The organism is Dysgonomonas reticulitermitis (genome assembly GCF_054601275.1).
This window is the reverse complement of record NZ_BAAHWU010000020.1, coordinates 1-56,484: the sequence shown is the minus strand read 5'-3', so window position 1 is coordinate 56,484 and position 56,484 is coordinate 1. Positions and strand designations below refer to the sequence as shown.

Genomic DNA, 56,484 nt, shown 5'->3' with positions numbered 1-56,484 from the left:
ATAATGGCATACAGCTTCACTCCAACAATATTATTTTCATCGCTTTCAAAGATCGCCTCTACCTGTTCGGTAGTGTAATTCTTTAGTTGTTTTACCTTACGTCCCATTGTCTTTCTGTTTAATCAGTGAGACTACAAAGATATAACTTATTTGGGTAATTTAATAATATAATTTATATAATATTATCAAGAAAGCTATTATTACTTGTTTAGCATATATCTGTATTACTATACGTGTAGATTGTCAGTCTTTGATATAGCTGAGAAATGAAATCATTTGAAACAAAATATGGCTTAAATAGCTGACTCTGATATTAGAATAAGTTTCATTATTTTTCTTTGCATTTCAATAGTTGTGTGCAAATTGTGTGTACGTATAAAAAGAAAAGAGAGCTAGATTTTAATCTAACTCTCTGATTTTGAACTGTCGGGATACCAGGATTCGAACCTGGGACCCCCTGCTCCCAAAGCAGGTGCGCTAACCGGACTGCGCTACATCCCGTTTTTGCTTATAGCGGTGCAAAGGTATGATATTTTTTTATATTTCAAAATAAAAATTCTGAATTTTTATTACACATCGCATCTTTAGCCAAATTCTTCAAACTGTTCCTGATATAAAGAGTAATACTTACCCTTCTGTGCTATAAGCTCTTGGTGACTTCCCTGTTCGATAATTCGCCCATGATCTAACACTAAGATTCTATTGGCATTGCGTACAGTAGATAATCTGTGGGCTATGATCAAGCTTGTGCGCCCTTCCATCAACTGATCCAGACCTTTCTGAATAAGCAATTCGCTGCGGGTATCTATATTACTCGTTGCCTCATCCAATAACAATATGGGCGGATCAGCAACCGCTGCACGGGCTATATTCAACAATTGCCGCTGTCCTTGACTAAGGTTAGCCCCGTCATTCTCCAGCAAAGTATTATATCCCTGAGGCAAGCGTTTAATAAAAGAGTGCGCCGCAGTTAATTTTGCAGCTTGTACTACCTCTTCGTCTGTAGCGTCAAGCCGTCCGAAACGGATATTCTCACACACCGTACCTGTAAACAGATGCGTGTCCTGTAAAACAATAGCCATAGACCTGCGTAAGCTCTCCCTTTTTATTCTCTGTATCGGATATCCGTCTATTGTTATTTCGCCCGATTTAATATCAAAGAAACGGGGTAACATGTTTAGTATAGTCGTTTTTCCGGCTCCGGTTTCCCCTACCAATGCGATCTTTACTCCCGGCCTGGCATGAAGCGACACTCCTTTAAGGATTAACTTTTCGGGTTTATATCCAAAATAAACATCCTTCATTTCCACATCACCTTTTACATTCGTCAAAGCAATAGCCTTTACAACATCTTCTTGCTCAGGTTCTTCATCTATTATATGGAAAATACGTTCCGCACCCGCAATAGCTGCCTGAATACTATTATAAAGACTGGCCAGTTCATTGATTGGACGGCCAAACTGGCGGGAATATTGAAGAAAAGCGGCCAATCCACCAACATCAAATCCTCTCAGAATGGCTAACAGAGCCCCTACAATAGTAATTATTACATAATTCAGCGTATTCAGATTTTGCATTACGGGCATCATCATACCCGAATAGAACTGGGCTTTTTGGGATTTATCTTTTAAATTCTGATTTAACTTATCGAAATCAGCCTCGACTTTATTTTCGTGCCCGAATACTTTAATCACTTTCTGCCCGCTGATCATTTCTTCGGCATACCCGTTGGTTTCACCCAGAATATCTTGTTGAGCTTTAAAATACTTCCGGCTACGTGAAACAATTCCCTTAGCGCTAAGGAACATTACAGGAACTGTTATCAAAGTAGCCAAAGTCAATATAGGACTGATATATATCATCAGACAGAAAATACCGGCAAGCATCAATGCGCTCGAAAGCATATCCGACAAGCTGTCAGTCAAAGCATTACTGACCTGATCAATATCGTTTGTGTAACGGCTCATCAAGTCCCCGTGCTGATGCGTATCGAAATATTTGAGAGGCAACCGTTCCATTTTCCGGAACATATCGGTACGCATGCGCGTTACGGTGCGCTGGCCTATTTTGTTTAGCAGCCTATATTGCACATAAGTAGCCACTATACCCACAAGATAAATAGCTGCCAAAAGAAGGAGTATTTTTATTAAACCGCTATAATCGCCCGGAATAATATAATCATTAATAATCGGACGGATCATATACGAACCCAACAAACCCGATATAACACTAACTATAATTAAAAAGCCTATCACAGATAAAAGCATCTTGTCACACGCCAGGTATGCTATTAATCTCAGGAAAGTTTTCCGCCCTGTCACCGGCTTTCCGTCGGCCTTATATTTATCTCCGTGTGCCATATTAAAAGACCATTTGTTGTGAGTTGTATATTTCTTTATATACCTCCGATTTTTCTAATAATTCGGAAGGCTTACCGATAGCATCTATCTCCCCGTCTTCGAGTACAATGACTCTGTCGGCCGATTGCATCGTATTTATCCGTTGGGTAATTATAAATACCGTCGTACCGCTTAAAAATTCGCTCATTCCCTTACGTATCTTCAACTCTGTTTCAGAATCTACGGCGCTGGTGCTATCATCCAGAATCATGATCTTTGGTTTTCTCAGTAAGGCGCGGGCTATACATATCCGCTGTTTCTGCCCTCCCGACACATTAATACCTCCACGTCCAAGCAAAGTATCATACCCATCGGTAAAAGACATGATGAAGCCGTGAGCCTGGGCGACCTGAGTTGCTTCTACTATTTCCCTCATCGTAGCGTCAGGCTTACCCCAGCGAAGATTTTCTATAATAGTCCCTGTAAACAGTTCATTCTTTTGAAGCACTACCCCTACTTTGGCATGCAATTCTTCGAGGCTATAGTCTTTGACATTTACCCCATCTATTGTTATTTCTCCTGACGAAACATCATACAAACGAGGAATTAATTGAAGCATGGATGTCTTAGCCGAACCTGTCGCCCCCACAACAGCGATGGTTTCCCCTCTACGAACATGGAAACTGATATTCTTTAGCACATCGCTTTCGCCTCCGCTATATCTGAAAGAAACATTCTGAAAGGAGACCTCACCGTCTGTTATAATATGCCGTCCAGATAAACCTTGAGGCGTATTCGCAAGAGACGGCACTATATTTAAGACTTCAAGAATACGCTCAGACGAAGCAGACGCACGTGCGATATTCATAATCACCATCGATAGCAACATCAGAGCCATCAACACCTGCATCAGATAATTCACAAAAGAAATCAGCTCCCCTACTTTCAGATCGCCGGCTATAACTTTGTCTCCGCCTATCCACAGTATAATAATGACAGAAACGTTCATTATCAATTGCATAACCGGAAATATAGACACTACTATATTAGATGCGCTGATAACCATATCGCGCAGCTCCTCACTGCTTTTTTCAAATCGTTTCGATTCAAAATCTTCTCTGACAAAGGATTTCACCACACGTATATTTATCAGATTTTCACGGACAACACCATTCAGCTTGTCTAATTTTTGTTGCACCTTCACAAAAAGAGGAACCCCCTTTCTAAATATCAAATAGACGCTTGCACCCAATACCGGAATAGCGCCCACAAGAATCAAGGCTAAACCGGTATTAATCTTTATGACAAAGAACACTGCCATTACAAGCATAAGCGGGGATCGTAATATAAGACGCATAGACATCAGCACAACTTGCTGAATACGGGATATATCATTTGTCAGACGGGTAATAAGCGAAGCTGAATTGAACCGGTCTATTTCGGCAAAAGACAATTGCTGTATTTTGTTGAATAGTACACTTCGCAGGTCTGTACCAAAACCAATGGCAGCACGGGAAGAGACATATGTATTTATAATGCTGACTATCAACCCTAAAACAGAGATAGCAATCATATAAACGCCCAATTCCGTTATCACAGACATATCTTTAGGCATAACCCCATTATCAATGATCTTGGCCATAAACCAAGGCTGTATTGTCTCACACGATACATAAATCAGAACCAGGAAAGGGCTGAGAAGAAGGCTGAATTTATATTTCTTAAGTATTTGCCAATATAATTTCATTCACAAGATTTTAAACCTTTATAATTTTTTTATTTAGAAGCCACGCTGTCGCATAGCCTCAAAGGTAAGAACGGCCGTAGAAACAGATACATTCAACGAATCTATTTTACCACGCATGGGAATTTTGATACGAGCGTCAGAGTTTCTTAACCAAAAGCCGGTCAATCCATCAGCTTCCGTACCCATTATAATCGCGGAAGGTGTTGTATAGTCTGTATCCTGATACCATTGCGATGCCTGTAATTCGGCAGCGAATGATTTTATATGTTTTTCATGCAGAAAGGCCAAAGCCTCCTGCGAAGTACAAACAGCCGTCTGAACGGTAAACAAGCACCCTACACTGGAGCGTATAACATTAGGATTGTATATATCCGTCGCAGGATCGCAGATTATAACAGCATCTACTTGCGCAGCATCCGCCGTGCGGAGAATTGCACCAAGATTGCCGGGTTTTTCCACAGCCTCCAGAATTATTATGAACGGATTACCGGATAGCTTTATATCCGACAAACCATGATCTTTGGGTTTCGCCAAGACCAACAATCCGTCCGATCCCTCGCGATAAGCTATTTTTTCAAAGACAGAAGCAGACACTTCGAACGTCTTATGTTCGGAAATAGTATCCAATACATCGGGATAATTTGTTTTTTCAAACAATTCCGGACAGACAAAAACAGAATCAATCTCATAACCGGCCGCAAGTACAAGACTCATTTCCCGCGCCCCTTCAAAAAAGAACAAATTCTGATCTCTCCTCTCCTTACTTTTAGAAAGCCTGACAATATTTTTTATCCTCGGGTTCTGTAAGCTAGTTATTTTTTCCATCTTCGACCAATTATACTCAAACACAAAAGTAGATATTAAGTTGGATAATAATTATTTTATAGAACTTAAAAGTAAATAGGGCAACCGCATCAAAACTTATTTCTTTTTCTGGATTGCTTCACTTCGTTCGCAATGACGGGAATTTTATCTTTTGCCCCCCCTTCGTTCCACTCGGGATGACAGCAGAATATAGCAGGGTAAAGTGGAGAACTTAACAGCCCTGCGTCATTGCGAGGGCTTGTCCCGAAGCAATCCAGCTTAATGTTTTATTTTTTTTAAACCGTATGTATCTATTGAATAGATGATTAACTCTTTGATGCTATTTTGATGCGGTTGCCCTAAAAAGTAAAGGATAGTATGTTGACTTATCATTATATTTTTTAACTTTGCGAGGCTATTCGCATACGAAATTAAAATTTAAAATCTGAAGATAGATTGATAATGAATATATTAGAATTGAGCGAGCAGGAAGTTATTCGCAGACAAAGTTTAGAAGAGCTAAGAGCCTTAGGCATAGAGCCGTATCCGGCTGCATTGTATGAAGTAAATGCATATTCGAAAGAAATAAAAGATAACTTTGTCGATGATGCGGATAAGCGCTATGTGATTATAGCCGGCCGCATTATGAGCCGCCGTATAATGGGAAAGGCTTCTTTTGTTGAATTACAAGATACAGAAGGCAGGATTCAGGTATATATATCCCGCGACGATCTTTGTCCGGAAGAGAATAAAGATTTATACAATGTTGTTTTCAAAAAATTGCTCGATATAGGTGACTTTATCGGTATAAAAGGATTTGTATTCCGCACTCAAATGGGTGAAATATCTGTCCATGCCGAAGAACTGGCTGTTTTAGGGAAATCACTTCGCCCGCTGCCTGTGGTAAAGGTTAAGGATGGAGTAACCTATGACGGATTCACCGATCCTGAGCAACGTTATCGCCAGCGCTATGTAGACCTGATTGTGAACGACGGGGTCAAGGATGTATTCGTTAAAAGGACTAAAGTTTTCAACTCGATGCGTGAATACCTTAACGGGTACGGATACATTGAAGTTGATACTCCTGTTCTTCAGAGCATACCCGGAGGGGCGACAGCCCGTCCGTTTACTACCCATCACAATGCTTTGGATATTCCATTATACTTGCGTATTGCTAACGAATTATACCTGAAACGCCTTATTGTTGGCGGTTTTGATGGCGTTTACGAATTTTCTCGTAACTTCCGTAACGAAGGGATGGACCGTACCCACAATCCGGAATTTACCGTTATGGAATTTTATGCGGCTTACAAGGATTACAACTGGATGATGGATTTCACCGAAAAGATGCTTGAAAAAATCTGTATGGATGTTCATGGAACAACAAAAGTGAAAATGGGCAATAATGTGATCGACTATAAAGCGCCTTATGCCCGTGTTACGATGATAGATTCCATCAAGCACTTTACAGGTGTTGATATAAGCGGTATGAATGAAGATCAGCTTCGTGACGCTTGCGACCGATTAGGAATTGAGCAAGACAAAACGATGGGTAAAGGTAAGTTGATAGATGCTATCTTTGGCGAAAAGTGTGAGGGGAACTATATTCAACCTACATTTATTATCGATTACCCGGTTGAAATGTCTCCTCTTACCAAAAAGCACCGTAACAATCCGGAACTGACAGAGCGTTTCGAATTGATGGTTAACGGAAAAGAATTGGCAAATGCATACTCAGAATTGAATGACCCGATAGACCAACGCGCCCGTTTCGAAGATCAGTTGAAGTTGTCAGAAAAAGGGGACGACGAAGCGATGTTTATCGATCAGGATTTCCTTCGTGCATTGGAATACGGTATGCCTCCTACAAGCGGTATCGGTATCGGTATGGATCGTTTGGTGATGTTTATGACAGGACAGGAAAGTATACAGGAAGTATTGTTTTTCCCTCAGATGCGTCCCGAAAAGGTTGCAAAAAAAGATCCGGTAGCTAAATATGTGGAGTTGGGCGTTGCCGAAGAACTTGTCCCTGTTTTGCAAAAAGCAGGATACCTGACTGTAGAAGGAATGAAGGAAGTAAATCCTCAGAAGATCAGACAGGATCTGGGGGATATAAACAAAAAACATAAATTGGAACTGACATTGCCGTCAGTCGAAGTTATTGAAGGTTGGCTAAAAAATTAGCAAATTAGCAAATTAGCAAATTAAGAAAATGGAGAAATACAATTTTCAAATTTGCTAATTTTCAAATTCTCAAATTGAAAAATATGAGTTTTCCCGGTAAAATAGCAATATTCGGAGGCGGAACATGGGCTACGGCACTAGCTAAGATTATGCTCAATCATGAGAAGCATATAAATTGGTATATGCGCCGCCCTGAACAAATCGAAGACTTTAAAAAAACAGGACACAACCCCTCTTATTTATCGAACGTAGAATTTAACCTGGATAGAATAACGTTTTATTCAGATATTACCAAGGTAGTGGAAGAGTCGGATACGCTGATTCTGGCCGTACCATCGCCTTTCTTGAAAAGCCACCTTGAAAAACTTAAAGTAAGACTCGACAACAAGTTTATTATTTCGGCGATTAAAGGCATTATTCCTCCTGAAAACCTACTTGTAACCGATTATTTGACACAGTCTTACAATGTGCCTGCCGAAAATATGGCTATTGTAGGAGGTCCTTGCCATGCAGAAGAGATAGCATTGGAGCGTCTTACCTATCCGACTATTGCATGCCCTGATATTGATAAGGCTCATGCCATTGCCCAGATCTTTTCCAACAGGTTTGTGCGCGCTTCCGTGTCGAACGATGTTGCCGGAATAGAATTAGCGGCTGTACTTAAAAATGTATATGCCATTGCTTCGGGTATTTGTCATGGGTTGAAATACGGAGACAACTTTCAGGCGGTACTTGTCTCGAATGCCATCTCCGAGATGGAACGGTTTGTAGATACTGTTTCTCCTATCGAAAGGAGAATACAGGATTCGGCATATCTAGGCGATTTGCTGGTGACTTCATATTCCAGTTTTAGTCGCAACCGTACTCTGGGTTCTATGATCGGACGGGGCTATTCGGTAAAAGCAGCTCAAATAGAAATGGAAATGGTGGCCGAAGGATATTACGGCATAAAGTGTGTAATGGAGATGAATGAAAAATACAATGTGAATATTCCGATTGCCGATATGGTTTATCGTGTTTTGTATGAAAATGCTCCTGCACGGCTGGAAATAAAAACACTAAGAGAACAAATATTGAAATGAATTTAATATGGAGTTATTTTATCGGAATAGTTTTATAATTTTATAGTCTGATTAATAGATTTTTAAATATGCCAAAAATTAGAATAAAGAATTTTGGGCCAATATCAAATGCTGAAATAGAAATTAAAAAAGTGGTTGTTTTGATTGGCGAACAGGCAAGCGGCAAAAGCACAATCATAAAACTGATTTCCTCTTTTATGTGGCTGGAAAAAGATTTATATCGTTCATCCATTACCGGAGAGGAAAGTGGTTTCAGTACATATTTCCAGAAAGACGTAAAAAATTTGTTGTCTTATCATAGAATAGAAAACTATTTTAATAAAAAAACGAACATTGAATATAAGGGACTCGCATATAAATTTTCTTTTTCAGATAATAAACTTACTGTTGTTGAAACGCACGAAAAATTTATTTATCCACAAATAATTTATATTCCGGCCGAAAGAAATTTTATCTCTTATGTTAATAATTTCAGAGCAAGCGAATTTATTCCATGGGGCTTAAAAGATTTCATTGATGATTTTAGACTGGCAACTACTAATTTAAAACAGCCATTGAAATTACCTGTCAATAATGCTGAAATTATTAATGAAGGCTCCGATATTCTCAACTTAAAAGAAAATGGCAAATACAATATTAAATTATCCGATGCTTCCTCCGGTTTTCAGGCTATCGTACCCATTCTTTTGGTTTCGGAATATTTACTAAAAAAAATAGCAACTGATAATATCAGGGAGAAAAATACTTCACTCAAAAAAACTTCTCTTATAAGTATTGTAGAAGAACCTGAACAAAATTTGTTTCCTGCGTCGCAAATGCAACTTGTAAAAAGTCTGATTGAGATTTGTAACAAAAATGCAGATCATAAACTTGTCATTTCAACGCATAGCCCTTATGTCTTAGCCACAATAAACAATTTGATGCTGGCGCACAAAGTCGGACAGAATTATCCTGATAAAATTGCCGCGAAAGTACCAAAAAATTTGTGGCTAAATCCTGATGATGTTTTTGCAGGTATTGTTTCGGGCGGAACAGTAAAAGGAGTGATTGATAAAGATTTAGATATGATTCAGGTCGAACAGTTAGATGCTGTTTCACAAACAATTAATGAAGAATTTGATTATTTGTATCAATATGAAACAGACGAAACCAATGCCTGAATGCAACTGTAAAGCATTTTCAACCTGCTTTGAATTTCAACATGATAACAGAAAAATTATACCTATTAGAGATAAGAGACATAAAACTGAGTACAGATATATAAATAAGAGTGCGAATCATTTGGCAAAATACAGAGTTGATGGGGGATTGATTTCAAGTGGTAAAAAGTGTGACTTTCTTCTTTTAAATTGTGAGCAAAAACAATCGTATTTCATTGAGTTAAAAGGTTCTGATATGAGCCAAGCGATAGATCAAATAGACAGAAGTATTGATTTGTTGAGGCACAATCTAACTGGTTTTGCATTTTTCGCAAGAATTGTTTTGACAAAGTCTCCTCCTACTCGAGTAAAAAATACGAAACAAGTTAAATTAGAGGACAAATTGAAATCCTTGAATGGTGGTTTAATATCAAGAACAAGATTATTCGAAGAGGTGATATAATAAAGAAAATCTGCTGCTAAAAACAAATATTAATATAAAGATCAAAAATGGATAAGGTTATCAAATTAGACATTAGCAAAACATTAAGCTTTATCAGTCAGACTGATGTAAACGGTCAGGCTGCTTTAGCAAAGAAGTGTAATCAAACATTGCACGATGGTTCCGGAAAAGGGAATGACTTTTTAGGCTGGTTAAACCTTCCCTCTTCTATTACTGACGCTCAATTGAAAGATATAGAAGATACAGCAAAAGCATTGAGAGCAAAATGTGAGGTAATTGTACTTGTCGGGATCGGAGGTAGTTATCTCGGTTCGAAAGCTGTAATAGACTCCTTGTCAAATTATTTCGACTGGTTGCAACATGATCGCGAAAATCCGGTAATCCTTTATGCAGGGAATAATATAGGTGAAGACTATTTGGTAGAATTATTGGCGTACCTGAAAGGAAAATCTTTCGGTATCATCAATATATCCAAGTCGGGAACAACAACAGAGCCTGCTTTGGCTTTCCGTATTTTGAAAGCCGAACTGGAAAAATCGATAGGTAAAGAGGATGCGAAAAATCGTATTGTAGCTATTACGGATGCTGCTCGTGGCGCATTGTTTACATTGGCCACAAAAGAAGGATTTAAGAAATACGTGATTCCTGATAATGTAGGTGGTCGTTACTCTGTATTGACTCCTGTAGGACTGCTTCCTATCGCTTTGGCAGGTATCGATATTCGTCAGTTAGTAGCGGGAGCTCTGTTTATGGAAAAAGAAACTGCGCCAAGCGTTCCGTTTGAAAAAAATATAGCTGAAATATATGCCGTTACCCGTAACGAGTTATACAAGAAAGGCAAAAAAATAGAAATCCTTGCCAACTTTAATCCTAAGTTGCACTATATCGCAGAGTGGTGGAAACAACTTTATGGTGAAAGCGAAGGAAAGGAAAACAAAGGTATATTCAATGCTTCTGTTGATTTTACTGCCGACCTGCACTCTATGGGACAATGGATACAGGAAGGTGAACGTTCTATCTTCGAAACAGTGATTTCCGTTGCTCAGCCTAACGAAACATTAACCGTTCCTACTGATGAAGAAAATCTTGACGGATTAAATTTCCTTGCAGGAAAACGTATCGATTTCGTTAATAAAATGGCGGAACTGGGAACCCAAATGGCTCACATAGACGGAGGTGTACCGAATATTAAGATAGAGTTGCCTAAGCTTGATGCTTATAGCATTGGCCAGTTACTTTATTTCTTCGAAAAGGCTTGCGGTATCAGTGGTTATATTTTAGGTGTAAATCCATTTGATCAGCCGGGAGTGGAAGCTTATAAGAAAAATATGTTTGCCCTTCTTGATAAACCGGGTTTTGAAAAAGAAAGTGAAGAGATTAAGAAAAGATTGTAACCACCCCCTCCAACCTCCCCCAAAAGGGGAGGTTTTCAGAGAGGGTATTAGAATAATAGTGAAAAAAAATAATAGTGAAGAAGCGTCGCTTAGCGTAACTCCCTCTCTATCGGAGAGGGTTGGGGTGAGGTGCCACTTGCTTGGTATGACATTCGACGAACTTAAAGAGGTCGTTCTGGAGTGTGGTCTGCCCAAATTCGCGGCAAAACAAATAGCCGATTGGGTATATAAGAAGCGGGTGTCGTCTATCGATGAAATGACAAATATTTCTGTTGTCAACAGGGCTTTGTTGTCAGAGAAGTACGATGTGGGGCGGTATAATCCTCTTGAGTTTCAGCAATCGGTGGATGGAACCGTAAAGTATTTATTCAAAACGGAGAAAGATAAGTTAATCGAATCCGTTATGATTCCGGAGGATGACAGGGTTACTCTCTGCGTGTCTTCACAGGTTGGTTGTAAAATGAATTGCCTGTTTTGTATGACAGGAAAACAGGGGTTCAACGGGAATCTGACAGCGAACGAAATATTGAATCAGCTTTACTCAGTTCGTGAAGCCGAAGATCTGACCAATGTTGTTTTCATGGGGATGGGTGAGCCTCTTGACAACTACGAAGAACTGAAAAAGACACTCGAAATAATGACTGCCGATTATGGTATGGCTTGGAGTCCGAAGCGAATAACTGTTTCCACAACAGGAGTTACCCCGAAATTGAAACGGTTCTTGGACGAGAGTAATGCACATCTGGCAATCAGTATCCATAGCCCTGAAAAATTACAGCGGCTATCTATTATGCCTGCGGAAAAAGCTTTCCCAATACAAGGTATAGTAGACTTACTCAGAGAATATGACTGGACAAAGCAACGGCGATTGTCCTTCGAATATATAATGTTTGACAATTTCAATGATTCTTTGGTACATGCCAAGGAGTTGGTTCAGATGCTAAGAGGCTTATCGTGCAGGGTAAACCTGATACGGTTTCATGCTATTCCGAATGTAGACCTGAAAACATCTACAAAGGAAAAAATGGAAGCTTTTCGCGACTATCTGACATCGAAGGGGCTGACAAGTACTATACGGGCTTCACGTGGTGAGGATATCTTTGCTGCATGCGGTATGTTGGCAAGCCCCCTAAATCCCCCGAAAGGGGACTTAAAACCAAATGGGAAAAAGAATATTTAAATTACTAACGAATAAATGCTCTCTCTGTAGCTCCCCCTTGGGGGAGTTGAGGGGGCCGGTTTTAGCTTATGATAAAAGTAGGAATAACACAAGGTGATATAAACGGGATAGGATACGAAGTTATCCTGAAAACATTTGCCGATATACGTATGGCAGAGATGTGTATCCCTGTTATATATGGTTCGGTAAAAGTAGCGGCTTATCACCGCAAAACAATGGAACTGCAATCGGTGTCTTTCAATCAGATAAATAATGTAAAAGATGCTTCGGTCAACAAAGTGAACATTATTAACTGTATAAATGAAGAAACAAAGGTTGACCTGGGTCAATCCACGCCTGTTGCCGGAGAGGCTGCATATAAGTCTCTCGAAAAGGCTGTAGCTGATCTTAAAAGCGGGCTGATAGATGTTCTGGTGACAGCTCCTATCAATAAACATAATATCCAACGAGACGATTTCCATTTTCCGGGACATACCGAGTATCTTGAGGAACGCTTTGGAAAGGATGATGAAAAAAGTCTGATGATCCTTGTTAAGGATTCTCTTCGTGTTGCTTTAGTTACAGGTCATATGTCGTTAGCGGATGTGCCTAAAAGTATTACAAAAGAAAAAATAACAGATGCAGCCGTCCGTTTCGAAACTAGTTTGAAACGCGATTTCAGAATAGGTAAGCCACGTATTGCTGTATTGTCTCTGAATCCGCATGCAGGAGAGAACGGTCTCTTAGGCTCGGAGGAAAACGATATTATTATTCCTGCCATAAAAGAGTTACAGGATAAAAAAATACTTTGTTTCGGCCCTTACGCAGCAGATGGGTTTTTCGGGTCGGGCGAGTTTTCTCATTTCGATGGCATATTGGCTATGTATCACGATCAGGGTCTGGCTCCTTTCAAAACATTGGCAATGGAAGACGGGGTGAATTTTACGGCAGGATTACCTGTTGTACGTACCTCTCCGGCACATGGTACGGCCTACGGTATAGCCGGACAAAACAAAGCCTCTGAAGAATCGTTTCGTCAGGCGATTTATATGGCAATAGATACTTTTTCTAACAGAGTGGAGTACGATAAAGCGTATGCCAATCCGTTGAGAAAGTTATATGTTGAGAGGGGAGGGGATAACGAAGTTTTGGATTTGACTAAAGAAGAGTAACCAATTTGAAAATTAGCGAATTTGAAAATGAAAAGTCGGAGAATTGTGAGGCAATGAAGAACAACTCGTTTACTTACTACTTATAACTCAAAATATGAATTATGCTATTATAGCGGCCGGAGAAGGTTCGAGACTTGTGCAGGAAGGAGTTTTCTTGCCCAAGCCTTTGGTGCGGATCAATGGAAAGGAAATGATCGGGCGGTTACTCGATATTTTTCTTAAAAATGACGCTGAATCTATAAGCATTATCATAAATGAAGAAATGAAAGAGGTATACGATTATATCTCAAAACTGGATATAGGCATACCTTTCAATGTAGTTGTAAAGTCTACTCCCAGTTCAATGCATAGCTTTTTCGAACTTCGTAATTTCCTTCGAAATGGGAAATTCTGCATGACGACGGTAGATACAATTTTCAGAGAAGAAGAATTTTCTGAGTATATACAGGCTTTTATCAACGATTCGGATAATGATGGTTTGATGGCTGTTACAAGTTTTGTAGACGACGAGAAGCCGCTGTATGTCGAGGTAGATGACGGAATGAAGATAACAGGATTTCTGGATAGATCAGAAAACTGTAAATATATATCGGGGGGCATATACGGATTAACCCCGAAAGCGATAGATACATTAGAAGCTTGCCTTCAGTCCGGCCAATCGCGTATGCGTAATTTTCAGCGTCAGCTTGTGTCTGATCAGTTGAAATTAAAGGCATTCCCGTTTGCTAAGATTGTGGATGTGGACCATGTAAGAGATATAGAAGAAGCAGAGAAATTTATCAACAGTTGAAATGTCGAAACCAAGAATAGCAGGAATCAAGAGAAACACAAAATATTCACCTAACCATATAGGAAACGACGGGATGATCTTTAACCTGACGGCAGAGAATCTTCGCCGTATGGGATATGAAGTAAGCGAATATACCGAGGCTGAATTTATTTTGATGGGAGAACAGGAGAAATACTTGTTCAATATGGCCCGGGAAAGATCGACTCTTAATTATTTGAAACAGATTGAAAATAACGGAGTTGTTGTTATAAATTCCGGCTTTGGCGTGGAGAATTGCTCCCGTGCTGCTATGACACGGTTGCTGATAGAGAATGGTATTCCCCATCCGGCAAGTATTATTGTAGATGTGACGGAAGATCCAACTGGTAAGTTGGAGAAGATGGATGCCGATGCTTTCTGGATTAAACGCGGAGATTCGCACACGATACACAGGGAAGACGTGACCTATGCAAGAAATATCGCTGAAGCAAAATCGATATTACAGGAATTTGCTTTCCGGGATATACCGAATGCCGTTATTAACGAACATCTGGTTGGCGATTTGGTAAAATTCTATGGGGTTGCCGATACGGACTTTTTTTATTGGTTTTATCCTTTCGATTTGAGTCTTACCAAGTTTGGGCTTGAGGCAGTGAATGGTTCCGCGAAAGAATTCCCTTTCAATGTCGAGGCTTTGAAGAAAGCTTGTGACAAAGCGGGAGAGGTTTTGGATGTTAAGATATATGGAGGAGATTGTGTAGTGGATTCGAATGGTGATTTCAAAATTATAGATTTTAACGATTGGCCTAGTTTTGCCCCTTGTAGGGACGAGGCGGCGCCTTATATTGCCGAATGTATTTCAAAGAATATACCTTTGTGATATAGTATTTGGCATAAGGAACTTTTTTAATAATTTTGCACGGTTGTTGTAACGATGGAACGAAAAATGTTATTTCATAAAATTATAGCCACGGGTTTCGGATCCGGGTATTTTCCTGTTGCTCCGGGTACTGCCGGCGCTGCATTGGCTACAATTATATGGTATGTAATCTCGGTTTTTGTTTCTCCATGTATCCTGATTATAACAACAGCAGGGCTGATAGCCTTATTTACTATTGCAGGTATCTGGTCTGCCAATAAATTAGAACCTGTGTGGGGCGAAGATCCTTCGCGGATAGTGGTTGACGAGATGGTCGGCGTTTGGATTCCCCTTTTGGCTGCAATCCCTGATAAATTTTATTATCCTTTAGCTGCATTTATATTGTTTCGCTTCTTCGATATATATAAACCTTTGGGTATAAGGAGGATGGAGAGCCTTAAAGGAGGGCTTGGAGTGATGATGGACGATATTCTGGCGGGAGCATATAGTTTTTTACTATTATTAGGATTAAGATGGTTGATAGGGTAAAAAAGATAGCTAAGACTGTAAATGAAAAGGAAGGTGTTTTCACATTCCTTCGCGCTCAGTTTTCTTCCCAGCTATCGAGCCTGACGGATTATGTAGTCAGTTTTGTATTGGTAAATGCAGTAGGAATACTATATGGGCATGCAACTTTATTGGGAAATGTTTCAGGAGGCATCGTAAATTGCATTATCAATTATAAGTGGACATTTAAGGCTCAAGGGAGCAAGATAAAATATGTGGTCATAAAATACCTGATGGTCTGGTTAGTCAACCTTTTCCTCAATTGGAAAGGAACTATTCTGGTAACTGAATTGATATTGAAATGGATCCCGGTTGAAAACCTGCCTGACTTTATTGTCAATAACGTATTTATGATACCTAAAGCCATTGTATCTCTTATTGTCGGATTTGGCTGGAATTATAATATGCAACGTCTTTTTGTCTATAAAGACAGGGATTATAAAAAATATCTGATTAAGATGGGACTATGGAAAGGAGAGTGGGGTAGCAAGAATAATGATACTTTATCAGATGATGAATTGCAAGATGATACAGAAGAATTTGAATTTAAAATAAAACAGGATAAATAGAATATGAAAGCCAGGGATTTTGCTCAGCAATTGATTTATAAAATTGTCGACCCTGTTGTTAGGGGTATGATAAAAGTTGGGATTACACCTAATTTTGTTACAGCTACGGGACTCGTGTTGAATATTGCAGCCTGCGTGATTTTTATTTGTGGGGCAATGCGAGGTAAGCCTTTCTATGGGGTTACTCATGGAATGGAAAGAGACCTGTCGTTTGTTGGTTGGGGTGGATTCGTCATTTTGTTTGCCGGACTTTTTGATATGCTGGATGGACAAGTTGCCCGTATTGGCAAAATGAGTTCGCGCTATGGTGCGCTTTTTGATTCTGTACTCGATCGTTATAGTGAATTGATCGTTCTGTTTGGAATATGCTATTATCTGATATTGCAGGGGTACTTTGTCAGTTCGTTGTTTGCTTTTGTCGCATTGATCGGATCAATGATGGTGAGCTATGTCCGTGCCCGTGCCGAAGGATTGGGAATAGAATGCAAGGGTGGTTTTATGCAACGTCCGGAAAGGGTTGTTACTATCGCTGCGGGATGTATTCTTTGCGGTCTTTTCTACCACTTTTTCGGAGACGTCCGTGTTCATGTGGCGGGTATTAAAATTCCTGTTTTCGAACCTGTTTTGCTTATGGTTATTCCTTTAGCTTTCGTTGCGGTTTTTTCAAATATTACTGCTATTAATCGTTTAAGGCACTGCAAGAGGGTATTGCAAGAACAAGATAGAAAGGATCAAGGCAAATAAATGAAGCTCCAGTTTTCGTTACCCTCTTGTCGAGATAGTATTATAGTTGTCGGAATAACAACGTTTATTATTGTATTAACAGCTGTCTATGTGGGATTCCGGCCTGAACATGTGCTGATGTTTGGACTCTTTCTCGGTTTGTTTTTTGCTGCTAAGGCCACACGTAAACTCGCTGTTGCTCTTATTCCGTTTATTATTTTTGGTCTATCGTACGATTGGATGCGCGTTTTTCCTAATTATATGGTCAATCCTATCGATGTAAAGGATTTGTATGACCTGGAAAAATACCTGTTTGGAATAAATGTAAACGGAGAAGTTCTTATTCCTAACGAATTCTTTGCTATTCACTATTCGTCCTTAATGGACTTTTTCGCAGGCATTTTCTACCTCACATGGGTGCCTGTGCCTATTGCTTTTGGTGTTTATTTATATTTAAAGAAACAAAGGAAAGTCTATTTACAATTCGCTTTGGTTTTTTTATTTGTAAATCTGATCGGTTTTGCCGGCTATTATATTCATCCGGCTGCACCACCTTGGTATGCAATGCAATATGGGTTTGAACCAATATTAAGTACACCGGGGAATTCAGCCGGTTTAGCACGTTTCGACGAGCTTTTGGGTTTTTCTGTTTTTAATTCGATTTACGGGCGAAACTCCAATGTGTTTGCCGCTGTGCCGTCGCTTCATTCGGCATATATGGTTATAACACTGTTTTATGCAATAAAGAATAAGTCGAATATTGCGATACTGATCACCTTGACTATACTAATGTTCGGTATATGGTTTACAGCTGTTTATTCATATCACCATTACATTATAGATGTCTTGTTAGGTGTTTTATGCGCTTTACTTGGCATTATATTGTTCGAATATGTGTTAATGAAAACAGGCGGATTCAAATCATTCTTTAATAAATACTATAATTATATAAAATAGAAGTTTCGTACCTTTGCCATATGAAGGAAAAACTGATAAGTAAAGATATGATAAGGGGGGTACACCCCATTTTTAGAGGCCGTTTCGGTGATGCTATTATAAAAGTCCTGTTTAAAGTAACAGGTATAAATAAAGTAAATGCTGTGTATGACGCGTCAAAACATCTGACGGGTCTGGAATTTGTGAATGATATGCTCGACAAACTTGGTATCATCCGCAAATATGAAAACTATGAGGTTCTTGACAACTTTAAGGAAGGCCCTTTTATTACAGTATCAAACCACCCTTACGGACATATAGACGGTATTATCGCTATCAGTACTGTTGCCGGCAAACGGAGAGACTATAAGATGATGGTCAACTGGATGCTGATGCAAATAGATACAATGGAAGAACACTTTATAGGAGTTAATCCATACTCTAAAGATAATAAAATGTCGGAAGTGAAATCTAGTGTAGGCGGAGTAAAGCAGTGTCTTGGACACTTGAAAGAAGGGCATCCGCTGGGATTGTTTCCGGCAGGAGGGGTTTCTTCACCACACCTCGATCGTACTGAAGACCGCGAGTGGCAGGAACCTGTACTCAAACTGATAAAGAAAGCCAAGGTACCGGTTATACCGATGTTTATATCCGGGAATAATTCGTGGTTCTATCGTTTTCTTGGTTTCATAGACTGGCGTATACGCACAGTACGGTTATTACATGAGGTAACGAATAAGAAAGGCAAGACTATTTATATTCGTTTTGGTAAGCCCATAACAGTAGAGGAACAGTCTAAGTATGAGGACATAAAAGAATTTGGCGAATTCCTGAAGGCTCAGACCTATGCCATGAAGAAGAAAAAATAGTCAAAAGGTGAAGTATGTTTGATCTGCAAAAAGTAAAAGGAATAATATTCGATTACGGTGGTACTATCGACAGCAATGGTAAACATTGGGCGGAGGTACTCTGGGATGCATATCAGTATCAAAAAGTACCTGTGACCAAAGAACAGTTCAGAGAAGCTTACGTTTATGCCGAACGGTATTTAGCTACCAATCCGGTAATAGAACCGAACGATAATTTCAGGATTCTCCTCGAAAAGAAGGTGGCGATACAGGTGAGAAGCCTTATTGAGAAAGGTTTTTTGAAAGAATATGACAAATCGGAAGAATATATTCTTGATATTTCGGGGCAATGTTATAACTTTGTAAAGGATTTATTGAAAAAGGAAATAATCCTGCTAGCTGCGCTAAAAAATCGCTATCCAATAGTATTGGTTTCTAATTTCTATGGAAATGTACAAGCCGTATTGAGCGATTTCGGCCTGTTAGAATACTTTGACAGTGTGATAGAGTCGGCAGTTGTGGGTGTAAGAAAACCTGATCCGGAGATATTCAGGCTGGGAGTAAAGGCTTTAGGCCTGGAGCCTTCTTCTATTGTGGTTGTGGGCGATTCTTATACAAAAGATATTATCCCTGCTTCTGAAAATGGATGTCAGACCATATGGCTGAAAGGACCCGGATGGGAAAAGGATGAAGAAGACGCGAAAGCTGATCTTATAATAACAGACTTCATGGAGTTGGAGACTGTTTTTCAACTGGATTGAAAAAAAGTACTTGAATTTTGGTAATACAATGGTGTCGTCGGCTATTTGTTTTAATAATGGAAGCCACTTGTAAGGTGGAAAAGCCCGGGTTGGGAGAATAAAATGAAACAAATATTCACCGAAGCTATTTTATTATATAGGATTTTGTGGAGGCGGGAGATAATATCCCGGCGAGACCAAATCTGTAGTTTAAAGGATTGCTGCGGGTTGCAGTGTATTTTAAAATTTAATTTAAAAAATGGGAAAAGTACAAGTTAAAGAAGCCAAAGGAAAACTTGGTGTTCTTGTTGTTGGAGTTGGAGGTGCTGTGGCATCTACGTTTATTGCCGGTACATTAATCACCCGTAAGGGCTTAGGAGTGCCTGTAGGTTCAATTACGCAATTGGCAACAATGCGCATAGGGAAAAGAGAAGAAAATAACTTCCCTAAAATCAAAGACGTTGTGCCTTTGGCAGAATTAAACGATATCGTTTTCGGAGGATGGGATTTATTCGAAGATGACGTATATCAAGCTGCAAAACATGCAGAAGTATTGACTAACGAAGATCTTGACAAAGTAAAAGACGAATTGGCGGCTATCAAACCTATGAAAGCCGTATTTGATCAGGAATTTGTAAAGCGTCTACATGGTACTTGGGTAAAATCAGCTCCTACAAAATGGGACTTGATGGAACAAGTAAAAGAAGATATTCACAATTTTAAGAAAGTAAACAACTGCGACCGTATAGTAGTTATCTGGTGCGGTAGCACAGAAGTGTTCACTCCTCTGGGAGAAGTACACAAAACTCTTGCTGCATTGGAAAAAGGTATGAAGGAAAATCATAAAGATATAGCTCCTTCAAACATCTATGCTTATGCTGCTGTTTCGGAAGGTGTCGCATACATTAATGGCGCGCCGAACCTGACGGTGGACATACCTGCTATGTGGGAGCTTGCTGCTAAAACTCAGACTCCTATTTGCGGTAAAGACTTCAAGACAGGTCAGACTATGTTGAAGACAGTATTGTCTCCAATGTTGAAAACTCGTATGCTTGGTCTTAGCGGATGGTTTTCTACGAACATACTTGGTAATCGTGACGGAGAAGTTCTTGACGATCCGGGTTCATTCAAAACTAAAGAAGAGTCTAAACTGTCGGTTATCGATAATATCCTTCAACCGGAACTTTATCCAGACCTTTATGGAAATGTTTACCACAAAGTACGTATCAACTATTACCCACCTCGCAAAGACAATAAAGAGGGATGGGATAATATCGATATCTTCGGATGGTTGGGTTATCCAATGCAATTGAAAGTGGATTTCCTTTGTCGCGACTCTATTCTTGCTGCGCCATTGTGCTTAGACTTAGTTCTATTCACAGACTTGGCAAAACGTGCTGGTATGGGTGGAATCCAAGACTGGTTGTCATTCTACTTCAAGAGCCCGATGCACGAGCCTGCTAAGGTTGCAGAACACGATTTGTTCATCCAATATGTGAAGTTAAAAAATACACTTCGTCAAATGATTGGAGAAGAAACAATCGATTTCATGGATTAATAGTATCTTTCAATATTGAAAAGGAGGTGTCTCAAAAGCGAGATGCCTTCTTTTTTTGTCAGCAATTATCATTTCTTTGTAGCCCTTTCTAATTCTATCGTCTTTACAATCTCTTCTCCTATTCCGATTCTGTAACCTTGAGATGAATACAAGATCCCTCCATTTGTTGAAAGATAAATAATCAGCGGGAAATTATTAGAGAAATTAATCTGTAAGGCTCCTGCTACGGCATTCAGCAACGCTCTATTATCATCTGTCATCCATAACGATTGTTTTGGCAAGCCTTTGAAAACAGACGAATCAAATGCCGGACTTAATTTATCATCAGGAATAGCAAACAAGACTCCACCATCCCAACTTTCGAGAAACTGTTGCTCTGCCGGTAAATCCTGAAAAATATGTTTAGTCGGTTCTTTATCGGGATCGGCAAAACAAATCACAAGCCCTTTTTTATTTGTCAATTCTTTCAAGGTTTTCTTCGAACCGTCTTTTAACGAAACAATTGTATTCGGATCAACAATTCCCTGCACCTGGATACCGGTCTCGACTTTTGGCAGCTTAATATCCAGCGGCTTTGTTTCATCTTTCTTCACAGTAAAATATTGAGTATTGACAGTTACCGAACCATCATTTGCACGAGTCCCTATTGTCAGGCGATAATATCCTGCATCGACAGAAACTTTAGCAGGAAAGTCTTTTATCTGACCTTCGTAATCAAGAGTTACAAAATTACCGTTATCGAAACGCGCCAGGGTATAATGTGTAGAATAGCCGGGTTTTACAATATTCTCTTTTACATTATTGAATACAACCGCACCTTTCGGTTTTTCTTCACCTTGCTTATCAAAGAAAACATCAGTCCATGTGCCGGTTTCAGCCTTTAGATATTGCGGACGTCCTGTTGCCGGATCGACACGGGATATAATATCCATCGAACGGCACAATGCCACAAAGAATATATTCCTCGATCGGCTGTCAGCCATCTTTAGTTCATAAACACCCTGCGGTGAGACCGGGCACTTGAAATAGTTCTGATCATCATCTAATATTATACTGTCACGTACATAATTGATAACCTGTTGTATATCACTTCCGGATTTATCTATAAAATCCTCAGAAAAATTCTTTTTAAAGAAACTGCGCCACGGACGAATCAGCTCCAGAGCTATACGCGGAGACAGCACATTCTGTGCATACCTGGTCTCCCGTTCCGTTATAGCGTTAAAGTCTACTCCATCGCCCTGAATAAGATGATCTGCAAGATACCGGGATGGAGTATCCCTCAAGTCTTTATCTTTAAGAGATGACATAAACGGATACAAAAAGCCATTATTCTTTTTGGCAGCAAGGAAATCCGAAATTTCCTTCCAATTTCCTTGAGACCGGAAAAGCAAATCCCATGTTTTGTCAGAGTCTAGTCCATTATCTTTCGCAAATTTCCGGGCATCAGCTTCAGTTATAAATGTAGACATATAGGCATTCCTTATCGAATCTTCATATGCCAAACGCTTTGCATTTCCGGTTATTTCTTCAGCAGAAAGTTCTTTTACTGTCTGTTCGGCAGGAGCCTGCATAACAAAAGTCTCCTCTAAACTACGACCTTGATTGTTTCCAAGAGTTACAGTTACTTCGGCATCCTTTGGCGACGATTTTATATATCCATACACATCCCCTTTATTTGCCCAAACAAACAGGTCGCCCATTCCCGAAACGATGGAAGCCGTACCTTCAGAATCTGTTGTAGCAGTGGCAATAGGGTAAAACTCCGCATAATTATAAACATTAAATTTCACTGTCGCACCTTCTACCGGTATGCCCTTTTCATCGACTACTTTTACTTTCACGTCGCGCGTCTCCGTGTAGTTACCAAGCAGGTTGATAATAGAATACAGTTCTGTCTGCACATTCTTTTCCTCCGGACCGTTATACAACCCGAAAACATTTGTATGCACCATCATCGCGCGCTTTACCGGCGCAGAGAACCATGCTACATCGAGTTCGGGCTCAGGTTCGCAAGCCCCGATGTAATGCCATTTACCATCCACCCATGCCTCTACCCATGCATGATTATCATCGGTGTGAACCCATCGGGGGGTATAACATTGGCGGGCGGGTATGCCTACTGCACGCAATGCTGCTGTTGTAAAAGTAGATTCTTCGCCACAACGTCCCCATGAGGTCTTAACCAACGCGAGAGGAGAAGATGTGCGGCCATCCGTGCCGCGATATGTTACTTTTTCGTGGCACCAGTGATTTACTTCCAGTACGGCTTGCTCCATTGTCAAACCCTTCACCCTGTCTTTTAGTTCCCCGAAAAATACCTGACGGGCAGTATCGAGATTCTCATTATTTACACGGTAAACCAGAACGAAATGCCGGAATATATCATCCGGGATTTTCTTACCCCAATCGAAACACTCACGAGCATTAAATGCCGCGTCCACCTGACCGAGAAAGTAATCTCCATCATAATCGGCTAAATCTGAAAGTGGCATGTAAGCATAAAGAAATTCGAGAGCTTCGCGCTGTTCAGTAGTAAGTCCCGGTTTATCAAAAACCGCAAATAGTTCTTGGGTACGCCCTGCGGCCAACTCCTTACGTTTCAAAAATTGTTTGTGTACTTGCGCTCTATACTCCTCATCTTTGAGAAAATGTTGATCAGAAGAACAGGCAGAAAACAGAAATACAATAAGAAGAAATACGCTGATTCTTTCCATAATAGTATATATCAGATTAAATAAGAAAAACCGCAATTTACAAATTTATTACGTATTATTAATAGAATAAGTTTAATTCCAGTCGGGATCGTAACCTGACGAACGCCCCCGGTTTTCGTACTTCAGGTCTTGAAGCATTGAGGAGCTTGCCCGTAAAGATACATAATATGTCTTGTAAGGGCCAACAGGATTAAAGTTTGCCGAAAGAGACCAACAGTGAAGGTTACGGGTAATGTTGCAAGTCAGGTAAGATATTTTGTTATTATCAAAATCATAGCTGGCATTGAAGTTAAAGTTCCAGTTTTTTGTAGGCTGTATGTTACCACTAAAACCGAAATTTTTAGTCAACTGCCCTTTCAGCTCGGTATATCCTTCCCTGTCCGGTTCAGACCAACGACTTGAGTTTAAGTTATAGTTCATCGAAAAATTAAAGGTCAAGTTCCATTTTATCTCATTCTTAACATATCCATCCTCGTCGTATTCGTTATCGTCTTTCTTTTCAGACAGCAAACTCTTTCTTTCTTCGGACTGTCCTTCACCTTCAATAGTTCCGGTTGTTTGCCCTTCGCCCGGCTGGTCTTTACCCGATTCTTTGTCTTTATCCTTTCCAAACCATTTCTTAAAGGTGTCCTGATTGATAGAAGGGGAAATAGAATATCCCGTACTCCGCAAACTACCAAAACCTTTTCCGTTGGCAATACGCAGTTCATTCACTCTTTCCACCCTTGTAGGGTTATTGCCTGCATCCCACTGTGTTACTTTATACAAATACGGGTCCCAAACCGCATTCAAGTTTAAAGTAAGAGACTTGCTTAATTTCAAACGAAGACTTGTATTTATGTCGCTCCACTTAAACTCTTTTGCCTGCATATTATAGCTAAAACCGATACCCAGATTATCGATAAGACTGTATTTTTTATCTTTAACAGAGTCATTCTCTATTTTTTTCACTTTCATTTCCACATTGTTATCGAACTGGAAATTAATAGCACCCTGAGAACCTCTTCCTGGAACCCCAAACATTTCATATTGATAAGGAGAGTAGGAATAGGGCACATAATTATTTTGAGCATCATAATGATAATAAGTCTCATAATAACCAAACTTAGAACTTCCAAAGTCAGGGGCATAACTAAAACTTATGCTTGGAGAAAAAACGTGCCGGATATCTGCGTTTTGGTAAAATAGTGGTTTAAACCAGCCATACAGCTTGGTCTGAAAACTCAATGCCGCATTAAAATCATAAACCCGGTTAAAGCCATTAGTAGTATCTTTGAGTATGCTTCTATTTGTTTCTCTATCCCACGTCTGTGTTATCTTGCGGGTATACCAACGCTCCGTATAATTGAATGATGGTGTTATATTCAGATAGTTCAACACATTAAATGTAGCCGAAACCGGAATGGAATGCTTCATTGCATGCTCCCAGTCGTTCATGAGATTCGACTTGAATAACTGATCCTCTTTCACCTGTATGCTATTCCGGAAGTCGCCCGAATAACTCAATTGGATTTTCTCATACCAGCGTTCTGCTCCTACTGCTTCTTTTCTCTTAAAAGGGGCCACACGACTCATAGTTATGGTCATATTTGGCAAGGTCAATGAAATAGTTGAGTCTGCTGTTCGTTGAGCAGCATTCATTGAAGCAGAAAAACTCCAAGGCGAATTAGGTATCCGTTGTGTTATATTTACAGTCGAACTTTTTGTATTTTGAGTCGCAGCAGGAGTGAATGCACTGTTCAGGTTATTCCGGTCGTAAGAACTGGTAGAGAAGTTCACACTGGCCGATAATGTTCTTAGCTGATTGGATTTAGAATCTTGCGAATGAGTCCAATTCAGCCTCAGATCCTTTGCCACCGAATAGTCTATATCTTTTTCCCCTGTTTTAGTTACCATATATCCGGCATCGAACGATCCTGAATACTTATAACGCTTACGGTAGGTAGAGCGGGCGTTAAGTCCCCACGATCCTTTTGTATATATTTCTCCTGTCACAGCCAAATCAATGTGATCACTGAGAGCGAAATAATATCCTCCGTCGCGAAGATTGAATCCTCTTTCGAGTTCATCGCCATAAGACGGCATAATTATCCCCGAAGAATATTTTTTGGAGAAAGGGAAAAAACCGAAAGGTAAACCGATCGGATAAAGAGGCAGACCTTCTATCACAAGGTAGGCAGGCCCCGCCACAACGTTTTTACCGTGCCGAACCTTACCTTTAGTCAAAGCCAGATAGAAGTGCGGATGTTCGTGATCGTCGCAGGTTGTATATTTGGCATCTTCGGTAAAATAAGAATCGTCTGCATTCTTTTTCGCCCTGTCTGCAATAATATACCCTTCCCCTTGCGTGGTTATAAGATGTGTGCTGTACCCTTTTTTAGTCTTGAAGTTGTACTTCATTGTTTTGGACTCCAACTCGGAACTTTTGTCTGCAAAAACCGGAAACCCGAATTCTTTCCCCACCGAATCGAGCCCGAAAGTAGCATAAACAAGGCTACTATCCATATTCATAGATATCTTTTCGCCTTTCAGGGTAATATCCGTATACTTTACTTCGGCTTCACCGTATAAATAACCCCAATTATCCGCCGTCATCACAATAGAGTCCTTAGCCGTATAATCTACAATGGCTTCTAATGCTGATTTTTTCTTCGGAACACTGTCTCTGGAGAGAGAATCGGACGAGACACGAGGAGAGTCGACAGCTGCCCGGGGCAATGTGTCTTGTAATGATAATATTGTATAATGCCCTTTACCTGCAAATTGTGCACCCCAAAACGGCACAGAAAACAAGATAAATAAGAATATATATATAAAGAATCTAATCTTTCTCATTTGCAAGATATCGGACTTAGAAACTGTTTAAATTTTAGCGAAAAATATACTTATGATAGAATCTGATAAATATTCTTAGCAACTTTTTAATGCTCTTTTCAGCGTATTTTGCCCTTTCTCCTTTGGGTTTAGCCCGCTAAACCTGCAAGCAAAAATACCAAAATCCATCTAAAAACAGCTATAAAAAAGGTTTGCTATAAAATTTAAACAGTTTCTTAGATATTTGGGTGCAAAGCTAATGAATTAAACACGAACGCGTAATACGAAAAATCAAAAAAAGTATAAAAATCACCGGTACCTATATAGAATTTTATTATCACCGCCTGACTATCAATCTTCTTTCTTTTTATTACTTTTACAGCATTGTTACATTTTTAACGGATCTTTCTATGAAATATTTTTTGCTGGTATTTTCTTTATGCATGCTTACAATAGGAATTGAAGCACAAGATTACGACAGTTATTTTATCGATAAAACATTACGGATAGATTATACCTTTTCAGGAAACAGTAAAATCCAGACTGTTTCGTTGGATCAGTTATGCCAACTTCCACAATGGGCAGGCAGAAAACATAATTTATCCGGATTACTCAGACAAGGTAACGGACAGATCAAAGTCACTGACTTAAAAAGTGGAAAATGTATTTATAAAGATTCATTCAGCACCCTGTTCCAGGAATGGCTCGACACTCCCGAAGCCGGAGTAGTAAGAAAGAGTTTTGAAAATACATTCTTAATACCGTACCCAAAAGAAAAGGCTGTAATAGAAGTAAGCCTTAGAAACAAACTGGGGATTTATGTAATGGCAATAAAACATACCATAGACCCAAATGATATTTTAATTAAGAAGAAAGGCTTAAAAAACATTCCTAATTATACGGTAGTACACAAAGGAAGTTCTCCGGATATAAACAAATCCATCAATGTTGTTATTCTTGCAGAAGGATACACCTCTTCCGAGATGGAAAAATTCAGAAACCATGCACAAATAACATGTGAGGCATTATTTAATCACAGTCCATTTGACAAACTACAAGATCGATTCAATATCTTTGCCGTGGAAACCATATCAGAAGATTCAGGTGTAAGCGTTCCGCGTGAAAACAGATGGAATGAGACATCTTTCCATTCCCATTTCGATACATTCTATTCCGACAGATACCTTACTACTACAAATGTAAAAGATATACACGATGCTATAGCCGGTATTCCCTATGCCCATATAATAATATTGGCAAACACAGATGTCTACGGAGGCGGAGGAATTTTCAACTCCTACACTCTTACCACTACCGGACACCGTGATTTCAAACCTGTTGTAGTGCATGAGTTCGGCCATAGTTTCGGCGGGTTAGCCGATGAATACTTCTATAACGGAGACTCTTTCAGCGACACATACCCTTTATCGCTCGAACCGTGGGAGCCAAATATCACAACACTTGTAAACTTCGCTTCGAAATGGGAAAAGTTGCTAAAACCTCAAACACCTGTGCCGACAAACATTGATCTGGCCGACAAGTATCCGACAGGGGTTTTTGAGGGAGGCGGTTACTCTTCTAAAGGTATATATCGCCCGGCCGCCGATTGCCGGATGAAAACAAATACTTGTAAAGATTTTTGTCCTGCCTGCCAAAATGCAATAGAAGAACTTGTAAAATTTTACACAGAATAAGAAACTGTTTAAATTTTATATGAATATTTTATTATAATACTATCTTCGTTCATTTTCAGTCTCTTTTTATCTGATTTTTCCCTTTCTTCAGCTTGAATAGCGGGCTATTCGCGCTTCAGAAAAGAAAAAATCACTCTGAAAATAGTTCTGAAAATCGGAACGAATAAAATTTAAACAGATTCTAAAAAAAAGTACAGCTAAGATTTTCTTTATAAGCAGAAAACAACTATTTTTGTCGCTGCTAAATTTACAGGAATATAAAGTATAACTTATAATAATTAAAAGATGTCTAAGAAAAAACAAGCTGAATTGAGCGAAGAGAAAGACTGGAAACGCATTGACGATGCAGTGGTCGGATCAGAGCGATTTATCGAAAAATATCAAAAACAATTATTGATAGGCATCGGAGCTGTTGTTGTTATCGTATGCGGATTTTTAGGATACAACCACTTCATCGTAAAGCCTAAAGCCGAAGAAGCTCAGATAGCTATATACAAAGGACAACAATACTTTGGAGCCGGACAGGATTCACTCGCTGTATTTGGAGACGGGAATGGCTATGTCGGATTCGAATCTATAATGGATGAATACAGCTCTACAAAACCCGGCAAATTAGCAAAGTTATATGCAGGAGTCTGCTATGCAAACATGGGACAATACGAAAAAGCGCTGGATTATCTGAAAGGGTATAGCGGAAGCGACGAAATCATATCCTATCTGGTAAATGGAGCGATCGGTGACTGCCTTGATAATTTAGGAAAGGCTGAAGAAGCAGTATCTTATTATATAAAAGCAGCAAAAGGTGTGGACAACGAATCACAAAGCCCTATCTTATATAAAAAAGCCGGGCTGATATACCGTGACCTGGGACAATATGACAAAGAAATAGAAGTATTTACGACTGTCAAAAACCGGTATATGAAAAATACCCAAGCATTTATGGAAGCGGATAAATATATTGATGAAGCGACTATTTTGAAGAATAAAAAATAAGATTCAAGAATATATATATAAGGAAGAGGGTTTCTGTTTAAGATTCTCTCTTTTTTATTTTCACGACTTTATTATTAAAAAAAACAAAAATACTACTGTAAAATGTATTTATTTCGTTTCTTTGCACCGAATTTGGGTGATTAGTATCCGAATGGGAAGTATCTCTTAATTCTCTGCGTACAAATGTCTGATAAGCATCAGTATAAAACCATATCCCTGTTTACGGCAGGAGTAATTACTACAATAAGTATTACTCTTGTCCTTTTCTTATTGGGACTGACCTTCTTAGTAGGATTCACCGCAAAAGGAATGGGCGATTTCCTGAAAGAAAGCATGGGGATTTCCATAGAATTGACGGATAATATAGATGAAGCATCTATCGATAAGATCCAAAAGGAGCTAAATGCAAATCCTTATGTGAAATCGACAACCTATATCAGCAAGGAAGAATCAAAAAAGAAACTGATTGCTGATCTGGGACGTGACCCCGAAGAAGTGCAAGGTTACAATCCGGCGCATGCATATATTGATGTATTCATAAAATCGGAATATATGGAAACCGACAGCCTGCAAAAAGTAAAAGATAGTTTTACCCGCATGCAACTGCATGGAGGAAGTATTGTAAACGATTTTATATATAGCGAAGGTGACATAACGAATGTAAATAAAAACCTGTCGCTCATAGGCACCACACTTATTATATTGGCTGCAATACTGATACTTATTTCTTTCACTCTGATAAGAAGTATCATCCAGTTGAATATTTACTCAAAAAGATTCCTCATCAATACAATGCAACTTGTGGGGGCGACAAACTCCTTTATCCGAAAGCCTTTTATCTGGAGAATGGTATTAAGTGGAATCATAGCAGCTATTTTTGCCAATCTGGCTATCACGGGAGTCATATACTATGCTACGAACATCATGCCGGAAGCTATATCGATCGTAAAGATGCACGAGTTAGTCATCGTATATGGACTGGTTATTATCTCCGGGATAACAATCACATCTGTAGCTACAGCTTGGGCAGTAAACAGATATTTAAGAATGACAACAAATAAACTTTATCACGTCTAAAAACATGGATAAGAAAAATTTTGCCTTCGACAAACTGAACTATATCATCTGTGCAGTATCCGTTCTGCTCATAGTTACAGGATTCATCCTTATGACCGGATCTTCCTCTAGTGTAGAAGGAGGTTTCGAACCTGATATTTTCAGTACAAAAAGAATTGTAGTGGCGCCGATGGTTTGCTTTGCCGGATTCCTGCTGATGATAGTAGGTATATTGTATCCGGGAAAGAAAAGGTTATCCGGCGAAAACGAAGCCTAAACTAATAACAAAACTAATTATAATGAGTATTATCGAGGCAATTATAATTGCCATTGTGGAAGGCCTTACGGAGTTTTTACCTGTATCTTCAACCGGACATATGATTATTACCCAAAGTCTTTTGGGGATAGAAAGTAACGAATTTATTAAAGCTTTCACTGTAATTATACAGTTTGGCGCTATTCTTTCTGTTATTGTATTATATTGGAATCGTTTCTTTCGCTTCAAAAACGACAAACCAAGACAAGAACATGATAGTTTCCTTAAATTCGTCTTATATAAATATGAGTTTTACTGGAAACTCTTAATAGGTTTTATCCCTGCCGCGATCTTAGGGCTTTTATTCAGCGATAAAATAGACGAACTGCTGGAGAGTGTAACAGTCGTTGCTGTTACGCTGGTAATAGGAGGAATACTCATGCTATTTGTGGATAAGCTGTTTAATCATCCTGTAGAAGGAGAGCAAGAAATAACATACAAAAACGCTTTCATTATTGGATTTTATCAGTGTATAGCAATGATACCGGGCGTATCGCGTTCTATGGCAACTATTGTCGGAGGTATGACTCGCGGACTGAGCCGCAAAAATGCTGCTGAGTTTTCATTCTTTCTGGCTGTGCCTACAATGGCTGCTGCCACAGGATATAAATTGCTTAAACTTATTACTTCCGACACAGGATTGGAACTGCTAAAGGACAATGTAGGCGTATTGATTATAGGCAATATTGTAGCATTTGTTGTCGCTCTGCTGGCGATTAAATTCTTTATCGGATTCGTAACAAAATATGGTTTTAAACTTTTTGGCTGGTACCGTATTATCGTTGGAGGAATCATACTGATTCTTATGCTTACCGGACATGAATTAACAGTATAATGGATTTTATTTCCGGAGAGGTCTTATACATAAAGAAACCACTAAACTGGACATCGTTTACGCTGGTAAGAAAGTTAAGGAACAAACTTTGTCGAAAACTGGGTGTTAATAAGTTGAAGGTTGGCCATGCAGGTACTTTAGATCCGCTGGCAACCGGAGTAATGATTATTTGCACAGGAAAAAAAACGAAACTGATAGAATCGTTCCAGTATCAGACAAAAGAATATATAGCAACCATAAAATTGGGGGAAACAACTCCGTCTTTCGACCTGGAAACAGACATTGACGGAACATACCCTACAGAACATATTACAAAAGAACTGGTTCTCGAAAAATTGAACCGGTTTATCGGAGAAATACAACAAATACCGCCAACCTATTCTGCCTGTAAAGTAGAAGGTAAAAGAGCCTACGAGTTTGCAAGAGAGGGACAAGAAATCGAGCTAAAACCCAAGTCATTGGTAATAGACGAAATAGAACTCTTGAGCTACGACAAGCCGGTCATTGAGGTCAGAGTTGTATGCAGTAAGGGGACATACATAAGAGCTTTGGCAAGGGATATAGGACTGGCCTTAGACTCAGGAGCACACCTTACCGGGCTTGAGCGTACGCGTATAGGTAATGTTACTCTGGATCAATGTATTGATGGCGCACAAATAGAAGAATTTGTTGATGCGCTTATAATTTAAAAACAATAACCATTTAGATATGAAACTTTCCCAATTTAAATTTGATCTCCCTGATCAGTTGATCGCAACCCATCCTACAAAAAACAGAGATGAATCACGCTTGTTGGTGCTTAACCGAAAAACAGGAGAAATAGAACATAAGATATTTAAAGATATTATTAATTATTACGACGAAAAAGATGTCTTCGTATTCAATGACACCAAAGTATTTCCCGCCAGACTGTATGGCAATAAGGAAAAAACCGGAGCTACAATAGAAGTATTCCTGCTGCGTGAGTTAAATGAGGAGTTCCATTTATGGGATGTACTGGTAGATCCTGCCCGCAAAATACGTATCGGTAACAAATTATATTTCGGCGATGACGATTCGATGGTAGCCGAAGTTATAGACAATACAACCTCACGGGGCCGCACATTGCGTTTTTTATACGACGGGCCGTCTGAAGAATTCAGAAAAGCTCTTTACGCATTGGGCGAAACGCCAATCCCCAAATACCTGAACCGTGGAGAAGAACCCGAAGATAAAGACCGTTATCAAACCATCTTTGCAAAATATGAAGGCGCGGTTGTTGCTCCTGCTGCCGGACTACATTTCAGCAGGGAACTCCTGAAGCGTCTGGAAATAAAAGGCGTGGACTTCTCTTATATTACTCTTCATTCAGGATTAGGAAATTACCGCGATATAGACGTAGAAGACCTGACAAAGCACAAAATGGATTCTGAGCAGTTACAAATCACTCAGGAAGCCGCAGATATAGTAAATAATGCCAAAGACAACGGACGCCGGGTATGTGCTGTTGGCACTTCGGTAATGCGAGCCATAGAAACAATTGTAAGCACCGATGGCTATCTAAAAACAAATGGAGGCTGGACTAACAAATTTATTTTTCCTCCTTACGATTTTGGTATTGCCGATTCGATGGTAACAAACTTCCATTTGCCGCAATCCACTCTTTTGATGATGACAGCTGCTTTTGGCGGATACGATCAGGTAATGGATATATATGAACTGGCCATAAAAGAAAAGTACCGTTTCGGGACATATGGCGATGCTATGCTGATAATTTAAAGATGCCGGAAAAAGAAAAGCAGCATAACATTTTTTTAAGTCTGGGATCGAATCTGGGAGACAGAGGTGAAAATCTGGATCGGGCGCTCAGCTATATTGAAGAGCGGATCGGAGATATAATCACAACTTCCGCTTTTTACGTTACCGATCCTGTAGGTTTTAAATCCGATAACCAGTTCCTAAACGCGGTATGTAAGATACGTACGAAAAAGCAACCGCTCGAAATACTGAAAATTACTCAGAATATTGAAAAGGAAATGGGCAGGAAAATAAAATCTACAGACAAAATATATACAGACCGGATTATTGATATAGACCTCTTGTTGTTTGACGATGAGATACTGAAAACACCAAAACTGGAACTCCCCCACCCGCATCTGCACGAGCGCCTGTTTGTACTCCTCCCTCTGTCCGAAATAGCAGGAGATATGATACACCCGACGCTGCATCAAACGATAAGGCAGTTGAAGGAAAATATAGAAGGGTAGAAAGAAAATTCTACCTTTTTTGATTACTTAATTACAGACAAAAGCCCTTATTTTGTACCTTTGTGCCTGATTTTATTTTGGCATGAAACGAAGCATGATTTTTGTCAAATCACCAAAATCCATTATAATAAAAATCATGTGAGTTCCATATGGCAATTAAAATCAAAATTATTATCATATGAAATATATCTGGATATTAATATTGGGGCTTTCCACTGTATCAGCCTGTGGTTCCGGCGAAAATAACAAAAAAGAAAAGGGCGACTCTGAACCGAAAAAATATACCCGTTTCAGTGGAAATTATAATAAGACTTTCGATGATCTGCCCGATTTGCATATAGAAGCGGCAAAGGAGAATGGCATAGGACCACTCGAAGCAAGAGCCGACACAGCCCTATACATGGATAGATTGGTAAAAATCCCCGGAGAATTGGATATATACCGGGTAGATAAACTAACCCACTCCATGCCCTATTTAGTACCCAAAGCAGCTTCATTGTTATCAGACATTGCCCTAAACTTCAGAGATTCGCTCATCAGTAAGAAAATGCCTCTCTACAAACCGATTGTAACAAGCATTTTACGCACAAACGATGATGTAAAAGGCCTTTCGAGAAGAAATGGCAATGCCAGCGATAATTCTGTTCACAGATATGGAACGACATTCGATATTGCATGGACAAGATTCGACAAAGTTAATTCATCAGACGCTCGAACTCTGGACGATGGCAGGCTCAAGTCTGTTCTCGGACAAGTCCTGCACGATCTGAAAGAACGGGACAGATGCTATATCAAGCACGAACGAAAACAATCGTGTTTTCATGTAACAGTAAGATGAAATCAATTAGTAAATTCGTAAATTAGCAGATTAGCAAATATCTAAAACCAAAAGTCCTGCAATTTGCTAATTTTCAAATCTGCTAATTCGCTAATTAATAACGATGAAACGTTACTTTATATATCTGGCATATAACGGTGAGAAATATTGTGGCTGGCAAATACAGCCTAACGGTATCTCGGTACAAGAAACAATAGAGAGCGCTCTTGCTACCTTGCTTCGTGTCCCTACACCTATTGTAGGAGCCGGGCGGACGGATGCCGGCGTACATGCCAGAATGATGACAGCACATTTCGACTACGAACAAGGGAATACCGATCCGGAATTGCTGGCCAACAAACTAAACAGTATTCTGCCCAAAGATATTGCCATATATAAAATAGTAGAAGTAAAAGAAGATGCCCATGCGCGGTTCGATGCCACCTCAAGGTTATACCGATATTATATCACAACAGAAAAAGACCCGTTCCTGCATCCTCTGAAATATAAAATACACGGAAGTCTCGATTTAGATGCAATGAATGCATGCGCCAATGTGCTCTTCGAATACGAAGATTTTACCAGTTTCAGCAAGTCGCATACAGATGTTAAGACAAACAATTGCCGGATAATGCTCGCGCGATGGGAACAATCGGGGAGTAACTATATCTTCACCATTAAAGCGAACCGTTTTCTTCGAAATATGGTGCGCTCTATCGTAGGGACATTGCTCGAAACCGGACGAGGCAAATCAGACGTGGACGGAATACGACGCATAATAGAAGCGAAAGACAGGTGCGCAGCCGGAATATCTGTACCCGGACATGCTTTGTTTTTGGAAGAAATAGAGTATAATAACGAAATATTCATACAATGAAAACGAGCATGAATAGCGATTCACCAAAGTCTATGATAATTTTGTCATGCGAGTTTCCATACCACCATTAAAAACAAAATTATCGTATGAAAACGCAGAAGATACTTAGCGGAAGGACACTAAGAGCCTTTATGGAAAGTGAAAAATCGGGAGGTCTTGTATTGATAGTATGTACGTTCATTTCGATCCTCATAGCCAACTCAAGCATGAGCGATCATTATCTTTCCATATGGGATTTCCACGCAGGTGGACATTCTGTCGCAGACTGGATAAACGATGGTTTGATGGCTGTTTTTTTCCTTTTGATCGGATTAGAGTTAATACAGGAAGTCCATGAGGGAGAGCTTTCGAATATAAAACGGGCTATGCTACCCGTTTCGGGAGCATTGGGCGGGATGCTTATACCAGCCGGTATTTATATGTTCTTCAACTTTGGAACGACTACGCACGCAGGGTTTGGAATACCGATGGCAACCGACATTGCCTTTGCATTGGGCATCCTGTCATTATTAGGAAACCGCGTGCCTACATCGCTGAAAGTTTTTCTGACAGCTTTGGCTGTTATCGACGACCTCGGCGCAATTATCGTAATTGCCGTTTTTTATACAACATCGCTATCTTGGGTTAACCTCCTCATCGCTTTGGCGATATTCATTGTGTTGCTTGTTTTGAATAAAAAGTTCCATATAACAAATATGATCCCGTATATTACCGGAGGCATCATCATGTGGTATTTTATGCTTAATTCGGGTATTCATGCCACTATTGCAGGAGTATTGCTCGCTATAACAATTCCTTTCGCCAAAGGAGATAAAAAAAGCTTATCGAATAAATGGCAACACGCCCTGCACTATCCTGTTGCCTTCGTTATACTGCCCCTATTTGCATTAGCGAATACGGCAATAGTGATAGAAGGTAGTTGGGATCAGTCTATTGGAGAACCATTTGCTCTGGGTATCCTTTTGGGACTTATCATCGGCAAGCCGCTGGGCATCACCCTGTTTAGTTTTATATCGGTCAAATCAGGACTATGCTCTTTACCTAAAAGTACAAAATGGAAAGAACTCTCAGGTGTAGGTATACTGGGCGGTATCGGGTTTACGATGTCTATCTTTATCACATTACTGGCATTCAAAGGGGACATGCATTATATCAATGAATCAAAATTAATGATATTACTGGCATCACTCGTTTCGGGTATTATCGGATATACATGGCTGAATTATGTCTTCGGCAATGAAAAGTGAAAAATTGTCCGGTGTCCGTTTTATCTATAATAGACAATTTGAAAATTTGAAAATGAGCGAATTAGCAAATTTGAAAATGAGTGTGGAGTTTGTTACATTTTAGTTAAAAGATACGAGTAGACGAGATACGAGGTACGAGTTGTTGGCTGTTGACTGACTACTGACTACTAACTACTAACTACTAACTACTGTTCACTGTAGAAGTTTGTTACTTTTTAGTTAAAAAGATACGAGTAGACGAGATACGAGGTACAAGTTGTTGACTGTTGACTGACTACTAACTACTAACTACTGTTCACTGTAGAAGTTTGTTACTTTTTAGTTAAAAGATACGAGTAGACGAGGTACGAGGTACGAGTTGTTGACTGTTGACTGACTACTAACTACTAACTACTAACTACTGTTTACTGATAACTGTTCACTGATAACTGATAACTGATAACTGAAAAAATATGTGGTTAGTTCTTGCTTTTGTTTCGGCGTTTTTTTTAGGCTGTTACGATATTTGTAAAAAGAAATCGGTTCATGAGAATGCAGTGATCCCGGTTTTGTTTCTGAATACCTCCTTTTGCGCCGTATTACTATCCCCTCTTGTCTTGATCTCAACCTTTTCACCGGATACATTATCAGGTACAATCGGATACGTTCCATCGGTATCCTTAAAAACCCACGGCTATATATTTATAAAATCGGTAATAGTCCTCACTTCGTGGATATTCGGATATTTTGCCATAAAGCATCTGCCCCTTACTATCACAGGGCCGATAAATGCCACCCGCCCCGTAATGACCTTAGTAGGAGCATTACTTATTTTTGGCGAAAGGCTTAATTTATATCAGTGGGTTGGAGTCATTATAACCATTATTTCATTTTTTCTGCTATCCCTATCCGGCAAAAAAGAAGGGATCAGCTTCCATAAAAATAAATGGATTTTCTTTATGGTTCTAGCTTCGATAGCCGGAGCCGTAAGCGGGTTATACGATAAGTTCCTGATGCAGCAATTCAGCTCTACCGCGGTGCAGTTCTGGTTCAATTCTTACCAATGCCTCCTGATGTTGGCCGTGATGATCGTACTATGGTATCCAAAACGCACGACAACAACCCCTTTCAAATGGAGATGGAGCATTGTGTTAGTATCGGCCTTTCTTACCATTGCCGACTTTGTTTACTTCTATGCGCTGACAGATCCCGATGCGATGATATCCATCGTATCTATGGTTCGCCGAAGCAGCGTATTGGTCTCTTTCGCAGGAGGTGTGATATTCTTCCATGAAAAAAACTTAAAAGGAAAAGCTATCGATCTCGTTTTAATAATCGTTGCAATGTTTTTCCTATATTTGGGAACTAAATAGATTTTATACATAATGAAGAAATTACTATTCGCCATAATACTCTTAACAATTACAACTACTATTTCAGGGCAAGATATAAAAAACATAATCCTATCTATGCCCGAAAGCATCATCTACGGGCTGGAAGCAAGCGAAAAAAATCTCCTTGCAGCAGGACTGGAAGATACAGCGAAATTGACTGTAAACAGAGGGAGACTTGGAGAAATAACAAGGCTTTCCGTATCACCGGATTTTGTGTCATTTAAAACTTCTGATGCAGGAACCGTTGAGATAAAACTTTTACCCCTGATCAATGACTCTCAGATTATATGCGTGATAAGAACAGTATGTGCCGATGCTTGCGACAGCCAGTTACAGTTTTATACAACAAAATGGATACCTATCAATCAAGGAGATCTTTTTCCTAAAAAAGATAAAAATTGGTTCATAAGATCCGACATCGATAAAGACAGCGAGGAGTTTAGAAATGCTTATGCAGCATTGGATATGACCCCAATAAAGATGAAACTGTCTCCAACAGACTTATCACTGATGGTGTATTACGACATAAAAGAATATTTGAACGGCGAGGATTATAAAAAAATAGAGCCTTTTCTCATAGAGAACCCCAAAATACTCTATTGGGATAAATCATCCTATAATTAACAAGTACAAAACAAATATGAAAAGAACAACACTACTATTAAGCTTCTTTATAGCCGTTTCAGCTGTATTTGCACAAGACTACAACTACAAATTCCGTCTGATATTGAAAGACAAAGGTAAAACCTCTTACAGAATAAACAAACCTGAACAGTTTTTGTCCCTCAAAGCAATAGAAAGAAGGCAAAAGCAAGGAATAAAAATAGATGAATCCGACCTGCCTATATCCCGGGATTATATATCGGCTATAGAAAAAACAGGTGGAAAGGTTGTGGCAAAGAGCAAATGGCTGGGTACAGTGGCTGTACATTGTTCCGACAGCACAATGGTAGAACAGTATAAAGCTTTGCCATTCGTCAGCGATGCTGTATTTGTATGGAAAGGGAAAACAAAAGGAGAGCCTAAAGAAAGAAAAGAACAATTCTACCCGGCAAAAGAAATGGTTTCGTTTGGAAACAATTATGGCAAAGGGATCGATAATATTAAGCCTAATAATGGGCAATACCTACATAAAGCAGGATACAAAGGTAAGGGCATGCTGATTGCTGTGATCGATGCCGGATTTAATCATTTGCCACAAATAGAGATGCTCGATAATTTAGATATAAAAGGCTCTGAAAGTTTCGTATACGAAGACGAAGGCATATTCTCTAACGGTGGGCAGCATGGACTGAATGTATTGTCCTGCATTGGCGCCAACAAACCTATGCAATTTGTGGGAACAGCCCCGGAAGCCAGCTTTTGGTTGTTAAGCTCAGAAGACTCCCGTTCCGAATTTCCTATCGAAGAAGATTATTGGGCTACGGCAATAGAATTTGCCGACAGTCTGGGCGTCGATGTTGTTAACACATCTATGGGCTACAACAATTTTGACAATCCGGCCGAAGATTATACACACGATGTATTGGATGGCAAAACAGCCCTGATTTCCCGTGCCGCCGACAAAGCTGCCGACAAAGGAATGCTTCTGGTCATTTCCGCCGGAAACTCCGGAGACTCTGAATGGGAAAAGATTACTCCTCCGGGCGATGCAGTGAACATCCTTACAGTAGGCGCGATAAAACGCGACTCTATAGTAACGGCTTTCAGCTCTCGTGGCATGACTGCCGACTTCAGAATAAAACCCGATGTTATGGCACTAGGCGATGCTTCTATTGTAGTCGGCGATCGGGGAAATGTAACAATGAAAAGTGGAACTTCCTTCGCCTCACCTATCATGTGCGGCATGGTTACCTGTTTATGGCAAGCCTTCCCTACTCTGACTAACAAAGAAATACTGCAAGTTGTACGCGAATCGGGAGACAGGTATGAAGACCCTAACCAAGATTATGGATATGGCATTCCGGATATGGAGAAAGCTGCGCAAATAGCTCAAAAAATAGCCGACCAGAAAAAGAAAAAATGAATAATGCCGCGGTCTCTCTCTATGAACTGAACGTATTAATAAAGGACGTACTGGACAACAGCCTTCCTGAGATGTTCTGGATAAGAACTGAAACAAGCGATGTGCGTGTCAACCAGAACGGGCATTGCTACCTTGAGTTCATAGAGAAAGATAATCGTGGAAAGAACCTTATAGCTAAATCCCGGGCAATGATATGGGCGAATACATTCCATTTGCTCAAGGCTTATTTTGAAAACTCGACAAAACAGCCCTTTACTTCGGGACTGAAAGTTTTGGTACAGGTGAGTGTGGAGTTCCATGAACTATACGGATTCAGCCTGACTGTCCACGATATTGATCCGAGTTATACGCTCGGAGACCAAGCCTTAAACAGGGCGGCGATACTGAAGCAACTGGAAGAAGAAGGTGTCCTGTACCTGAATAAAGAATTGGAGTTAGCAACCCCAACAAACCGCATTGCCATTATTTCGTCTCCTACGGCAGCCGGATATGAGGATTTTCTCGATCAACTAAACAGAAATGTATACGGACTTGCTTTTTACACCAAATTATTCCCGGCTATCATGCAGGGAGACCGTGCGGAAGATTCAATCATATCGGCTCTGGAACGTATCTATGAGCATATCGATCTGTTTGATGCGGTAGTCATTATAAGAGGCGGAGGAGCAACCTCCGATCTTAGCTGCTTCGATTCTTACATGCTTGCCACCAGCTGCGCCCAGTTTCCGCTACCGGTAATTACAGGCATCGGACACGAACGGGATGAAACCGTACTCGATATAGTCGCACATACACGTGCCAAAACACCTACAGCAGTAGCGGAATTTCTTATTGCCAATTTATCGGAGACCGCTTATGAATTAGATAGCCTCTCGCAAAATATAGCAACGTTTGTCACCCAAAGGATTCAGGAAGAAACAATACAGTTAGACCTCTTGGAAACAAAGAACTCTTTTGCATTGAAAGGATGGTACAGAGAACAGGAAACAGCACTGTCCTCAGCCAAAAACATCCTGAGAAAAACAACACAACAGTTCCTCAAAGAGGAGAAAAACAAGCTGGACATAACCGAAAAACATTTAGCGCTGATGTCGCCCGATAATATCCTGAAAAAAGGATATACCCTGACGATGAAAGATGGGAAAGTAGTAAAACTAAGCCGCGATTTAAAAGCCGGCGATTCAATAACAACTGTATTTTCCGATGGCCGGATAGAGTCTATTATTAAGCCATCTTAACCAAAAATTCACATCTCAAATTCTCACATATTCCCCCTATAGATAAAATCTAACAGTCTATTGTTAAACTTTATTTAAATAAGCTTTTTGACACAAAATAAGTGACTTAAAGATTCATTCGTATTGCTTACTATTTTGTAAATTTAAAAATATTTTTTTTAGAGCAAAAATTAGTTTTTACAGATATTCGGTTAAGCGTAACCGCTCTATATTTGTTAAATTTTATATTTTAATACTAGTTAACATGAAAAATTTAAAACGTGTTGGTCTACTAATGGGTCTGTTTTTAGGTTTGGTTGTAACGACTCAAGCCAGTGAAGCGGACTTAGCGATTCCGGATCTCCATGAAGGAACGTTCCATATTTTCGGAACGGCTGTCACTTCATGGGATTTTTTATTCTATGGTGCCCTGATCATTGCCGGAACCCTTGGTTTCAGCTTACTTCTCTTCAATCAGGTTAAAAAATTACCTGCGCACGAATCTATGACTAAAGTAGCGTCCACTATTTATGCTACTTGCCGTACATATCTGATTCAGCAAGGAAAATTCCTCCTGATGTTATTCGCCCTTATCGCTATCGTATTATGCATATATTTCTTCGGACTGGTAGGACAAAGCCTTGGGGTAGTCCTTCAGGTGCTGATTTTCTCTATTATAGGGATGGCAGGATCGTACATTGTGGCATGGTATGGTATCAGGGTAAATACGTACGCCAATGCGCGTACAGCTTTCGCTTCACTCAAAGGACGTCCGCTGGATGTTGTCAATATACCGATGAAGGCCGGTATGAGCGTCGGCCTGTTTCTCATCTCCCTTGAGCTTGTCCTGATGGTTATTATCCTGTTATTTGTGCCTCGCGAAATAGTAGGTATCTGTTTCCTTGGATTTGCAATAGGAGAATCTCTCGGAGCCAGTGCGCTTCGTATAGCAGGAGGTATTTTCACCAAAATCGCCGACATAGGTTCCGACCTGATGAAGGTTGTGTTCAAAGTAAAAGAAGACGATCCTCGTAACCCGGGTGTGATAGCCGACTGCACGGGCGATAATGCCGGCGACAGCGTAGGACCTACAGCCGACGGATTTGAAACATATGGTGTAACAGGAGTCGCCCTGATAGCATTTATCACTCTGGCTGTTCCCGATCCTCATATCCAGGCAAAACTGATCGTATGGATATTTGGTATGCGTTTCTTGATGGACTTCCTTTCGGGCTGTTCATTCTTTATCAATCAAGGTATATCTAAAGTTTTATATGGTGATAAGAAACATTTCGACTTCGAATCTCCATTGATGCGCCTGATCGTGATTGCTGCCATTCTTTGTATTTCTGCGAGTTTCTTTATGAGTCATTTATTATTAGGCGATATGGCCGAAATTACAGGCAATCCGACAAATGGCAGCCTTTGGTGGCAACTGGCAATTATTATTAGTTGCGGAACACTTGCTGCTGTGTTGATTCCTGAATTCACGAAATTCTTCACCAGCTCCAAGTCACTACATGTGAAAGAGATTGTCACAGCATCTCGCGAAGGAGGTCCTTCTCTGAATATCCTTTCCGGTATTGTTGCCGGTTACTTCGGCGCATTCTGGACAGGATTGTTGATCGTAGCTTTGATGACAGGTGCATTCTTTACCGCTCAGTTGGGATTAGGTTCTATAATGGGCCCTCACGCCTCAATCTTTGCTTTCGGGTTGGTTGCATTCGGATTCCTGTGTATGGGTCCTGTAACTATTGCCGTTGACAGCTATGGCCCTGTGACTGACAATGCCCAATCGGTATTTGAATTGTCGCAAATAGAAAGTATACCGAATATAACCGAAGAGATAAAAAAAGATTATGGATTCACTCCTGATTTCGAAAACGGGAAACATTATCTGGAAGCTAACGATTCGGCCGGTAATACCTTTAAGGCTACAGCCAAGCCTGTATTGATTGGTACAGCCGTGGTAGGAGCCACAACGATGATATTCTCCATTATCCTGTTGCTTGAAAAAGTGGGAATGCTAAAACTTTCATTGACGGATGCACCGGTACTTCTCGGACTGATTTGTGGTGGTGCGGTTATATTCTGGTTTAGCGGGGCTTCCATGCAGGCTGTTACTACAGGGGCTTACCGTGCGGTAGAGTTTATTAAGCGTACATTCGATATAAACAAGAAAGAAGCCGATATAGAAGATTCTATAGCTGTGGTGAAGATTTGTACCCAATATGCGCAAAAGGGTATGTGGAATATCTTTATTGCACTCATCTCGCTCACTCTTGCTTTCGCATTCCTCGACCCTAATTTCTTCGTGGCTTATCTGGTATCTATTGCCGTATTCGGTTTGTTCCAGGCTATTTATATGGCAAATGCCGGAGGTAGCTGGGATAATGCCAAGAAGGTAGTAGAGGTGGATTTGAAGGAAAGGAATACTCCTTTACACGAAGCTGCTGTTATAGGCGACACTGTGGGCGACCCGTTCAAGGATACGTCATCTGTATCATTGAATCCTATTATTAAATTCTCAACATTATTCGGGTTGTTAGCAACCGAGATTTGTATAGAAATGCGGGCTAATCCTGATCATGACTATTCGATATATATTGCCATACCATTCCTAATTTTAGGATTATATTTCGTATGGCGCTCGTTCTACAAGATGCGGATTCCTGAAAAGGAAGCATAGAAAATTGAAACCAATGCTTAAATATTAAATGAAAAGAGCGACCCCAAAAGTCGCTCTTTTTTATATAAAAGAAATGCCCCTATCATCAAGGCGCTAATACCAAATCTGTAGAATAGAAATATTAATGAGCATAAAATAGAAACTATTCTACCGCTATCTTTCCCTTTCAGAATATAAATGATGGATAATTCCGTCTACAAGCCCAACCTTGGGAACATATATTTCATTTACCTTACAGTTTTTACAAACTGTGAGAAATATTTTCAAAGCCGGAATGATTACATCGGCACGATATGTATTCAATTTGAAATTTTGAATACGTTCCTCGTAGCTCAAGTCTCTGAGCGAATCGTACAGGCTCTTTATATCGGAGTATGCAAGAACTTCTTTTTCTCTTTTGCCCAGCACTTTATGGATTTTATTTATATTTCCTCCCGAAGCAATAATACTCACCGGCATATACTTACGATATATTTCTTTTAGCTGTGATTTGAAAAAAATTATTTCCTCCTCTTTCACAGCATCTACCAGCATACGCACTGTACCTAGTTGAAACGAATACGAAGTGATCTTTCGTTTATTGGCATAAACAACCACTTCGGTACTACCACCTCCGACATCCACATAAAGATAATTATCCCTCTTGTCTATCATATCGCCCAAGCCACCGGCTTCACATATAATATCGGCTTCGTCCTTACCCGTTATAGTCTGAATATCTATCCCGCTTTCTCTCAGAATGGCATCAGTTATCTCTTTTCCATTTCTGGCATCACGCATAGCGCTGGTAGCACATGCCCTATAGTCTTCTACAGAATAGGCCTTCATTATGAATGAAAAGCCTTGCATTGCATTTATCAACAGCTGCTTCTTATCTTCACTAATCCATCCTTTGGTAAAAACATCTTCACCCAGGCGGATGGGTACTCTCAGGAAGGCAACTTTTTTAAAATCAGGCTCTCCATTATTTTTTTCGATGTTATTTATCAATAAACGGATAGCATTAGAACCTATATCTATAGCAGCAAAAATATCAGTTTTCATTATTTCATTTTTTTATAAAAATCATATAGGGCAATCTGTGAGCGGCAAGACGGATTATCTCCTTTCTCTACATACTCATTATCCCCTAATATGGTAAGATCGCGGGCTTTCACATTATCAGACCATTGTATATCGAAAAAACCTTTGAGCGTTTGTTTTATCTTTGCATCCATAATAGGTACCCCTACCTCTACCCTGCGATCGAGGTTACGTGTCATCCAGTCGGCGCTCATTATATATACTTTCTCTTGTCCCCCGTTACCGAAAATAGCAAGACGGGCATGCTCCAGATAACGATCTACGATACTTATAACCCGGATATTCTCGCTTAGTTTTTTAACCTGTGGTTGTAGAGAACAAGCGCCCCTTACTATCAGGCGGATCTCCACTCCTGCCTTACTGGCTTTGTATAAAAGACTAATTATCGCCTCGTCTGTCAAACTATTGAATTTGGCATATATGTAAGCATTTTTCCCCTCTTGAGCATTCTTTATTTCTTTACGGATCAACATTTCAAATTGCTTTCGCATATAATATGGTGCAACCAAAAGTTGTTTACAGGCAAAATGTCTGTGAGTATTCAACAAGAAATCAAAAACGATCTTGGCATCAGCAGCAATTTGATTATCAGAGGTAAACAAACCGAAGTCCCCGTATATCTGCGTGGTAATTTCATTGAAATTTCCAGTCCCTATATACACATAGTCTTTATCTTTTCGTTCAACCAATACAATTTTACTATGCACTTTCAGTCCACTGGCGCCATGAATGACCTTAACACCTTCTTTTTGCAAAATTTCAGAATATTCTATATTCTGTTCCTCATCAAAGCGGGCAAGAAGTTCGAGCAATACTACTACCCTTTTCCCGTTTTTGGCAGCATTTATCAATGCATTTACCACTTTGGACTGCTCTGCGGCACGATATAAAGTAATAAATATACTCTCAACTTTGGGGTCAATGGCAGCTTCTCTCAAAAAGTCGATAAAATAATTGAATGTATGGTATGGATAATTCAACAGAACATCCTTTTTATTAATTATTTTAAAAATACTTGACGATGGTTTAATATCAGGATGTTGTAACGGTTCAGGATTAACACTCTCCAAATCCGGCCTCACCTTAGGAAATTTCATCAAATCGCGCATCAGGTGATACCTGCCTCCGGCATCCAAGCCTTCACTCCCTCGCAAGCTTAGTTTAGATGCAATAATATCCAATAGATCAGCAGGCATTTCCCTGTCGTAAATTAACCGGACAGGTTGCCCGTGCAAACGGTTCTGCAATCCATCTTCCATCTTCTCCACCAAACTTTTCGAAATATCATCATCAATTGTAAGCAAGGCATCACGCATCAATTTAAAAGTATATGCCGATATTTGTTTATAATTAAACATGAAAAATATTTCATCGAGGCAGAGGCGGATAATGTCATCCAAAAATATAATCTCATTCCGGTCTTTAAGAGAGGAGGGTAAAACAACAAAACGAGAACAAGAACTGCTTACCGGTATCTGTATAATCGCATACCGCGGAGTTTGGCCTTTACCTGCGCTCATCTTCACTGCATGGTAGATATTATTATCTCTCAAAAAAGGGATCTGGGTCGTCTTACGTAATATGAGCGGAACCAAGCGCGGACTGACTACCGATGAAAAATATTCACGACAAAATTGTTTTTGTTTCTTATTTAGTTGTTTCTCGTTTATTACATAAACTCCATGACTTTCCATTTCCGTAAGGACTTCCTCATAGGTTTGCATAAATTTTACCTGACTTTCGTAAACATGGGAATTAACGAGAGGGAGTAATTCACGGCCGGTATACCCTCCCGAAAACATTGGAGATCTTTTCCCTTTTATCAGGCTCAAACGCACAATATTTGCCACACGTACCTTTATAAATTCATCCTGGTTGTTAGAGAAAATACCCAAAAAGCGCAATCTCTGCATCAAAGGAACACTCTTATCCTGAGCCTCCTGTAAAACTCTTTCATTGAAAGCTAACCAACTTAAATCCCTATTATTTATCATCATACACGTTTTATATACTTCAATAACAAGCCCTCGCTGAGAATTGTTCCAGCTTCATCAAATATGAATTGTATAAAATTAATTAATATATCGTATCAGACGGTTACAAAGCCGTTACTATTTAGCTACGATATTAAAAAAACAAAACAAGCGACCAATCTCTAGCCACTTGTTTTGCAGTAAAAATAAACAATGTTCCTCATTGCTTAATTATGCGATTCTTCTTTTTTAAAGTTTCCCCCTAGCTTAATTTGATAACAGAAGAATCGTATAACAGATATAAACTTTTTATTAAGCGTTTATAGAGAAAACAATTTAATATTGAAAATGTACTCACTCTTGCAGATAAAAAAGCTATTTTAATATACTTAGTCCGTTCATTTATCGATTTACGCTATATTTGTAATTCTAATAACCAATAAAAATTAGTGATGTGTTTAAACGTTCAATCAGATACGACAATAATCATCTTACAGAACTTAAATTATTTCGCATGAAAAATTATTCCTGGATAATCATTTTATTGACTTTCATATCCTGCGGGGGAAAACAACAAAAAGACGACGCCATATACTCGCAAAAAATGGTGGAATCGAGAGCATTAAAAGTATTTCTGAGTAATACCAAGGAACAGCAGCTTGCTACCGCGCACTGGGATTATGTTCCCGGACTGGTAGCTTTTAGTGTTTTGAAAGCATGGGAAGAATATCCCGACAAAGCGGAGTATTATGAAATCGTAAAACAATATGCGGATCATTGTCTTCAGGGAGGTGACACTGTCAAAGTGGGAGAAAGCAATGTAGACGATCTGGCAGCAGGAAAAATATTTTTCACTCTTTACAAAGAAGAGCTTAAAAAAGGAAATACAGCCGACGCCGAACGCTACAAAAAATGTGCTACATACCTTAGAGATATATTAAAATATAAGCACAGCCGTATAGATGCTACCAAACCGGGAACCGGAGGATTTTTCCATAAAGCGCAATATCCAAATCAGATGTGGCTCGACGGGCTGTATATGGGGGCTGCGTTCTATGCGGAATGGCAAAAATGTTTTGCAGAGGATGACACAGAATCATGGACAGATATTGCCTCCCAGTTCAAGATCATCCATCAATATACTTACGATAAAAGTAAGAAGCTAAATTATCATGCATGGTCAGCCGATCCAACCGATGCCAATTCTTTTTGGGCACAGCAAGGCGAACCATACAAAGGATGTTCTCCCGAATTCTGGGGAAGAGGCATGGGCTGGTATTTTGCCGCTCTGGTAGATGTATTGGAAATAATGCCGCAAAATCACGTGGACTATCCAAAACTAAAAGAGATGGCCAATCAGGTTGCAGAAGGACTGGCAGGTTATCAGGACAAAGAATCGGGATGTTGGTATCAGTTATTACAATACGATTATTCTAAAGCAGCAGACAATAAAGGTGACACCATAAATGGCGACATCTACAATCGGTGCGATAGGACTAACTATTTAGAAGCTTCTGCTTCATCGATGTTCACCTATGCTTATTTTAAAGGAATGCGCATAGGCATTCTCGACAGGAACAAGTACGAGTCCCTTGCCAACAAGGCTTATCAAGGATTACTAAAGACTTTCATAAAAGAAGAGGCGGACGGTATCAGTATTATCCAGTCTTGCGCGTCGGCAGGATTAGGACCGGCAAAGGATATGTCCAGAACAGGAACTGCAAACTATTACCTTTGCGGGAAAGATGTCGCTATTACACAAAACGAAGGCAAGGCAATAGGTCCTTTCATTATGGCCAGCCTTGAATATGAACTTACCCAAAAGAAATAAAATATATGAGTCAGGATATAGATGCCCTATACTATAATGCCATCGATTTGCTGAAAGAGATGATAAGCACCCCCTCGTTCAGCAGGGAAGAACATAATGTTGCTCAAATCATCGAAGAATATATTAAAAAATACGGCTTCGAACCGAAACGGAAAGGGAACAATCTCTGGATACAGAACAAGGATTTTGATCCGGAGAAACCGACTATCCTGCTCAATTCCCATATGGACACTGTACGCCCCGTATCAGGATGGACAAAAGACCCGTTTTCACCGGAAGAAGACGGAGATATTCTTTATGGACTAGGCAGCAACGATGCAGGAGCCAGCTTAATTTCATTGATGCATGCTTTTTTGATGCTGACAGGTAAGAAGCAGGATTATAACCTCATCTTTCTGGCTACATGTGAAGAAGAAGTCTCCGGAAACGGCGGAGCCGAAGCAATGGTTTCCGAATTACCGGAAATTGCTTTTGGCATTGTAGGCGAGCCCACACAGATGAATCCGGCTATTGCTGAAAAAGGACTTTTAGTTCTCGACTGCACAGCTCTTGGCAAAGCAGGACACGCAGCCCGGAACGAAGGTGACAATGCCATCTATAAAGCCTTGAAAGACATTGAGTGGTTCCGAACATACGCTTTCCCCGAAGTAAGCGAATTGCTTGGCATGGTAAAAATGACTGTCAGTATGATAAATGCCGGAACTCAGCACAACGTTGTACCCGATAAGTGCGACTTTGTAGTAGATGTAAGAAGTAATGAGCTATATAGCAACGAAGAACTATATCACATAATAGACAAACACACGGACTGTGAGATCAAACCCCGTTCTTTCCGCCTGAATTCTTCAAGAATCGCATTGGAGAACCCGTTTGTTCAACGCGCTATTATGATAGGAAAAACGCCTTATGGATCGCCAACTTTGTCGGATCAGACATTCATGCCCTTTCCAACACTAAAAATGGGTCCGGGAGATTCTGCCAGATCACATACGGCAAACGAATATATCTTGCTGAGTGAAATACGGGAAGCGATAGAACTGTATGTCAAACTTCTGGACGGATTACATCCCTGACGATTCGTTGCTGGATTGCTGAAGCAACTCTTTCAGATGCTCTTCGGTATGATCCACCTGCCTTAACGGAACAGTCTCCACCACTGCCAACGAAGGATCTATATCATACATCTGAGTATCTGAAGTGGTAAGTCTCTTCACGAAGTTATAACAACCCAGTATGATCTGCCGTGAAGGGTTCATATGCACATTCCGAAATATACGGTCGACAATTATAAACTTGAAATCTCCCCGTTTGTCTGTGGCAGCCTGCATCGATGGATAGCGCGATGTCAGATCTACCAGCCCGTGACGTTCCAATTCATTTGCTATCAGGTTTACATATTTATCGGTATGTATCCCGAGTTTAAATCCGGCCCTGATATTAATTCGGAATACCTTTTTTGGAGCATACATCGTAGTCTCGTAGCTAAATTCATACGGCTCATCCGTCCTTTTAATACGCACAAACCAATAAGTATCTGCCCGTTTAGGTGTCCGCTTGAAAAGGGAATAAGCAATCTTACTTTCTAAGAAAAACTTATTATTAGCTTTTACTAAATAAACGAGATGAGTCGCGGCTTTAGGAATCGTAGTATCCTCACTGATTCTCAATATCTGATTTATATATTTTTCATCAATCTGATCATAAACCGTGTAATGACGCTTGATTCTACGTCCATTGTACCACGAATACATCAGGAATACCAATACTCCCGCGATGATAATAGGCACAAATCCTCCGTGCGCAAATTTCTGCATATTGGCTAAAAAGAAGCTAAACTCGATGATTACAAAGAATAATGTAAGAGGAATACTAAACCATAGCGGCTTGTTTGTCTTTATAAAGTACAAGAATAATAATACACTGGTCATCAGCATACTTAATGTAATCGCAAGACCATAAGCCGCCTCTAATCTCATCGAAGACTGCATCGTCAGAATAATGATGACACAAAGTACCATCATCATATAATTGATGGAAGGGATATAGAGCTGTCCCTTAATATTTGTAGGATAATGTATTTTCACATTCGGCCATATATTCAGAGAGATTGCCTCACTGATAACAGTAAAAGATCCGCTAATCAGGGCTTGACTGGCTATAATAGCCGCGATCGTCGCCATTATTACTCCTATCAGGCTGAACCATTCGGGCATCATAGCAAAAAACGGATTTATATCATGCGTTACATGATGGCTATTCAAAATCCACGCGGCTTGTCCTAAATAGTTAAGGATAAGAGCCGACTTGACATATATCCACGATACGCGTATATTTTTCAGTCCGCAGTGTCCCAAGTCGGAATACAAAGCCTCTGCTCCCGTAGTACAGAGGAATATTGCGCCAAGCATAATCATCGCATGGGGTACTTCCCTGAGAAAATGAATGGCATACATCGGATTAAATGCTCGCAATACACTGAAATCTTGTATTACCTGATTGGCTCCCATAACAGCCATCATAGTAAACCAAATAATCATTAATGGCCCGAAGTATTTACCTAAAGAGCCCGTTCCAAATGGCTGTAACAAAAACAAGATCAGCACTATTGCCACCGTAATAGGTATAACCGGTATATGGGGAACTATAGGCGCCAGCCCTTCTATAGCAGACATTACCGTCATCGCCGGAGTAATAATACCGTCAGCCAATAGTGTGGCCGCTCCAATACCCGCCAAGATATAAGCCCAGCGATATTTCTGACGAATAAGAGCATAGAGGGAAAGAATACCGCCCTCCCCTTTATTGTCTGCCCGGAGTGTGATTATAACATATTTAAGAGTGGTCTGTATCGTTAAAGTCCAGATTACACAAGATACCGCTCCCAAAATATATTCGGGACGGGTAAGTTGTCCAGGAGGAAGCGAATTTAGTATCGCCCGCATTACATACAAAGGCGATGTACCTATGTCACCAAACACAATACCTATTGCAAGGGCAACACCTAAGGCACTAAACTGAACTTTATTAGATTCCTTCATTTCCGTCCTACTTTATCGAAAAAACGCCCCAAAAGTACAAGATTATTTGATAAGTATATAGTATTATCTGTTAATATATTGCAGCTTTATCCTAGCTTACATTAGTAGTTAGTCAACAGTCATCAGTCAACAACTTGTACCTCGTATCTCGTCTACTCGTATCTTTTAACTAAAAAGTAACAAACTTCTACAGTGAACAGTAGTTAGTAGTTAGTAGTTAGTAGTTAGTAGTTAGTAGTCAGTAGTCAGTAGTCAGTCAACAGTCAACAACTTGTACCTCGTATCTCGTCTACTCGTATCTTTTAACTAAAAAGTAACAAACTCCACACTCATTTTTTAATTTGCTAATTTTCACATTCGCTAATTTTCAAATTATTTGAAACACCCTTGCCATTTTTATTATTTCACGGTGAATTTATGAGTTGTTTTACTCCTGAATACTTCCCCCGGACGTAAAACAACACTCGGATATTCTGGCTTGTTTATGCTATCGGGAAAATGTTGCGTCTCGAAACAAACTGCTGCACGTGCAGGATAACGATGCCCGTGCTTTCCTTCGAAGTTTCCGGTCATCCAGTTTCCGGTGTACACCTGTACTCCCGGTTCGGTAGTATAGATATCCATCTTGATACCTGTTTTAGGAGCATAACATTCTACAGCCAAAGCTAATTCTCCATCTTTCTTGTCGAGTACGAATGTGTGGTCATAGCCCTTACCAAAATGTAATTGCTCAAAGTCATTTTCGATTCTTTCTCCTATCGAACGCTCTGTTTTGAAATCAAATGGAGTACCCTTTACTGTTTCCGGCTGTCCGTATGGGATCGCCGTATCGTCGGTAGGCAGATAATTAGAAGCATGCATCACCAACATATGATCATTGACACTGGCATCCCCTTCTCCCGATAGATTGAAGTATGAATGATTTGTAAGATTCAATATCGTAGCTTTGTCTGTTGTTGCGTCATAATCTATTTCAAATACATTATCGTCAGTCAGGCGATATGTGATTTTTACATTCAGATTTCCCGGAAAGCCTTCCTCTCCATCTTTCGACAGATATGTCAATTCCAATGTTTGACTATCTGTTTGTTTGGCGTTCCACACCACAGCATTGAAACCTTTAAGTCCACCATGCAGATTATTTGGCCCGTTATTAACAGCAAGCTGGTACGTTGCTCCGTCCAAAGTGAATTTTCCCTTTGCAATACGGTTTCCTGTACGGCCGCACACTGCTCCGAAATATGGTTCTTCCGAACTCAGATACTCATCAAGATTATTGTGTCCTAAAACAATGTCGGTCAGTTTCCCATTCTTATCGGGAACTGAAAGGGAGACTATTTTTGCTCCATAATTGATAATTGTAGCTTCTGCACCTTTACTATTCGTAAGAACGTACATTTGCACGTCTTTTCCATCAACTTTTCCCGAGAAATTCGCAGGAGATAATCCCGACTTGGTTACATTTGTTTGCATGATATTTTAGGTTAAATATTAATATTTTCTGAATGTTAAATACAAATATATAACAATATTTTATGGTTGAAGGGGTAGATTTTAAGCATTATACATCTGCATTTATTAAAAAAATGAAATATCAGGATTCTTCTTTTCTACCAAAAGACTTCTTCACCCACCGAGGCACAATCAAAGCGCCGACAAACAGGTAATTGTAGTATGTGAGCAGTCGCCAAAGCAATATAATCAATGGCACTACACCCGCCAAAGGTATAAACTCACTCAGATATTGTTTGAATATAAATTCGCTAAACCCACTTCCTCCCGGAGTAGGGCTAATAACCATCACTATCCACATAATGAATTGGCGGGCAAAAATCAACAGATTATCGTGTACCTGAAAGAAAGCCATAAATATGGCATTTACCACCAGATAACGGGAACTCCACGAAAGAATAGTCGCTGTGACTAACGGGAACCAATAGGAGCGGGATTTTCCGCGTATTTCTCTTGCACTGACAACCAGATCGTCTCCGGCCTTTGCCGCGCTCTTGTGCCAACGACGAAGAAACGGCAGCCTGAATAGTTTAATAATCAGCCAACGGATAGCTTGCGGTTTGAAAAAAAGACCGGTAATGAGTATAGTGCACAATAGCATCTTGATGATATACGCCACAACGAACAATATCAAAACACCCGATTCGAAGGCTGTATTTTCAGAGAATAAGGTATGAAACGGTATAAATAATAATAAGACCGGAAACGTGACAACAAAGAACATCTCATCCAGCAGCAAGGTGACAAATACCATCGCCGTACTTCGTCCGACAGGAATATTTTCTTTGGCAAGAAAAATAACCGCCATACTCGATCCCCCAACGGAAGAAGGTGTTATGGCAGTTCCAAATTCGGCGAGCAGAGTCACCTTAATGCATTGTTTCCACGACAATTGCTTTTCTGTGAGATAGCGATAGCGGATAGTAAATCCGGCATCGCGCCCCAGCATAAAGCAAAAAGCAATAAATATCCAGAAAACGGCATGCCCTGTAATTGAGATTTGCTTCAAGTCAGCAAAGTTAAACTCCCGTGCCAGCATATAGATAATAACCCCCATCCCTATAAAGGTTGGCAAGAGTATCTTCCATATGCTAAAACTTTGGGATTTTTCCATCTACAAGTTTGTACGTTTTTATCCTACGCTACCCTCCAGACTGATCTGCAATAGCTTTTGAGCTTCAACGGCAAATTCCATCGGCAGATTTTGCATCACCTCTTTGGCATATCCGTTTACAATCAGCCCGACAGCCTCTTCCGTGCCTATTCCCCGCTGGTTACAATAAAGAATCTGGTCTTCACTGATTTTCGAAGTAGTCGCTTCGTGTTCTATAATCGCACTAGGATTGGCAATATCTGAATAAGGGAATGTATGCGCACCGCACTTATCACCGAGCAACAAGCTATCGCATTGAGAATGGTTGCGCGCGCCTTCTGCCTTTGGCGAAACTTTAACCAATCCACGATATGCATTCTGGCTTTGTCCGGCAGAAATACCTTTCGACACAATACGGCTTTTTGTATTCTTGCCGATATGGATCATCTTCGTTCCTGTATCTGCTTGTTGGAAATTATTAGTTACAGCGACTGAATAAAATTCCCCTATTGAATTGTCTCCGGACAATATACACGAAGGATATTTCCAAGTAATCGCCGATCCGGTTTCCACCTGAGTCCATGATATTTTTGAGCTGACACCTTTACAGATACCACGCTTGGTCACAAAGTTGTAGACACCGCCTTTACCCTGTTTATCTCCCGGATACCAGTTTTGTACGGTAGAATATTTCACTTCGGCACGATCGAGCGCTATAATTTCCACAATAGCGGCATGAAGTTGGTTTTCGTCACGCATAGGAGCAGTACAACCTTCCAGATAACTCACATACGAATCATCGTCCGCTACGATCAACGTGCGCTCAAACTGTCCGGTATTTGCCGCATTGATACGGAAGTAAGTAGACAATTCCATCGGACAGCGCACCCCTTTTGGTATATAAACAAATGAACCATCGCTAAATACTGCTGAGTTCAATGTAGCAAAAAAATTATCTCTGTAAGGAACTACCGAGCCCAGATATTTCTTCACCAGTTCGGGGTGTTCCTGCACTGCTTCGCTAAACGAACAAAAGATAATACCTTTTTCAGCCAAAACTTCTTTAAATGTCGTTTTCACCGATACACTATCCACTACGGCATCTACTGCCATGTTCTGCACACCTGCCAGAATTTCGCGTTCGTGCAACGGCACGCCCAGCTTATCGAATGTTTTAAGCAGCTCAGGATCTACGTCATCAAGGCTTTTAGGCCCGTCTTTCTTTTTAGGGGCGGCATAATAACTGATGCTTTGATAATCTATTCCGGGGATTTCCAGATGCGCCCATTTCGGGGTTTCCATAGTCAGCCAATAGCGAAATGCTTTTAAACGAAATTCGAGAAGCCATTCCGGTTCATTCTTTTTGGCAGAGATCAAACGAACAACATCTTCGTTCAGTCCCACAGGTATGACTTCTGTTTCTATATCTGTTACAAATCCGTACTTATAATCGTCGGAGGTAACATCTTCTAAAATTTTATCTTTATCTTCTTGCATTATAACTAGTTATTAAGCTGATAGCCTTTAGCTATTAGCTGTTAGTACTCTTCTTCGATCATAAGCTATCGGTTAATAGCTAATAGCTTATTTCATTTTGCAAAGATATGATATTCTCTACATTAAATCAGCTTTTATAAATATTTTACATCACTCATAGACTCATAGAACGAATAGATTCTACAGTGAACAGTAGTTAGTAGTTAGTAGTTAGTAGTCAGTCAACAGTCAACAACTTGTACCTCGTATCTCGTCTACTCGTATCTTTTTAACTAAAAAGTAACAAACCTCCACAGTTAACAGTCAACAGTCAACAACTTGTACCTCGTATCTCGTCTACTCGTAACTTTTAACTAAAAAGGACTTTGTTGCAACGGCAGTCAATCTGGTATTTTTCTTCACTATCGTAGCAAGTAAAATTAACTCACTTTGTAAGCATCGGGCATACCAATCCCGATGAATTTATTTAATGTCAAACATTTGAGTTT

The 56,484-nt window shown here is 39.9% G+C and carries 45 protein-coding genes and 1 tRNA gene; 34 read left to right on the top strand and 12 right to left on the bottom strand.

The features are described 5' to 3' along the window. Positions 1-426 precede the first annotated feature (426 nt). The 4 genes from ACYPZI_RS09135 to ACYPZI_RS09120 all read right to left on the bottom strand — a co-directional run bounded on the left by ACYPZI_RS09135 (position 427) and on the right by ACYPZI_RS09120 (position 4,911). Positions 427-501, bottom strand: a tRNA-Pro gene (locus ACYPZI_RS09135). A gap of 83 nt (positions 502-584) precedes the next feature. Next, entirely contained in the window at positions 585-2,360 is a 1,776-nt protein-coding gene (locus ACYPZI_RS09130; RefSeq protein WP_459600816.1) for an ABC transporter ATP-binding protein, read from the bottom strand. A gap of 1 nt (position 2,361) precedes the next feature. Further along, positions 2,362-4,086: an ABC transporter ATP-binding protein gene (locus ACYPZI_RS09125; RefSeq protein ID WP_459600814.1), complete on the bottom strand. Its 1,725-nt coding sequence runs from the start codon at positions 4,084-4,086 to the stop codon at positions 2,362-2,364. A 33-nt stretch (positions 4,087-4,119) separates the two neighbouring features. Further along, complete coding sequence (locus ACYPZI_RS09120) at positions 4,120-4,911, bottom strand: TrmH family RNA methyltransferase (protein ID WP_459600812.1); 792 nt, start codon at positions 4,909-4,911, stop codon at positions 4,120-4,122. Positions 4,912-5,352: 441 nt separating this feature from the next. Between ACYPZI_RS09120 and lysS the strand changes: the two genes are divergently transcribed. The 16 genes from lysS to ACYPZI_RS09040 all read left to right on the top strand — a co-directional run bounded on the left by lysS (position 5,353) and on the right by ACYPZI_RS09040 (position 21,052). Further along, positions 5,353-7,074: a lysine--tRNA ligase gene (gene lysS / locus ACYPZI_RS09115; protein ID WP_459600810.1), complete on the top strand. Its 1,722-nt coding sequence runs from the start codon at positions 5,353-5,355 to the stop codon at positions 7,072-7,074. 83 nt (positions 7,075-7,157) lie between these two features. Further along, a complete protein-coding gene (locus ACYPZI_RS09110) occupies positions 7,158-8,156 on the top strand; it encodes an NAD(P)H-dependent glycerol-3-phosphate dehydrogenase (RefSeq protein ID WP_459600808.1) in 999 nt (332 codons plus the stop codon). 68 nt (positions 8,157-8,224) lie between these two features. Further along, entirely contained in the window at positions 8,225-9,316 is a 1,092-nt protein-coding gene (locus ACYPZI_RS09105) for an AAA family ATPase (protein WP_459600807.1), read from the top strand. Further along, positions 9,291-9,758, top strand: a complete 468-nt coding sequence (locus ACYPZI_RS09100) for a hypothetical protein (protein ID WP_459600805.1) — start codon at positions 9,291-9,293, stop codon at positions 9,756-9,758. The genes ACYPZI_RS09105 and ACYPZI_RS09100 overlap by 26 nt, the downstream gene beginning before the upstream one ends. 47 nt (positions 9,759-9,805) lie before the next feature. Beyond that, entirely contained in the window at positions 9,806-11,152 is a 1,347-nt protein-coding gene (locus ACYPZI_RS09095) for a glucose-6-phosphate isomerase (protein WP_459600803.1), read from the top strand. Between the two features lie 124 nt (positions 11,153-11,276). Then, positions 11,277-12,332 carry a dual-specificity RNA methyltransferase RlmN gene (gene rlmN, locus ACYPZI_RS09090; protein WP_459600818.1) on the top strand — a complete coding sequence of 352 codons (1,056 nt, stop codon included), beginning with the start codon at positions 11,277-11,279 and terminating at the stop codon, positions 12,330-12,332. Positions 12,333-12,400: 68 nt separating this feature from the next. Then, positions 12,401-13,483 (top strand): 4-hydroxythreonine-4-phosphate dehydrogenase PdxA, encoded by a 1,083-nt coding sequence (gene pdxA, locus ACYPZI_RS09085; RefSeq protein WP_459600801.1) that lies wholly within the window; start codon positions 12,401-12,403, stop codon positions 13,481-13,483. Between the two features lie 94 nt (positions 13,484-13,577). Beyond that, positions 13,578-14,273 carry a sugar phosphate nucleotidyltransferase gene (locus tag ACYPZI_RS09080; protein WP_459600799.1) on the top strand — a complete coding sequence of 232 codons (696 nt, stop codon included), beginning with the start codon at positions 13,578-13,580 and terminating at the stop codon, positions 14,271-14,273. A 1-nt stretch (position 14,274) separates the two neighbouring features. Beyond that, entirely contained in the window at positions 14,275-15,132 is an 858-nt protein-coding gene (locus ACYPZI_RS09075) for an ATP-grasp domain-containing protein (protein ID WP_459600797.1), read from the top strand. A 54-nt stretch (positions 15,133-15,186) separates the two neighbouring features. Beyond that, the gene (locus tag ACYPZI_RS09070) at positions 15,187-15,660 is read left to right on the top strand and encodes a phosphatidylglycerophosphatase A family protein (protein ID WP_459600795.1); all 474 of its coding nucleotides are present in this window, start codon (positions 15,187-15,189) and stop codon (positions 15,658-15,660) included. Continuing rightward, positions 15,645-16,247 carry a GtrA family protein gene (locus ACYPZI_RS09065; RefSeq protein WP_459600793.1) on the top strand — a complete coding sequence of 201 codons (603 nt, stop codon included), beginning with the start codon at positions 15,645-15,647 and terminating at the stop codon, positions 16,245-16,247. Before ACYPZI_RS09070 ends, ACYPZI_RS09065 begins: the two co-directional genes overlap by 16 nt. 3 nt (positions 16,248-16,250) lie before the next feature. Next, entirely contained in the window at positions 16,251-16,991 is a 741-nt protein-coding gene (locus tag ACYPZI_RS09060; protein WP_459600791.1) for a CDP-alcohol phosphatidyltransferase family protein, read from the top strand. Then, positions 16,992-17,927 carry a phosphoinositol dihydroceramide synthase gene (locus tag ACYPZI_RS09055; protein ID WP_459600789.1) on the top strand — a complete coding sequence of 312 codons (936 nt, stop codon included), beginning with the start codon at positions 16,992-16,994 and terminating at the stop codon, positions 17,925-17,927. A 20-nt stretch (positions 17,928-17,947) separates the two neighbouring features. Continuing rightward, positions 17,948-18,775, top strand: coding sequence for a lysophospholipid acyltransferase family protein (locus ACYPZI_RS09050; RefSeq protein ID WP_459600787.1), 828 nt, complete (start codon positions 17,948-17,950; stop codon positions 18,773-18,775). 14 nt (positions 18,776-18,789) lie between these two features. Further along, positions 18,790-19,515: an HAD family hydrolase gene (locus ACYPZI_RS09045; RefSeq protein WP_459600785.1), complete on the top strand. Its 726-nt coding sequence runs from the start codon at positions 18,790-18,792 to the stop codon at positions 19,513-19,515. A 238-nt stretch (positions 19,516-19,753) separates the two neighbouring features. Then, a complete protein-coding gene (locus tag ACYPZI_RS09040) occupies positions 19,754-21,052 on the top strand; it encodes an inositol-3-phosphate synthase (protein WP_459600783.1) in 1,299 nt (432 codons plus the stop codon). Positions 21,053-21,120: 68 nt separating this feature from the next. Here ACYPZI_RS09040 and ACYPZI_RS09035 read toward each other — a convergent pair whose 3' ends face one another. Together ACYPZI_RS09035 and ACYPZI_RS09030 are read right to left on the bottom strand one after the other, a co-directional pair. Further along, on the bottom strand, positions 21,121-23,769 hold the full coding sequence (locus tag ACYPZI_RS09035) for a transglutaminase domain-containing protein (protein WP_459600781.1): 2,649 nt from the start codon (positions 23,767-23,769) through the stop codon (positions 21,121-21,123). 72 nt (positions 23,770-23,841) lie between these two features. Further along, a complete protein-coding gene (locus tag ACYPZI_RS09030; RefSeq protein ID WP_459600779.1) occupies positions 23,842-26,604 on the bottom strand; it encodes a putative LPS assembly protein LptD in 2,763 nt (920 codons plus the stop codon). Between the two features lie 389 nt (positions 26,605-26,993). Between ACYPZI_RS09030 and ACYPZI_RS09025 the strand changes: the two genes are divergently transcribed. From ACYPZI_RS09025 to ACYPZI_RS08950, 16 genes are all read left to right on the top strand, one after another. Next, a complete protein-coding gene (locus tag ACYPZI_RS09025) occupies positions 26,994-28,277 on the top strand; it encodes a M64 family metallopeptidase (RefSeq protein WP_459600777.1) in 1,284 nt (427 codons plus the stop codon). Between the two features lie 285 nt (positions 28,278-28,562). Then, a complete protein-coding gene (locus ACYPZI_RS09020) occupies positions 28,563-29,270 on the top strand; it encodes a tetratricopeptide repeat protein (protein WP_459600775.1) in 708 nt (235 codons plus the stop codon). Between the two features lie 183 nt (positions 29,271-29,453). Further along, a complete protein-coding gene (locus ACYPZI_RS09015) occupies positions 29,454-30,347 on the top strand; it encodes a cell division protein FtsX (RefSeq protein ID WP_459600773.1) in 894 nt (297 codons plus the stop codon). A 4-nt stretch (positions 30,348-30,351) separates the two neighbouring features. After that, on the top strand, positions 30,352-30,603 hold the full coding sequence (locus ACYPZI_RS09010) for a DUF3098 domain-containing protein (protein ID WP_459600771.1): 252 nt from the start codon (positions 30,352-30,354) through the stop codon (positions 30,601-30,603). A 22-nt stretch (positions 30,604-30,625) separates the two neighbouring features. Further along, a complete protein-coding gene (locus tag ACYPZI_RS09005) occupies positions 30,626-31,477 on the top strand; it encodes an undecaprenyl-diphosphate phosphatase (protein ID WP_459600769.1) in 852 nt (283 codons plus the stop codon). Beyond that, on the top strand, positions 31,477-32,166 hold the full coding sequence (gene truB, locus ACYPZI_RS09000) for a tRNA pseudouridine(55) synthase TruB (RefSeq protein WP_459600767.1): 690 nt from the start codon (positions 31,477-31,479) through the stop codon (positions 32,164-32,166). The genes ACYPZI_RS09005 and truB overlap by 1 nt, the downstream gene beginning before the upstream one ends. A gap of 19 nt (positions 32,167-32,185) precedes the next feature. After that, complete coding sequence (queA, locus tag ACYPZI_RS08995; RefSeq protein ID WP_459600765.1) at positions 32,186-33,235, top strand: tRNA preQ1(34) S-adenosylmethionine ribosyltransferase-isomerase QueA; 1,050 nt, start codon at positions 32,186-32,188, stop codon at positions 33,233-33,235. 2 nt (positions 33,236-33,237) lie between these two features. After that, positions 33,238-33,723 (top strand): 2-amino-4-hydroxy-6-hydroxymethyldihydropteridine diphosphokinase, encoded by a 486-nt coding sequence (gene folK, locus ACYPZI_RS08990; RefSeq protein WP_459600763.1) that lies wholly within the window; start codon positions 33,238-33,240, stop codon positions 33,721-33,723. 178 nt (positions 33,724-33,901) lie between these two features. Continuing rightward, complete coding sequence (locus ACYPZI_RS08985; RefSeq protein ID WP_459600761.1) at positions 33,902-34,561, top strand: DUF5715 family protein; 660 nt, start codon at positions 33,902-33,904, stop codon at positions 34,559-34,561. A gap of 103 nt (positions 34,562-34,664) precedes the next feature. Beyond that, positions 34,665-35,417, top strand: coding sequence for a tRNA pseudouridine(38-40) synthase TruA (truA, locus tag ACYPZI_RS08980; RefSeq protein ID WP_459600759.1), 753 nt, complete (start codon positions 34,665-34,667; stop codon positions 35,415-35,417). An 86-nt stretch (positions 35,418-35,503) separates the two neighbouring features. Next, positions 35,504-36,664: a Na+/H+ antiporter NhaA gene (nhaA, locus tag ACYPZI_RS08975; RefSeq protein WP_459600757.1), complete on the top strand. Its 1,161-nt coding sequence runs from the start codon at positions 35,504-35,506 to the stop codon at positions 36,662-36,664. Positions 36,665-37,116: 452 nt separating this feature from the next. Continuing rightward, entirely contained in the window at positions 37,117-38,016 is a 900-nt protein-coding gene (locus ACYPZI_RS08970; protein ID WP_459600755.1) for an EamA family transporter, read from the top strand. Between the two features lie 12 nt (positions 38,017-38,028). Further along, positions 38,029-38,661: a DUF3256 family protein gene (locus tag ACYPZI_RS08965; RefSeq protein ID WP_459600753.1), complete on the top strand. Its 633-nt coding sequence runs from the start codon at positions 38,029-38,031 to the stop codon at positions 38,659-38,661. 16 nt (positions 38,662-38,677) lie between these two features. Beyond that, positions 38,678-40,063, top strand: coding sequence for a S8 family peptidase (locus tag ACYPZI_RS08960; protein ID WP_459600751.1), 1,386 nt, complete (start codon positions 38,678-38,680; stop codon positions 40,061-40,063). Next, positions 40,060-41,301, top strand: coding sequence for an exodeoxyribonuclease VII large subunit (gene xseA, locus ACYPZI_RS08955; RefSeq protein ID WP_459600749.1), 1,242 nt, complete (start codon positions 40,060-40,062; stop codon positions 41,299-41,301). Before ACYPZI_RS08960 ends, xseA begins: the two co-directional genes overlap by 4 nt. Positions 41,302-41,545: 244 nt before the next feature. Beyond that, complete coding sequence (locus tag ACYPZI_RS08950) at positions 41,546-43,969, top strand: sodium-translocating pyrophosphatase (protein ID WP_459600747.1); 2,424 nt, start codon at positions 41,546-41,548, stop codon at positions 43,967-43,969. A 153-nt stretch (positions 43,970-44,122) separates the two neighbouring features. Here the strand turns inward: ACYPZI_RS08950 and ACYPZI_RS08945 are convergent, their stop codons facing one another. Both ACYPZI_RS08945 and ppk1 read right to left on the bottom strand, forming a co-directional pair. Next, on the bottom strand, positions 44,123-45,013 hold the full coding sequence (locus tag ACYPZI_RS08945) for a Ppx/GppA phosphatase family protein (RefSeq protein ID WP_459600745.1): 891 nt from the start codon (positions 45,011-45,013) through the stop codon (positions 44,123-44,125). Then, the gene (gene ppk1, locus ACYPZI_RS08940) at positions 45,013-47,049 is read right to left on the bottom strand and encodes a polyphosphate kinase 1 (protein WP_459600743.1); all 2,037 of its coding nucleotides are present in this window, start codon (positions 47,047-47,049) and stop codon (positions 45,013-45,015) included. Before ppk1 ends, ACYPZI_RS08945 begins: the two co-directional genes overlap by 1 nt. Before the next feature lie 490 nt (positions 47,050-47,539). Between ppk1 and ACYPZI_RS08935 the strand changes: the two genes are divergently transcribed. Beyond that, positions 47,540-48,856: a glycoside hydrolase family 88/105 protein gene (locus ACYPZI_RS08935; RefSeq protein ID WP_459600741.1), complete on the top strand. Its 1,317-nt coding sequence runs from the start codon at positions 47,540-47,542 to the stop codon at positions 48,854-48,856. A 5-nt stretch (positions 48,857-48,861) separates the two neighbouring features. Next, complete coding sequence (locus ACYPZI_RS08930) at positions 48,862-49,929, top strand: M20 family metallo-hydrolase (protein ID WP_459600739.1); 1,068 nt, start codon at positions 48,862-48,864, stop codon at positions 49,927-49,929. Here ACYPZI_RS08930 and ACYPZI_RS08925 read toward each other — a convergent pair. The 4 genes from ACYPZI_RS08925 to sufB all read right to left on the bottom strand — a co-directional run bounded on the left by ACYPZI_RS08925 (position 49,918) and on the right by sufB (position 55,996). After that, positions 49,918-51,894, bottom strand: coding sequence for a KUP/HAK/KT family potassium transporter (locus ACYPZI_RS08925; protein WP_459600737.1), 1,977 nt, complete (start codon positions 51,892-51,894; stop codon positions 49,918-49,920). The two genes, ACYPZI_RS08930 and ACYPZI_RS08925, sit on opposite strands and share 12 nt — an antisense overlap. 399 nt (positions 51,895-52,293) lie before the next feature. Further along, positions 52,294-53,367, bottom strand: a complete 1,074-nt coding sequence (locus ACYPZI_RS08920; protein ID WP_459600735.1) for an aldose epimerase family protein — start codon at positions 53,365-53,367, stop codon at positions 52,294-52,296. A gap of 121 nt (positions 53,368-53,488) precedes the next feature. After that, positions 53,489-54,520 (bottom strand): lysylphosphatidylglycerol synthase transmembrane domain-containing protein, encoded by a 1,032-nt coding sequence (locus ACYPZI_RS08915; RefSeq protein WP_459600733.1) that lies wholly within the window; start codon positions 54,518-54,520, stop codon positions 53,489-53,491. An 18-nt stretch (positions 54,521-54,538) separates the two neighbouring features. Then, on the bottom strand, positions 54,539-55,996 hold the full coding sequence (gene sufB / locus ACYPZI_RS08910; RefSeq protein ID WP_459600731.1) for a Fe-S cluster assembly protein SufB: 1,458 nt from the start codon (positions 55,994-55,996) through the stop codon (positions 54,539-54,541). Positions 55,997-56,484 lie beyond the last annotated feature (488 nt).

What these genes read in the sequence shown, in the direction of transcription:
- ACYPZI_RS09080 (WP_459600799.1), top strand. Translation starts at nt 13,578, where the DNA reads ATGAATTATGCTATTATAGCGGCCGGAGAAGGTTCGAGACTTGTGCAG.
- ACYPZI_RS08935 (WP_459600741.1), top strand. Translation starts at nt 47,540, where the DNA reads ATGAAAAATTATTCCTGGATAATCATTTTATTGACTTTCATATCCTGC.
- ACYPZI_RS09095 (WP_459600803.1), top strand. Translation starts at nt 9,806, where the DNA reads ATGGATAAGGTTATCAAATTAGACATTAGCAAAACATTAAGCTTTATC.
- ACYPZI_RS09125 (WP_459600814.1), bottom strand. Translation starts at nt 4,086, where the DNA reads ATGAAATTATATTGGCAAATACTTAAGAAATATAAATTCAGCCTTCTT.
- ACYPZI_RS09120 (WP_459600812.1), bottom strand. Translation starts at nt 4,911, where the DNA reads ATGGAAAAAATAACTAGCTTACAGAACCCGAGGATAAAAAATATTGTC.
- truB (WP_459600767.1), top strand. Translation starts at nt 31,477, where the DNA reads ATGGATTTTATTTCCGGAGAGGTCTTATACATAAAGAAACCACTAAAC.
- xseA (WP_459600749.1), top strand. Translation starts at nt 40,060, where the DNA reads ATGAATAATGCCGCGGTCTCTCTCTATGAACTGAACGTATTAATAAAG.
- ACYPZI_RS08950 (WP_459600747.1), top strand. Translation starts at nt 41,546, where the DNA reads ATGAAAAATTTAAAACGTGTTGGTCTACTAATGGGTCTGTTTTTAGGT.
- ACYPZI_RS09130 (WP_459600816.1), bottom strand. Translation starts at nt 2,360, where the DNA reads ATGGCACACGGAGATAAATATAAGGCCGACGGAAAGCCGGTGACAGGG.
- nhaA (WP_459600757.1), top strand. Translation starts at nt 35,504, where the DNA reads ATGAAAACGCAGAAGATACTTAGCGGAAGGACACTAAGAGCCTTTATG.
- ACYPZI_RS09025 (WP_459600777.1), top strand. Translation starts at nt 26,994, where the DNA reads ATGAAATATTTTTTGCTGGTATTTTCTTTATGCATGCTTACAATAGGA.
- ACYPZI_RS09065 (WP_459600793.1), top strand. Translation starts at nt 15,645, where the DNA reads ATGGTTGATAGGGTAAAAAAGATAGCTAAGACTGTAAATGAAAAGGAA.
- ACYPZI_RS08945 (WP_459600745.1), bottom strand. Translation starts at nt 45,013, where the DNA reads ATGAAAACTGATATTTTTGCTGCTATAGATATAGGTTCTAATGCTATC.
- ACYPZI_RS08925 (WP_459600737.1), bottom strand. Translation starts at nt 51,894, where the DNA reads ATGAAGGAATCTAATAAAGTTCAGTTTAGTGCCTTAGGTGTTGCCCTT.
- ACYPZI_RS09105 (WP_459600807.1), top strand. Translation starts at nt 8,225, where the DNA reads ATGCCAAAAATTAGAATAAAGAATTTTGGGCCAATATCAAATGCTGAA.
- ACYPZI_RS09110 (WP_459600808.1), top strand. Translation starts at nt 7,158, where the DNA reads ATGAGTTTTCCCGGTAAAATAGCAATATTCGGAGGCGGAACATGGGCT.
- ACYPZI_RS09070 (WP_459600795.1), top strand. Translation starts at nt 15,187, where the DNA reads ATGGAACGAAAAATGTTATTTCATAAAATTATAGCCACGGGTTTCGGA.
- ACYPZI_RS09040 (WP_459600783.1), top strand. Translation starts at nt 19,754, where the DNA reads ATGGGAAAAGTACAAGTTAAAGAAGCCAAAGGAAAACTTGGTGTTCTT.
- ACYPZI_RS09055 (WP_459600789.1), top strand. Translation starts at nt 16,992, where the DNA reads ATGAAGCTCCAGTTTTCGTTACCCTCTTGTCGAGATAGTATTATAGTT.
- ACYPZI_RS09005 (WP_459600769.1), top strand. Translation starts at nt 30,626, where the DNA reads ATGAGTATTATCGAGGCAATTATAATTGCCATTGTGGAAGGCCTTACG.
- ACYPZI_RS09045 (WP_459600785.1), top strand. Translation starts at nt 18,790, where the DNA reads ATGTTTGATCTGCAAAAAGTAAAAGGAATAATATTCGATTACGGTGGT.
- ACYPZI_RS08920 (WP_459600735.1), bottom strand. Translation starts at nt 53,367, where the DNA reads ATGCAAACAAATGTAACCAAGTCGGGATTATCTCCTGCGAATTTCTCG.
- sufB (WP_459600731.1), bottom strand. Translation starts at nt 55,996, where the DNA reads ATGCAAGAAGATAAAGATAAAATTTTAGAAGATGTTACCTCCGACGAT.
- pdxA (WP_459600801.1), top strand. Translation starts at nt 12,401, where the DNA reads ATGATAAAAGTAGGAATAACACAAGGTGATATAAACGGGATAGGATAC.
- ACYPZI_RS08930 (WP_459600739.1), top strand. Translation starts at nt 48,862, where the DNA reads ATGAGTCAGGATATAGATGCCCTATACTATAATGCCATCGATTTGCTG.
- ACYPZI_RS09030 (WP_459600779.1), bottom strand. Translation starts at nt 26,604, where the DNA reads ATGAGAAAGATTAGATTCTTTATATATATATTCTTATTTATCTTGTTT.
- ACYPZI_RS09075 (WP_459600797.1), top strand. Translation starts at nt 14,275, where the DNA reads ATGTCGAAACCAAGAATAGCAGGAATCAAGAGAAACACAAAATATTCA.
- ACYPZI_RS09100 (WP_459600805.1), top strand. Translation starts at nt 9,291, where the DNA reads ATGAAACAGACGAAACCAATGCCTGAATGCAACTGTAAAGCATTTTCA.
- folK (WP_459600763.1), top strand. Translation starts at nt 33,238, where the DNA reads ATGCCGGAAAAAGAAAAGCAGCATAACATTTTTTTAAGTCTGGGATCG.
- ACYPZI_RS09035 (WP_459600781.1), bottom strand. Translation starts at nt 23,769, where the DNA reads ATGGAAAGAATCAGCGTATTTCTTCTTATTGTATTTCTGTTTTCTGCC.
- lysS (WP_459600810.1), top strand. Translation starts at nt 5,353, where the DNA reads ATGAATATATTAGAATTGAGCGAGCAGGAAGTTATTCGCAGACAAAGT.
- ACYPZI_RS08970 (WP_459600755.1), top strand. Translation starts at nt 37,117, where the DNA reads ATGTGGTTAGTTCTTGCTTTTGTTTCGGCGTTTTTTTTAGGCTGTTAC.
- ACYPZI_RS09010 (WP_459600771.1), top strand. Translation starts at nt 30,352, where the DNA reads ATGGATAAGAAAAATTTTGCCTTCGACAAACTGAACTATATCATCTGT.
- truA (WP_459600759.1), top strand. Translation starts at nt 34,665, where the DNA reads ATGAAACGTTACTTTATATATCTGGCATATAACGGTGAGAAATATTGT.
- ACYPZI_RS09020 (WP_459600775.1), top strand. Translation starts at nt 28,563, where the DNA reads ATGTCTAAGAAAAAACAAGCTGAATTGAGCGAAGAGAAAGACTGGAAA.
- ACYPZI_RS09015 (WP_459600773.1), top strand. Translation starts at nt 29,454, where the DNA reads ATGTCTGATAAGCATCAGTATAAAACCATATCCCTGTTTACGGCAGGA.
- ACYPZI_RS08985 (WP_459600761.1), top strand. Translation starts at nt 33,902, where the DNA reads ATGAAATATATCTGGATATTAATATTGGGGCTTTCCACTGTATCAGCC.
- queA (WP_459600765.1), top strand. Translation starts at nt 32,186, where the DNA reads ATGAAACTTTCCCAATTTAAATTTGATCTCCCTGATCAGTTGATCGCA.
- ACYPZI_RS08965 (WP_459600753.1), top strand. Translation starts at nt 38,029, where the DNA reads ATGAAGAAATTACTATTCGCCATAATACTCTTAACAATTACAACTACT.
- ACYPZI_RS08960 (WP_459600751.1), top strand. Translation starts at nt 38,678, where the DNA reads ATGAAAAGAACAACACTACTATTAAGCTTCTTTATAGCCGTTTCAGCT.
- ppk1 (WP_459600743.1), bottom strand. Translation starts at nt 47,049, where the DNA reads ATGATGATAAATAATAGGGATTTAAGTTGGTTAGCTTTCAATGAAAGA.
- ACYPZI_RS09050 (WP_459600787.1), top strand. Translation starts at nt 17,948, where the DNA reads ATGAAGGAAAAACTGATAAGTAAAGATATGATAAGGGGGGTACACCCC.
- ACYPZI_RS08915 (WP_459600733.1), bottom strand. Translation starts at nt 54,520, where the DNA reads ATGGAAAAATCCCAAAGTTTTAGCATATGGAAGATACTCTTGCCAACC.
- ACYPZI_RS09060 (WP_459600791.1), top strand. Translation starts at nt 16,251, where the DNA reads ATGAAAGCCAGGGATTTTGCTCAGCAATTGATTTATAAAATTGTCGAC.